The organism is Leisingera sp. S2M4 (genome assembly GCF_055398055.1).
In genome coordinates, this window is sequence record NZ_AP040861.1 from 1,504,029 (window position 1) to 1,560,035 (window position 56,007).

The window sequence follows — 56,007 nt, forward strand, 5'->3', positions numbered from 1 at the left end:
TGCTTCAATCCGGTCACACACCCGGAGGCTCTGAAGGCGGAACAAAGCTCTCCATATCCTCCGCCGCAAGCACGGCCCGCAACCCTTCGCGGTAGCTCGGATACAATAGGCTGATGCCCAGGTCTTCCTTGATACGACGGTTGCTGACGCGCTTGTTTTCTCCATAGAAGCTGCGCGCCATCGGGGTCATGCCGGCCTCTTCAAAAGGCACTTCGGCAGGTACAGGCAGCCCCAGCAATTCAGCTGCATATCCCAACACGTCCTGAGGCGGGGCGGGATCATCATCGCAGACATTGTAGATCGCGCCCGGCCGCGGTTGCATCATCGAGGCCATCAGAACGCGCGCGATATCCTCCACGTGAATGCGTGAAAAAACCTGTCCCGGTTTGACAATCCGGCGCGCCTTGCCCGCCATCAGCTTGGCGAAGGGCCCGCGACCAGGGCCGTAGATGCCGGCCAGACGGAAGATGTGTAAGGGCAGCCCGGGCACCGCCTGCCACTCGGCCTCCGCGCGCTGCCGCCATTCGCCGCGCAAGCTGGCCGGGGTCAGCGGCGTATCCTCGTCCACCCAGTCACCACCATGATCGCCGTAGACTGCCGTGGTCGACAGATAACCCACCCATTGCAGATCCGAAGCCGCCTCAAACTGGTCGCGAAGCTCAGCCATAACGGGATCACCGGCCCCGGTCGGCGCGATCGAGCTCAGGACGTGGGTCACCCCCTCCAGCGGCAACCGAGTACCGGGCCAACGCTGCAGTTGCACGTCCAGCACATCGCCCGGGACCACGTCCCGCGTGGTACCGATGACGCGCCAGCCGCGCGCGATCAGACGCGGGGCCAGTGCCCGCGCCGTATAGCCAAACCCAAGACAAAGAAGTGTTTTACCCATTGTCTCTTGATGCGTGCACTGGCTCAGGGGTGCAAGGGTTGATTCCGCGCCTCTTCCATCTTTTGATAGGCCGCATGGATACGCCAAAACAGAAACTTTCGGACGCCTACGCCCTGAAATCGCCAAGCGACTCCAGACAGTTTTATGGCGCATGGGCCGACAGCTACGACGCGGAATTTGCCGCCGGGGAGGGCTACACGCTGCCCGACTCAGTTGCGCGCGCGTTTGCTGATGCCGGTGGTCAGGGACCGATCCTCGATGTCGGTGCCGGCACAGGCCTTTGTGGGGTCGCCCTGCGCAGGCTGGGACTGGAACCGGTGGATGCCACGGACATCAGCCCGGCGATGCTGGGCCGTGCGCTGCGCAAGGACGCCTACCGCGACGTGATCGAAGCCGACCTAACCGAGGGCATACCGGTGCCCCGCGGTGTCTATCGCGGGGTGGTATCTTCCGGCACTTTCACCCATGGCCACCTTGGCCCCGAGGTGCTGCCTGCCCTTCTGCGAACTGCCGTGCCCGGCGCACAATTCGCTTTGTCAGTGAATGCCCGCTTCTTCGAAACGGCCGGGTTCGATCAGGCCTTCAAACGTTTGCAAAACGGGCAATGGATCAAGGATTTCTCACTCGATGACGTGCCGATATACGGCCCCGCTGCAAGGGGGCCGCACCGGAACGACACCGCCTTCATCGCCCTGTTCCAAAAGGTCTGACTGCGCGCGCGTGGGCCAGCGATCAGGCGCAACCGCGCCGCGCCTTGGCGCGGCGCCATGCCCAACTGGTTCGGCCAATCCTCCATTGGCCAGAAGCAGGCGGGAGACCCCGCCTCACCGGCCTTTCCGGGCTGGTTACCGGATTACCGGCCTTTCCAAACTGGGTCGCGCTTCTCGGCGAAGGCACGGGCGCCTTCCAGATTGTCCTCGGACCCGTAGAGCACATCCACTGTCTTGAGCTGACGGCGGGTTATTCGGTTCATCGCATCCTGGAACTTGCTGTCCTCGGCATCCCGCACGATCTCCTTGATCGCCGCGTAGACCAGGGGGGGACCGGACGCCAGGAGACGCGCAAGTTCCCAAGCCCGGTCCATCAACTGATCCGCGGCCACGATCTCATTCACCAGCCCCCAGCGATGGGCCTCCTCGGCGTCAAACCAGCGCCCGGTCAGCAGAAGTTCCATGGCGATGTGATAGGGGATCCGCTTGGGGAGCTTGACGCTGGCGGCGTCGGCCACGGTACCGGACCGGATTTCCGGAAGGGCGAAGGTGGCATGATCTGCCGCGATGATCATGTCCGCCGACAGCGCCAGCTCCAGCCCGCCTCCGCAAGCGATTCCGTTGACCGCGGCGATCACGGGCTTGTTCATGTCGCGCAGTTCCTGCAGCCCGCCAAAGCCGCCGACGCCATAATCACCATCCACCGCGTCGCCGTCCGCGGCCGCCTTCAAGTCCCAGCCGGGGCAAAAGAACTTTTCGCCACCACCGGTGAGGATGGCCACCCGCAAATCCGGGTCATCCCGGAAATCGCGAAACACCTCGCCCATGGCCCGGCTCGTCTTCAGGTCGATGGCGTTGGCCTTGGGGCGGTCCAGCGTGACCTCCAGGATGGCGCCGTCCCGGCGCGTTTTGACAGGGCTTTCGCTCATGTGGTGTCCTCCAGAATGGCTGTTCAGTACTTGCGCCGCAGCAACGCATCCGCGGCAACGGCATCAGCCGGAGTACAGAGCAGCGGATTGATTTCGATTTCTTCCAGGCCCAAGGCGTTTTCCATCACGTAGGCCTCCACCGCGCGGATCGCCCGCAGGATGGCATCCCGATCGGCGGCCGCGGCGCCACGATACCCCTGCAACTGCCGGGAAATCCGCAGCCCATTCAGGGCCGACGCAATTGCCGCATCGCTGGCTGGCAGCAGAAAGGACACACGGTCCTCCAGCAGCTCGGTCAGGACACCGCCCGCAGCCAGCGTCATGACAAAGCCATGTGCCGGATCCTTGACGACCCCGATCAGCAGCTCCGCCACCACGTCGGTGACCATTTCCTCCACCAGGAAGCGCTTGGCGGGCATCGCGAATGCAGCGTCGCTGACCTCTTGCCCCGTGCTGAGGTTCAGCGCAACCGCCCCCGCCTCGGTCTTGTGGGCGACACCTTCGCCCTTCAACACGACCGGGAACCCCACATCCACCGCCACCGCACGCGCATTGGCCGCTGATGCCGCCCGTTTGAAACGGGGAACCCGCAGGCCATATTCCGCCAGCTGCCACTTGGCATCGGCCTCCGGGACCAGGTCCGGCTCAACCGTCGGGGTCGGCAGCAACAAGGGCGCCGGTAGTTCCGGCGGCAGCAGGCTGGCCGCTTCGCATGCGGCGATGGCTTCGCTGAGACCACAGAACGGCACCACGCCTGCCGCCAACAAGCGGGCCGCCACATCTTCGGGTAGAAGTTCCGGCAAGGTCGCCACCAGACCAACATTGGCCCCGGTGGTGCGCCGCGCGCCGATGGCTGCCTCGATGGCACACTCCCAGTCCGATGCATCGCAGCGATCCGCGCGCGGGAAATCGACGATCAGCAGGGTGATCGCCAGCTGGGGATCCATCATCGCCGAGAATGCCTGCGTCATCGCATCGGCGTCCCGCCAGATATAGGTGTGGTAGTCGAGCGGGTTGGCCAGCGCCACCATGGGGCCTAGGGCCGCCCGCAGATCGGCTGTCTGCCGCGCGTTCAGGGGCGGGAACTCGACTGCCCGCGTATGGCCTGTATCCGCCGCCAGGCTTGCCTCTCCGCCCGAGCAACTGATGGTCGCAATACGGTTCGAAGGCAGTCGCCCTGTCACATGCAACAGCTTCAGTGTCTCCAGAAACGAGGGCAGATCCTCCAGACGCGGGATGCCAAGGCGTGAGAGCAAAGCCCCGGCTCCCGCGTCACCGCCCGCAAGCGAAGCGGTATGGGAAACAGTCGCGGCCTGGGCTTCGGCCGATTTGCCGACCTTCAGCGCTATGATCGGTTTGCCCAGCGCACGGGCGCGCGCCGCCAGCGATTCGAACGCGCGCAGATCGCCAAAGCCCTCGATATGCAGACCCAGCGCAGTGACTCGTTCGTCCTCAAGCAGCGCCTCGCCGATGGCGGCGATACCAGTCTGTGCCTGGTTGCCGGCGGTCACCACATAGGCCAGCGGCAAGCCCCGCTTCTGCATGGTCAGATTGATGGCGATGTTGGAACTTTGGGTGATGAGCGCCACGCCGGTCTCGGCGGTGACGCCACCATGCTGGTCCGGCCACAGCAGCGCGCCATCAAGGTAGTTGATAAACCCATAGCAGTTCGGCCCGAGGATCGGCATATCTCCCGCCGCCTCAAGAAGTTGTGCCTGCAGATCCGCACCCTCGGCATCTTCCGCCTCGGCCTCAAGAAAGCCGGAGGCAAAACAGACCGCGCCGCCCGCACCACGTGTCGCCAGGGCCCGCACGACCTCGTTCGTGGCAAAGCGGTTCACCCCGATGAACACAGCGTCGGGCGCCGCGGGCAGACTTTCCACATCCCGGACCGCAGGCAAGCCCGCCACCTCGTCGGCCTTGGGATGGACGGGCCAGATGGAGCCCTTGAACCCCATTTTCTGACATTGCGTGATCACCAGTCGGCACCAGGCACCGCCTCCGATTACAGCAATGGTTTTGGGGCGAAAAAGCCTATTTAGAGACTGCATGAGATCCTATTCACCGGTCTTGCCACGGTCCAGATGGCCGAGGTCTTGTTCAGGGCTGATCCGGTCACGCACGCGGGTTTTCAGTTCTTTCACATCAGGAAAGCCGCCGTCCCGTTTGCGTTCCCAGACCAGCTCCTTATCAACATGGATCTCAAAGATCCCGCCCAAATCTCCGGGGACCAAGGTCACCCCGCCCAGCTGGTCCTGAAAGGTTTGCAGCAGCTCCTGCGCCATCCAGCCCGCGCGCAGCAGCCAGTTGCAGCCGATGCAGTAGGTAATGGTCACAACGGGTTTCGGGGTCGCGGTCCCGGTCATATGTCAGCCTCCCAAGGCGCGCAGCATCTCGCGGCTGATGATGTGCCGCTGGATTTCACTGGTGCCTTCCCAGATACGCTCCACCCGCGCGTCGCGCCAGATGCGTTCCAGCGGCAGCTCGTCCATCAGCCCCATGCCGCCGTGGATCTGGATCGCCTCATCCGCGACCATCGCCAGCATCTCGGTCGCCTTCAGCTTGGCCATCGACATGTCGCTCTCTGTTACGGTTCCCTGGTCGAACTTCCAGCCGGCCTCCCAGGTCAGCAGATTTGCCGCCTTCAGCTCCAGCGCCATGTCGGCGAGTTTGAAGCTGACGCCCTGGAACTTGCCGATCTGCTGGCCGAACTGCTTGCGCTCCGCCGCGTATTCCAGCGCATGCTGCAGCGCGCGGTCAGCGCGCCCAAGGCAGGTGGCGGCCACCTGCAGGCGCGTGGCACCCAGCCAGGTGTTGGCGACCTCGAACCCCTTGTCGACCTCGCCCAGGATGGCCGAGGACGGCAGGCGGCAGTCATCGAATTCCAGCACCGCATTGGTGTAGCCCCGGTGGCTGACGTTGCCGTAACCCTCGCGCACCTCGAACCCCGGCGTGCCCTTGTCGACAAAGAAGGCGGTGATCTTCTTCTTCGGCCCGCGCGGGGTGTCCTCAACCCCGGTGGCCATGAAGCAGATGGCGAAATCTGCAATATCCGCGTGGCTGATGAAATGCTTGGTGCCGTTCAGGATCCAGTCATCACCGTCCTTGCGCGCAGTGGCCTTCATGCCGCGCAGGTCCGAGCCCGCGTCCGGCTCCGTCATGGCCAGGCAATCCCACTTCTCGCCCCGGATGCAGGGGAACAGGTATTTTTCCTTCTGCTCTTCGGTGCCTGCCAGCAGGATGTTCGACGGCCGCGCAACCCCGGTCCAATGCAGCGCATAATTGGCGCGACCCAGTTCCTTTTCGTACAGCAGCCAGCTCAGCGTATCGAGGCCCGCGCCACCGACTTCCTCGGGCATATTGGCCGCATAAAGCCCCGCTTCCATCGCCTTCTTCTGGACGTCACGGATCACGTCCATGTCCAGATGACCGGTTCGCTCGATCTCCGCCTCATGCGGGTACAGCTCCTTTTCGACAAAGGCGCGGGTGGTCTCGACGATCATCGACTGTTCTTCGGTCATTCCGAACTGCATGGCGGACATCCTTTGCAAATCTGTTGTGTGTCAGGTTACGCCGCTTGCCTCACCTCATCATGCAAAGTTAGATGAAATCATGCAAAACTGGACAAAAGATCACGCCGCGGTGCGGCAGGTGGACGTGCTGCTGTTCGATGCTTATTCGGCCCATTGTCTGGCGAATACGGTCGAACCCCTGCGCGCTGCCAACACCTTTGCCGGGCGTCAGGTCTATGGCTGGCGCTTCCTGACGCTGGATGGCGGGACTGCGGTGTCGTCTTCGGGAATGGAGGTGCGCGCTCATGGGCGGCTGGCCGACTGCCGCGGCGATATGCTGATCGCGATGCCCTCCTATGATTTCCTGCGCCATGCCACGGTTGCGGCCAGCCGCGCGCTCCAGTCGGCGGCGCGGCGCTATGATGTGCTGGCGGGGTTCGACACCGGCGCCTGGCTGCTGGCGCAGGCCGGGCTGCTGGACGGGCATCAGGCAACCATCCATTGGCAGGAGCTGACCCGCTTTGCCGAGCGCTTCCCCGAGGTGCAGGCCCAGCGCGCACGTCACGTGATGGATGGCAACCGCATCACCTGCACCGGCGCGCTGGCGGCCTTTGACACGATGATGGAGCTGATCGGCCAGCACCACGGCGCGGCCCTGCGGCTAGAGGTGGCGGCGCTGTTCATGGCGGCCGAGGCCACCGACACCCAGGATCCGATCCTGGCCCGCAGCCGCCCCGTTGCCCGCGCGGTGGCGCTGATGCAGGCCAATCTGGAAACCCCGCTGCCAATAGCCGAGGTCGCCCGTCAAACGGGGCGCAGCCAGAAGGATCTGGAGCGCCGCATGCGCGCGGATCTGGGCGCGACACCGCAGGCCGTCTACCGGCGCTTGCGGCTGATCGAGGCGCGAAAGCTTGTGCTAGAGACTGTTTTGAACGTCTCGGAAATCGCGCTGCGCTGCGGCTACGACGATCCCAGCGCGCTAACCCGCGCCTTCAGGACGGAGTTCGGCACCACCCCGCGCAGCCTCCGCGGCAGCGGCAGCTAGGCCTGTTTCGCCGCCATCCACAGGTTCAGCCGCCACAGCCCCCAGGCCAGCGGAATCGCTGCCAGCCCGCCGATCACATAGGCCAGCGGCTCATCCGCGAAGCTCTCGAACATCTGGGTATAGGCGTGGATCGCGGCGAATGTCATGCCCGCATTGAACAGCCCGCGCTGATGCCGCTGCGCCGCCCAAAAGATCACCGCCGCCAGCACAGCGGCCCAGAGCACCGAATAGACGCCCTCGGAAATGAACAGAGCAGAGTCGCGAAAGGCATCGCGCGCCGCGGCATAGCTTTCCCAATCGGCATAACCGTCCCGGAAGCGCCCCGGCCCCCAGACGGTTTCGCCCACCACATCGCCCCACAGCGAGCCGACCAGCGCGCAGAGGTTGGCAATCGCAAAGCCGAGGATCGCAAGGATGCGCAGGTGCCGGGCGTCTCGATCAGCCAGCCGGGCAGCGCCCCAGAGGCACAGGCCAATCAGAGCCGCCATCTGCAGGATCGTCAGCGTCGATTCCGGTGAATAAAACACATAGGCCGCATGAAAATAGCTGGTGCCGGTCTCCAGCATCTGTGCAAAGGGCGCAATCGCCAGCGCGGTGACAAAACGCACGTCGATCAGCCAGCCTGCCAGCGCAATCGCCGCCGTGTAATACAGCAGCACCAGATTGCGCAGGGGCGAGCCGATCTCGTGCTGCTGCAACAGCAGCTCGATCCCTGCCAGATGCATCGCCAGCCCCATCAGCAGCACCGCGCCCAACACAAATTCGGTGGACCATGCGCCTTGCCGCCAGCGCCAGACGCAGATCCCGGTGACCAATGCGCCGGCGGGCAGCATCACCCAGCCAGCGATGGCCTCATGCTTGTCGACCAGCTCAATCGCGGCGCCGCCCAGCAGCATGCCCGCGCCGATCAGGGTTGCGGAATTGCCGAACATCCGCAGCATCGCGCCACCCCGCGCCAGCACCACCAGCCCGCCGCCCAGCATCAACAGCCCGGTCAGCGCCACCGCCAGCGGATCCGCCAGCCAGAAGATGAAGCCCGCGGTGGCGGCGATGATGCCAAAACACAGGATGGCGTTCACCGCCAGCTGCACCATCACCTCGCGCGAGCGCGCCTCGATCCGGCGGGCCTGATCCGGGGTCAGCACCCCCTCCTCGACCAGGGCGGTGGTATCTGCAATGGCGTGCATCGGCATCCCTTCCGGCAAATTGCGCTGCCGCCAGCATCGCCCAAAGGTTGCGGAATGGAAACCCGGCCCGCCCCGGCGGAATCACCCGCAGTCCGCGTCCGTTTTCATACCCCTGTGACGATCCGCGCCTAGGGGTCTTGCACCCTTGCGCGCAATCATCAACAGTAGGCCATGACAAACAAGACCTTCCCAAGCTGGCCCGACGTCGCTCCTCAACTCATCGAAACCGCTGCCGGACGCGCTGCCGCCGATACGGTGATCCGCGGCGGCAAATGGGTGAACGTTCACACCCGTGAGGTGCTCGAAGGCCACGACATTGCAATCACCGCGGGCCGCATTGCCTACGTCGGGCCGGATGCGTCCTATTGCACCGGGCCGGACACAAAGATCATCGAGGCGAATGGCCGCTACATGATCCCCGGCCTGTGCGACGCCCATATGCATATCGAGAGCGGCATGCTGACGCCTGCGGAATTTGCCCGCGCGGTGATCCCGCATGGCACCACTTCGATGTTCACCGACCCGCATGAGATCGCCAATGTGCTCGGCCTCGAAGGCGTGCGCCTGATGCATGACGAGGCGCTGCTGCAGCCGGTCAACATCTTCACCCAGATGCCCAGCTGCGCGCCCTCGGCGCCGGGGCTGGAGACCACAGGCTATGAAATCTCGGCCGAGGACGTGGCCGAGGCGATGAACTGGCCCGGTATCATTGGTCTGGGCGAGATGATGAACTTCCCCGGCGTTGCCGCGGGGGACCCGAAAATGCTGGCGGAGATCGCCGCCACCCAGCGCGCCGGCAAAACCGTGGGCGGGCATTATGCCTCGCCCGATCTTGGCCCCGATTTCGCGGCCTATGTGGCGGGCGGCCCGGCCGACGATCACGAAGGCACCTGTGAGGCCGACGCCATCGCCCGGATGCGTCAGGGCATGCGCGCCATGGTGCGGCTGGGCTCCGCCTGGTACGACGTCGAGGCGCAGATCACCGCCATCACGGAGAAGGGTCTCGATCCGCGAAACTTCATCCTTTGCACCGACGACTGCCACTCCGGCACGCTGGTCAATGATGGTCATATGAACCGGGTGGTGCGCCACGCCATTGCCTGCGGCTGCGACCCGGTGGTTGCCTTGCAGATGGCGACGATCAACACCGCGACCCATTTCGGGCTGGAGCGCGAGATCGGCTCGATCACGCCGGGGCGCCGCGCTGATGTGATCCTGACCTCCGACCTGCGCGAGCTGCCGATCGAAGTGGTGATCGCGCGCGGCCAGATCGTGGCGGAATCAGGCTCTATCAAGGTGGATTGCCCACATCTGGACTGGCCGGCGCATGCCCGCGGCACAGTGCACCTGGGCCACGAACTGGGTGCTGCGGACTTCGAGGTGAAAGCCCCCGAGGGCGCCAATGCCGTCACCGCCAATGTGATCGGTGTAGTTGAAAACCAGGCCCCGACCAAGGCGCTGAAGGCTGAACTGCCCGTCATCGACGGGCTGGTCGAGGGCACGGACGAGGTCTGCCAGATCGCGCTGGTCGAGCGCCACCGCGCCACCGGCGGCGTCACCAACGCCTTCGTGCAGGGCTTCGGCTACGAGGGCAAAATGGCGATGGCCTCCACCGTGGCGCATGACAGCCACCATATGATCGTGGTCGGCACCGACCGCGAACAGATGGCACTGGCCGCCAACCGCCTGGCCGAGGTCGGTGGTGGCATCACCCTGTTCCGCGACGGCCAGGAACAGGCGCTGGTCGAACTGCCGATCGCGGGCCTGATGTCCGACAGCCCCGCAACCGAGGTCGCCGCCAAGGCGCAGGCCCTGGTCGAGGCAATGCAAGCCAGTGGTTGCAAGCTGAACAATGCCTATATGCAGCACTCTCTGCTGGCCTTGGTGGTGATCCCTGAACTCAGGATCTCCGACCTCGGCCTTGTTGACGTCCGTACCTTCCAGAAAATCCCGGTGATCGAGCCCGCACAATGATAACAACCAAACGCCCAGGCCACCCGCCCGCTGAACAATTCACTGATGCAACCGAAGCCGTCGATCGGCTGGAGCTGCTGTACAACCAGGCCACCGCCTTTCTGTGCGAGGAGTTCATCCGCGCCATGGCCGACGGTGCGCCGGACAACCAGCGCATCCGCGCCTATTACCCTGAAATCCGCTTCTCCACCCTGACCTTTGCGCAGGTGGACAGCCGCCTCAGCTTTGGCCATGTCTCGGCCCCCGGCACCTATGCCACCACGGTGACCCGGCCGGACCTGTTCCGCAACTACCTGATCCAGCAGATCAGCCTGCTGATCCGCAACCACGGCCAGCCGGTGACCATCGGTGTCTCCGACACGCCGATCCCGGTGCATTTCGCGGTCGCCTCGCGCCCCGATCTGACCGTGCCGCAGGAAGGCGCGGCCGGCTTTACCCTGCGCGATGTCTTTGATGTGCCGGATCTGTCGACCACCAATGACGACATCGTCAACGGCACCTTCCAGCCCGCCAACGGCACCGGCCCTCTGGCGCTGTTCACCGCCCAGCGCATCGACTACTCGCTGGCGCGGCTCAGCCATTACACGGCGACCAGCCCAGAGCATTTCCAGAACCACGTACTGTTCACCAACTACCAGTTCTACGTGGCCGAATTCGAGGCCTATGCACGCGCCCAGCTGGCGGACCCGGAGTCGGGCTACACCAGCTTTGTCAGCACCGGCGATCACGAGATCACCGATCCGGCAGCACCAATCCCCGCGCTGACCAAGCTGCCGCAGATGCCCACCTACCACCTGAAGCGGGCAGACGGGAGCGGCATCACGCTCGTCAACATCGGCGTCGGTCCCTCGAACGCCAAGACCGCAACCGACCATATCGCGGTGCTGCGCCCGCATGCGTGGCTGATGGTCGGCCATTGCGCCGGCCTTCGCAACACCCAGGCGCTGGGGGACTTCGTTCTGGCGCATGGCTACCTGCGCGAGGACCACGTGCTGGACGACGACCTGCCGATCTGGACCCCGATCCCGGCGCTGGCCGAGATCCAGGTGGCGCTGGAAGAGGCGGTTGAGGAGGTCACCGAATTCGAGGGCTACGACCTCAAGCGGATCATGCGCACCGGTACCGTCGCCACCATCGACAACCGCAACTGGGAACTGCGCGACCAGTCCGGCCCGGTGCAGCGGCTGTCCCAGTCCCGCGCCATCGCACTGGACATGGAGAGTGCAACCATCGCCGCCAACGGTTACCGCTTCCGCGTGCCCTACGGCACGCTGCTCTGCGTCTCCGACAAACCGCTGCATGGCGAGTTGAAGTTGCCGGGCATGGCGTCGGACTTTTATCAGACCCAAGTTGCGCGACATCTGCAAATCGGCATAAAAGCTATGGAGCGATTGCGCGGCATGCCGCTGGAGCGCCTGCACAGCCGGAAACTGCGCTCTTTCGACGAAACGGCCTTCCTATAGGCGGTTTTTTTCGCGAATTTCCGGTGAAAATCGCCTTATTTCCTTCGCCCAATGCACACAAGAAGTTGTGTTGCCCCACAACATAACGATAATGTCCGGCAATGAGGCCCCACAGTTCGGGCAGTTTAAGGAGACGAAGAATGTCCAAACCGATGACCAAAACCCAGCTCGTTGCCGCCCTGGCGGAGGAAATGGACAGCGACAAGAAAACCGCCGGTGCCGCGCTGGAAGCGGTCTGCGCGCTGATCACCCGCGAAGTGTCCAACGGCGGCGCGGTGACCCTGCCGGGCGTTGGCAAGATCTACTGCCGCGAGCGTCCCGAGCGCGAAGTGCGCAACCCTGCCACCGGTGAGAAATTCACCAAGGAAGCCGACAAGGTCGTGAAAATGACCATCGCGAAGGCGCTGAAGGACAGCGTCAACGGCTAAGTCCGGTTCGCGATCCGACCAGTTTCAGGGCTGCCCTTGCGGGCGGCCCTTTTCTTTTGTGAGCTTTTCAACCGCGAACCGCTGGCTTGCTCTTCGCGACTGGCTTCGACCTTGCACAATGGGCGTGCTTGAACGAAGCTCCGCGCACACTGGGACCGCCCCGCGACAAACAGGGAAGATGTTGGATGGACGCACGCGCAATTGCCATGGGGCTTGCCTTTGCCCTGATGTGGTCTTCGGCCTTCACTTCGGCACGGATCATCGTGCAGGACGCCTCGCCCCTGTTTTCACTGGCCGTTCGGTTCCTGATCTCGGGGTTGATCGGCGTCGCGATCGCCCGCGCGCTGGGGCAGACGTGGCGGCTCACACCCGGCCAATGGCGCGCCACGGTGATCTTTGGCCTGTGCCAGAACGCGCTCTACCTCGGGCTAAACTTCGTCGCCATGCAATGGATCGAGGCGTCGCTGGCAGCGATCATCGCCTCGACCATGCCGCTGCTGGTGGCGCTGGCCGGTTGGGGCTTCCTGGGAGAGCGGCTGCGCCCACTTGGCTATCTGGGACTGGCGGCGGGGTTCATCGGTGTTGCGCTGATCATGGGCACCCGGATCAGCGCCGGTGTAGACCTGATGGGGGTCGCCCTCTGCGTGCTGGGCGTACTGGCGCTGACCACCGCCACGCTGGCGCTGCGCGGGGCCACCTCGGGCGGGAATTTCATGATGGTCGTGGGACTGCAGATGCTGGTTGGCTCGGCCATCCTGTTCGTTGCGGCGCCGCTGTTTGAAACCATCTTTGTCACCCCGACCTGGCGACTGGCTGCCGCCTTTGTCTACACCACGATCGTGCCGGGGCTGATGGCGACCTTCATCTGGGTGCTGCTGCTGAACCGCATCGGCGCCATACGCGCGGCCACGTTTCATTTCCTGAACCCCGTCTTCGGCGTGGCAGTTGCCAGCCTGCTGTTGGGGGAAAGCCTCGGCCCGCTGGATCTGCTGGGCGTGGCCATCGTGACCGCAGGCATTCTGGTGGTGCAACTGGCCCGCCAGCCGCACGTGGGCGCCCAGCCAGCGGTGGAGGGCTCCCGCGCGGCGAAACCGGGCTGACGCCCGCCCGCGCCCCTTGGGCCCGGCGCCGCTGGCGCGGCGCACGCCGTTGCACCAGCCCCCGCTGCCAGCGTAACCTATGACCAAACCCGACAGGAGATTGCCGTATGAGCGCACGACTGACCCAGGTGATGGAGGCCATCGATGCCGCCAACGCCAAGGACCCCAACCTCGAGAACGGCCAACCGGCCGCCCTGCTCTACGGTCAGCGCATGTCTGCGGAACAGGCACGCCTGTTTCCGGACGCCTACGAGACCCTGCAGATTGCGGCCCGCGGCCAGCACATTGAGCGTTGGAAGCTCCCGCGTGAAGCCTATCCCGAAGGCCGGGCCGGCTATCTGGCCTGGCGCAAGGCCGAAGCTGAACACCACGCAGAGGTGGTGAGCAACCTGATGCAACAGGCTGGCTATGACACCGAGGCGCAGCAGGCAGCCGCCAAGATGCTGCGCAAGGAGGGCATCAAGCGCGACCCGCAGGTGCAAGCGCTGGAGGACATCATCTGCCTGGTCTTCCTGAAGTGGTACTTTGCCCCCTTTGCCGCCAAACACCCGGCGGAGAAGGTGCAACGGATCGTCGAAAAGACCGCCCGCAAGATGTCGCCGGAAGCGCGCGCGCGGGTGCTTGGCGAATTCGAGCTACCGGCCGAGCTGGCGGCCGCCTTTGCCAACTGAGGGCGCGGCGCCGCACACGGCACCGCGAGCCGCCTGTAACATGACATTGAAAATGCGCCGCCAGCCCCCATTATCCACTGCCATAGACAACGGCGTGAGGACCCCATGACCCGCTACCACAAAGACCCCGACGCCATCGCCGCGCTCTCGGCGGAAGAATATCACGTGACACAGGAATCCGGAACTGAACGCCCCGGGACCGGCAAGCTGCTGCACAACAAGGAGCCGGGCATCTACGTCGACATCGTTTCCGGTGAACCGCTGTTCGCCTCTTCCGACAAATATGATTCCGGTTGTGGCTGGCCCAGCTTCACCAAACCGATCGAACCCGCTCACGTGCAGGAGCTTGAGGACCGATCGCTCGGCATGATCCGCACCGAGGTCCGCTCCACGCATGGCGACAGCCATCTGGGCCACGTCTTCCCCGACGGCCCGATGGACCGTGGCGGCCTGCGCTACTGCATCAACTCCGCGTCCTTGCGCTTTGTCCATCTGGACGACATGGAAGCCGAGGGATATGGCGATTACATCAACCAAGTGGAGGTCGTGAAATGAGCACTACCGAACGCGCCGTACTGGCAGGCGGCTGTTTCTGGGGCATGCAAGAGCTGATCCGCAAACGCCCAGGCGTCCTCAGCACCCGCGTCGGGTATACCGGTGGCGACGTGCCCAATGCCACCTACCAGAACCACGGCACCCACGCCGAAGCGATCGAAATCATCTTCGACCCGGCCGTCACATCCTACCGGGAGATGCTGGAGTTCTTCTTTCAGATCCACGATCCCACGACGCCAAACCGGCAGGGAAACGACGTCGGAATGAGCTACCGCTCCGCCATCTACTATGTGGACGAACGGCAGAAAGCCGTGGCCGAAGACACCATCGCCGACGTCAACGCGTCCGGCCTGTGGCCCGGAAAAGTGGTGACCGAAGTGGAGCCCGTCAGCGATTTCTGGGAGGCCGAGCCGGAACATCAGGACTACCTGCAGCGCCTGCCCAATGGCTACACCTGCCATTTCCCTCGTCCGGACTGGGTGCTTCCCAAGCGCAGCACCGCAGCGGAATAAGGTCTGCCACGGCAGCCTTCGCCCAAGACGACGGGACGGAGGCTGCCTGTATTTCTGCCCACAGTGGGCGCGCCCAGAGCCTGCAACCTGTGTTCCGGGGCGTCCCGTGGGCTTTCCGCTTCAGCCCCGCGCGACCCGCGGTCGCCCGCTGGCCTCCACCGTCAGGGTCGCCTCGACAAACACCTCCCGCGCTTCCAGCTGGGCGGTTTTGACATCCCGGGCGACATGCACCTGGATGTCATCGGCCCCCGCCGCCTCTGCAGCGCCTCGGGCCTCCTCGGACAGGGCATGCTCCAAAGCCGCCAATGCCGCATCTCTCTCCATGAAGTCTTGCGGACCACTCTCCAGGTGCACGCGGAATTTGCCTTCGGCTGGCGCGGTCACGGTACCAGTGCGCCGCATGGACACACGGCCAACGACCGCACCGATGGCATTGGCCACACCGGCGTGCTCCGGCAGTATCATCCGCGCACGCAGGCGTTCTCCAACGGCCGGGTAATAGCTGGGCGCCGAAGCGCCTAGGCCGACGACATCAACATTCACCGACGCATCCAGCGCCAGCAGCCCGCGGTGCCCTGACAGCCCCTTTTGCAACAGAACATGCCGCGCAAGCTGCTCCGCAGGCAAGTCGAAACCCTCGGCCTCCTCTGCAATAGCAGTCTCTAACAAGGTCAAAGCCGTCTGTTCGGTCAATTGGTCGATGATCATGCGCGCAAGCTCTTTGGCATCGCGCGCCAGCCGGTTGCCACTGCCTGCACGGCGGCGGGCAAACAGCGTCAGCGCTTTCACTGCCGCCTCCCGGTCCCAGCTCTCCAGCCGTCCCAGCACATGGCTTGCATCCGAGGGCGTCACCCCCGCCATCTGCACCAGCCCGCGATCCACCAGCCGCGCCAGCGCCGCCTGATCGATCCGGGTCCGCAACACCTGCCCCAAGGGCTGCACCTCGGTACCGATCCGCGCCAGCAAGGCAGCCTCGCGTTCGCCCAAACCGGCCACTGCACCGCCCGGTACCGCCCGCACGAACCGCCCGTCATGTTCACCCACGGTGCTCGCATGCAGCTGGCTGTCAAGGGCGGCATGCACCCGTTCCGGCGCCTCCGTGGCGATCAGCGCCACCGGTACCAACCGCCGAGGCCCCAGCGTCACACCACCAGCCAGGCCAGAGGCGTTCATATGCACCTGGCTGTCGCCGCCCAACCCGGTGGTACGCATCGCAACGGCCTCGACCATGGTGCGGAACCCTCCGACCTGCGCGCCTGCCGGATCAATGGCCGGTCGCCCATCGCGGATCAGCGCAACATCCGTGGTCGTGCCGCCGATATCGCTGACCAGCGCATTCTGCGCGCCAGTCAGCCAGCGCGCACCGACGATAGAAGCCGCAGGACCAGACAGGATGGTCTCGATCGGCCGCTCCCGCGCCTGTTCCGCGCTCATCAACGCACCGTCACCGCGCACCACCATCATTGGCGCCCTGATGCCGAGGTCATACAACTTGTCCTGCGCCCGACCGATCAACCGGTCGATCATCCCGATCAGCCGCGCGTTCAATACGGCCGTGACCGCCCGTTTCGGTCCGTTCAACCGCGCCGACAGCTGGTGCGAGCAAGTCACCGGCGCGCCGGTGATTTCCTGGATGATTCGCGCCGCCTCCAGCTCATGCGCCGGATTGCGGGTGGCAAAGACCCCGGCAACGGCAAACCCGGTCACGCCCGTCCCCTCGCGGCGCAGAAAGGCTTCCAGCGCGGCCACATCCAGCGTTGCTGCCTCGCTGCCGGCGTGGGTGTGGCCGCCTGCCATCACCAGCGCCGGATCGCCCTTCAGCGCCTCCCGCAGCCCGTGCCGGTCCAGATCGGCCTCGGCAAAACCAATGTAGATCAGCGCCACGCGACCGCCCTGACCTTCGACCAGCGCATTGGTGGCCAGCGTCGTCGACAGCGCCGCCATCGAGACCGCCTCGGGGGCGACGCCCGATTGCGCCAGCACCGCCTGCACCGCACCGCCGACACCTATCGCCAGATCATCCCGTGTAGTCAGCGACTTGGCACTGGCGATCACCTCCGTCTCGTCGCGGATCAGCACCGCATCGGTATAGGTTCCGCCCGTATCCACCCCCAGCAGCAGCGCCATGCCCGCTCCTCTCCTCGTTCATCTTGCTGCCTCGGGTGTAACGCCTATTTGCGGCGCGTCCATCCTGTTTGCGTCACGGCAGACGAGCCAGCGCCCAGGTCGCCGCATCCGCCACCGCCGGATCAGGATCAGCCACCAGCGCCTGCGCGGCGCCGCGCAGCTCCGCCAGACCGGAATTGCCGATGGCATAAAGGACGTTACGCACAAACCGGTCGCGCCCGATCCGCTTGATCGGCGAGCCGGAGAACGTCTCCCGGAATGCCGCATCATCCAGCGCGGCCAGCTCCGCCAGCCTCGGCGCCTTCAGTTCCTCGCGTGCGGCATAGCGCATGTCGCTGGCCGCCACCGCGAACTTGTTCCACGGGCAGGCCGCGAGACAATCGTCGCAGCCATAGATCCGGTTGCCCATCTTCGCCCGCAGCTCTTCGTCCACCGGCCCCTTGTGCTCGATCGTGAGGTAGGAAATGCAGCGCCGCGCATCAACCTGGTAGGGCGCTGGAAAGGCATCGGTGGGGCAGCTGTCCAGGCAGGCCCGACACGACCCGCAGCGGTCGCGCTCAGGCGGGTCCGAGGGCAGCTCCAAGGTGGTGAAAACAGACCCTAAAAAGGCCCAATTGCCCCAATCCCGGCTCACCAGGTTGCTGTGCTTGCCCTGCCAGCCCAGCCCCGCCGCCTGGCCCAGCGCCTTTTCCGGCACCGGTGCGGTATCGACAAAGACCTTCACCTCGGTCTCCTCGCCCGCCTCTGCGATCAGCCAGCGCGCCAGCCGCTTCAGCCGCTTTTTGACCAGGTCATGGTAATCCTTGCCCCGCGCATAGACCGACACCGCGCCGCGGTCGGCCTGGCCGACCACCGCCATCGGGTCCTCCTCCGGGGTGTAGCTCTCGGCCAGCATGATGACCGAGCGCGCCTCGGGCCAAAGCTTGGCCGGGTCACCCCGCCAATGGGTGCGCTCCGCCATCCAGCCCATCTGCCCGTGATAGCCCGCCTCCAGAAAAGCCTGCAGCCGCCCCGGCACCTCCGGCACATCCCAGGGACGGCAGACCCGGCAGGACACAAACCCTTCGGCCAGCGCCTGCGCCACCAGTTTTTCCTTGATGTCCGCCGCGTCTTTCATCTTTGCCAAAATACTCCGGGGTGAATTGGGCCGCAGGCCCAAGAGGGGCAGCGCCCCTCTGCCCGGTCTATCAGAAATCGAGGTCGGTGTAATGCGGCGGCGGCCGGAAGCCCGGCACCTGATCCGCCAGGATCGAACGGAACGCGGGCCGCGACTTGATCTTGGCATACCAGTCCTTGACCGCGGCCGAGCGGTTCCAGTCCACATCCGAGATATAGTCGAGCGACGACAGATGCGCGGCAGCAGCGAAATCCGCCAGCGTCATCGTATCCCCCGCCAACCAGCGCCGATGGTCCAACAGCCACGCCATGTAGTCCAGGTGATACTTGATCGCCTTGGCACCGGCCTTGACGTTGCGGCTGTCCGGGTAGCCCTGGCCGGTGATCTTCTTGTTCACCCGCTCGTAAAGCAGGTTCGAGGTCACCTCGTGGTGGAACTTGTCGTCGAACCAGTTCACCAGTCGGCGGACTTCATAGCGGCCCTCGGCATCGCGCGGCATCAGCGGCGGTTCGGGGCGGGTTTCCTCAAGGTATTCGCAGATCGCCGCGCTTTCGGCCATCATCTTGCCATCCAGCCGCAGCACCGGAATCTTGGCGGCCGGGTTGCGACGCAGGAAATCGGCATCCTGCTCCCAATAGCGTTCCTCGACCAGCTCCACCTCGATCTTCTTCTCCGCCAACGACAGCCGCACCTTGCGGCAGAAGGGGGACAGGGGAACGTGATACAGACGCGCCATGCTTGATGAAGTCTCCGGTAGGTTTCAGCAGATGGTCAAGCAATGCCCCGGCAGGCACAAAGATTCAATCCTCGAAACAATCGGCACGCCCGTCTGCGCGGATGGTGGCTGCCCCATCCGCGATCTGGCGGGCGCGGCGTTGGACAAAGCTGCTGGGCTGGCGGGCAGAGCGTTCCTTGGGATTGGGCAATACCGCGGCAATGAGCGCCGCCTGCCGCGCGGTCAGCGCTTCCGGCCCGACTCCAAAATAACGCCGAGCCGCGGCTTCGGCACCAAAGACACCTTCATCCATCTCGGCAACGTTGAGGTAGACCTCGAGGATTCGGCGCTTGCTCCAGGTGATCTCGACCAACGGGGTCAGCAATGTTTCCAGCACCTTGCGCGGCCAGCTGCGCCCCTGCCACAGGAAGACGTTCTTCACCACCTGCTGTGAAATGGTCGAGCCACCGCGGGTTCCGCCCGCCTCGATCGCTGCCTGGATAGCCCGTGCATCGAAGCCCCAGTGGCGGCAGAACTGCGCATCCTCCGCCGCGACCACCGAACGCGCCAGCACCGGCGCCATTTCTTCCAGCGGCACCCACATGCGGTCCACTTCGCCCAGACGGCGCTGCTCGGTCCAGATCGTATGGGTGATCGGCGGGTTCACCACCGAGTACAGGAGGATAAGCGCCACGAAGCCCGCCACGACCCCCAGCACCAGCCGCAGCACCCAGCGCCGCAGCCATTGCAACGGCTCCAGCTTGCGCTTTGCCGTCTTGCCGCTGCTCTTCGATTTCTTCTTTTTTGCCACTGCCTTTGCCATGCCTCTCTATAGGCCAGCCTAGCCGAGTGAACCAACCGCTAAAAGAACCCCCCGCAAGCATTCGCCTGCGGGGGTGTCTGTTTCCAGTCTCTGTTTCGGGCTTATTCCGCCGGAACCGCCGCTTGCTCCTGCATCAGCGGATGCGGCAGCTTGTTCAGCATTTCCTTGGGGCAGACCTGCAGGAAGTTGGCCTTCTCGATATCCCAGTGCTGCAGGATCTCCGCCGCCTTGCGGCTGCCGGTTTCCTCGAGGTGCCGTTCGATCAGCCCTTTCAGCTGCGCTTCCCAATGATCCACTGTCACCGGGCAGGTGACGAGGGTTTCCATGTTCATCAGGGTCTCGGCCTTGCCTTCCGGGTCATAGAGATACGCCATGCCACCGGTCATGCCTGCGCCGAAGTTGGCGCCGATCGAGCCCAGGATCACCGCAACCCCGCCGGTCATGTATTCACAGCCGTTGGAGCCGCAGCCCTCGATCACCACCTTGGCACCCGAATTGCGCACCGCGAAGCGCTCGCCGGCACGGCCAGCTGCAAACAGGTACCCGTCGGTGGCACCGTACAGGACGGTGTTGCCGATGATGGTGTTCTCGCTGGCCTTCAGCGGGCTCACCTGCGGCGGACGCACCACGATGGTGCCGCCCGACAGGCCCTTGCCGACATAGTCGTTGGCATCGCCCGACACTTCCAGCTTCAGCCCGGGTGCCGCAAAGGCGCCCAGCGCCTGACCGGCAGAGCCCTGCAGTTTCACCGTCAGGTGATCCGGCTGGAAGGAATTGCGCATGCCGAAGTTGCGCACGATATGGCTCGAGGTGCGGGTGCCGACGCTGCGGTGGGTGTTCTGCACCGCGTAGGACAGCTGCATCTTCTCACCGTCCTGCAGGAACCGCGCCGCATCGCGCACGATTTCCGAATCCAGGGTATCCGGTACTTCGTTGCGCTCCTTGTCGCGGTTGTAGACGATGTTGGCAGAGCCATCGACCGTGATCAGCAGCGGGTTCAGGTCCAGATCATCCAGATGCGCGGACCCGCGGGAGACCTGCGCCAGCAGGTCGGCACGGCCGATCACCTCGTCCAAGCTGCGCGCGCCGATGGAGGCGAGGATCTCGCGCACTTCCTGAGCGTAGAAGGTGATCAGGTTCACCACCTTGTCGGCGTTGCCGGTGAACTTGGCGCGCAGGGATTCGTCTTGGGTGCAGACTCCCACCGGGCAGGTGTTGGACTGGCACTGGCGCACCATGATGCAGCCCATCGCGATCAGCGCGGCGGTGCCGATGCCGTATTCCTCGGCACCCATCATTGCCGCCATCACGATGTCACGGCCGGTGCGCAGACCACCGTCGGTCCGCAGGGTCACCCGGCTGCGCAGGTTGTTCATTGCCAGCACCTGGTGCGCCTCGGTGAGGCCCATCTCCCAGGGCAGACCCGCATATTTGATCGAGGTCGCAGGAGAAGCCCCGGTGCCGCCGTTGTGGCCCGAGATCAGGATGATGTCGGCCTTCGCCTTGGCAACGCCCGCGGCGATGGTGCCGACGCCCGAAGACGCTACCAGCTTCACCGTCACCTTGCAGCGCGGGTTGATCTGCTTGAGGTCATAGATCAGCTGCGCCAGGTCCTCGATCGAATAGATATCGTGGTGCGGCGGCGGCGAGATCAGGGTCACGCCCTTGGTCGAATGGCGCAGGCGGGCGATCAGGTCGGTGACCTTCATACCCGGCAGCTGGCCACCCTCACCGGGCTTGGCACCCTGGGCCACCTTGATCTCCAGCTCCTCGCACTGGTTCAGGTATTCAGCCGTGACGCCGAACCGGCCCGAGGCCACCTGCTTGATCTTTGCCGACGGGTTGTCGCCGTTGGGTTCGGGCACGAAGTGTGCCGGATCCTCGCCACCTTCACCCGAGTCGGACTTGGCGCCGATGCGGTTCATCGCGACGTTCAGCGTCTTGTGCGCCTCGGGCGACAGGGCGCCCAGGGACATGCCCGGCGTCACGAAGCGCTTGCGGATCGAGGTGATCGATTCCACTTCCTCGATCGGCACCGGCTTGCCAAGGGGCTTGATCTGCAACAGATCGCGCAGGTGGATCGGCGGGTTCGACTGCATCTTCGCCGAATACTGCTTCCACAGCTCGAACGAGGCACGATTGCAGGCCATCTGCATCATGTGCATCGAGCTGGCTTCCCAGGCGTGGGTCTCGCCGGACTTGCGCGCCTTGTAGAAACCGCCGATCGGCAGCACACCCTCGGGCGACTTCCAGGCCTTGGCGTGGATTTCTTCCAGCTTGCTCTGGATACCGGTCACACCGATACCAGAAATGCGGCTGGTCATGCCGGGGAAATACTCGGCGCACATCGCACGGCTCAGGCCCACGGCCTCGAAATTCAGACCACCGCGGTAGGACGACACCACCGAAATGCCCATCTTGGCCATGATCTTCAGCAGGCCCTGGTCAATCGCCTCACGGTAGCGGGCGACGTTCTCGGTCAGGGTGCCTTCCAGCAGGCCGCGCTCGATGCGGTCGGCCAGCGAATCCTCGGCCAGATAGGCGTTCACCACGGTTGCGCCACAGCCGATCAGCACCGCGAAGTAATGCGGGTCGATACATTCCGCCGATCGCACGTTGAGCGAGCAGAAGGTCCGCAGGCCTTCGCGGGTCAGATGCGAATGCACCGCGGAGGTCGCGAGGATCATCGGCATCGCCACCTTGTCCGCGCCGGAATACTGATCGGTCAGCACGATATGACCGGCACCCGACCGCACTGCCTCCTCGGCTTCGCTGCGGATCCGCGCCAGCGCGGCGCTCAGGGCACCCCGACCGGGCGCAAAGGTACAGTCGATCTCGGCCATCGGCGCATTGAAATGCTCGACCAGCGTGTCCCACTGGGCGTTGCCGACAAAGGGGCTTTCCAGCACGATGATTTCGGTCTGGGAGCTGTCCTCGTCCAGAACGTTCTTCAGATTGCCGAAGCGCGTCTTCAGCGACATCACCCGGTATTCGCGCAGGCTGTCGATCGGCGGGTTGGTCACCTGGCTGAAGTTCTGGCGGAAGAAGTGGCTCAGCGGACGGTACATTTTCGACAGCACGGCCGACGGGGTGTCATCCCCCATCGAGGCCAGCGCCTCTTTGCCATCCTCGGCCATCGGCGCCAGGATCTGCTCCAGTTCCTCGATCGAATAGCCGGCCGCGACCTGACGGCGGCGCAGCTCCTCGCCGGAGAACAGGGGCTTTTCGGTCACCCCGGACAGCGTCGAATCCAAGTCGCTGATCTTGCTCACCCACTCGCCAAAGGGCAGTGCGCGGGCGAGTTTGTCCTTGATCTCGGTATCGTGGTAGAGTTGGCCCTTCTGCATGTCGACGGCCAGCATCTGGCCCGGCCCCAGCGCGCCTTTTTCGACAACGGTTGCCTCGTCGATCGGCACCATGCCCGCTTCCGAACCCGCGATCACCAGACCGTCGCCGGTCACCACATAGCGCATCGGACGCAAGCCATTGCGGTCCAGACCGGCGCAGACCCAGCGGCCATCGGTCATCGCCAGAGCAGCGGGGCCGTCCCAGGGCTCCATCACCGAGTTGCAGTAGGAGTACATGTCGCGCCAGGCTTGCGGCAGCTCCACCGCCTGCTTGGACCAGCTTTCGGGCACCAGCATGGTTTTCGCCATCGGCGCGGAACGGCCCGCGCGCACCAGGACCTCGAACACGCCATCCAGCGCCGCCGAGTCAGACGCACCGCTGGCGATGATCGGCTTGATGTCTTCGGCGTAGTCGCCAAAGGTCGAAGACGCCATGCGGATTTCATGGCTCTTCATCCAGTTCACATTGCCCTTCAGCGTGTTGATCTCGCCGTTGTGGGCCAGCATGCGGAACGGCTGCGCCAGCCACCACTGCGGGAAGGTGTTGGTGGAATAGCGCTGGTGATAGATCGCGAAGGCGCTCTCGAAGCGTTCGTCCATCAGGTCGGGGTAGAACACCGCCACCTGCTCGGCCAGCATCATGCCCTTGTAGATGATCGAGCGGCACGACAGCGACGCGAGGTACAGCCCGTTGATGCCCGCAGCCGCCGCGGCCTTCTCGATGCGGCGGCGGATCACATAGAGCTCGCGCTCGAAGGTTTCCTCGTCCACGCCCTTGGTGTTGGAGATCAGGATCTGCTCGATCTCGGGGCGGGTGGCGTTGGCCTTTTCGCCCAGGCAGGACACATCCACCGGCACATGACGCCAGCCGTAGATGAAATAGCCCATCCGCAGGATCTCGGTCTCGACGATGGTCCGGCACTTCTCCTGCGCGCCGAAATCGGTGCGCGGCAGGAACACCTGGCCCACCGCCATCAACTCGTCCTCGTGCGGCTCATGGCCGGTGCGACGGATCTGGTCGTGGAAGAAGGGCACCGGGATCTGCACATGGATGCCCGCGCCGTCGCCGGTCTTGCCGTCGGCATCCACCGCGCCGCGGTGCCAGATCGCCTTCAGCGCGTCGATGCCGGCCTCGACCACCTTGCGGCTCTTCTTGCCGTCAACGGAGACCACAAGCCCCACGCCGCAGGAGGAATGCTCTTCCTCCTCGGAATACAGGCCGTTCTCCGCCAGCCACTTGCGCTTGGCTTCTTCGGCGCGCACCCAATCTGCATCATATTTGGTCATTGGCTGTTTCCTTCTTGGCACGGGGCAAACATGTCGATCACGTCAGCGCCGGTCAGTTTCCGGCTGCTGGCATCGAACGCATAGCCCGCTGGCTTCTTGTCGATATAAAGTTCCAGGCGCAGTTCATTGCCGCCTGCATTGTCAAACAGGCCAGCCGAGATCTGCGTCTGGCCCTGATGTTTTCCCGAGGTCATGCGGTACCACAGCGCCGAGCCGCATTTGCTGCAAAAGGCACGTTCCGCCCAGCCCGAGGACTGATAGGTCTGAACCGGTCCCAGTGCTGCATAGCCGGGGGCAGCCTGAAAGCTCAGGAACGGCCCGCCAGCCCAGCGCTGGCACATCTGGCAATGACAGGCGGCCACGGCGTCGCGTGCCGGGGTGGCGGTGACGGTCACCGCGCCGCACATGCATTGTCCCTGCAATTCGCCCATCTCCGTGTCCTCCTGCTGGCTAGGTCAGCACTGCTGACTTTTGCTGCTCCCCCACACCCGCCGCGCCGCAGCCTGGTTGGTGCAGGGGCGGTGGCGGGTTACTCCGCAGCCACCGCGGCCTTGCTGTTGAATTTCTCCAGGATCGCCTCGGCGCAGTCCCGGCCATCCTTGATCGCCCAGACCACCAGCGAGGCACCGCGCACGATGTCGCCCACAGCATAGACACCCTCAAGCTCGGTGGCACCGGTCTTGAATGCGGCCTTGATGGTGCCCCAACGGGTCACCGGCAGCTCCGGCTGGTCCCAAAGGGTCGGCAGATCCTCCGGTTCAAAGCCCAGCGCCTTGATCACCAGATCGGCCTCTTCGACGTAGTCCGCGCCCTCGATCACCTCAGGTGCCTGACGGCCCGAGGCGTCCGGCTGACCAAGGCGCATCTTCTGCACCATCACGCCGGCGACCTTGCCGCCCTCCTCGGTGAAGCCCTTGGGCGCGGAAAGCCATTCGAACACCACGCCTTCTTCCTCGGCGTTCTGGGTTTCACGTTGCGAGCCGGGCATGTTGGCGCGGTCGCGGCGGTAGAGGCATTTCACGGATGTCGCGCCCTGACGGATCGAGGTGCGCACGCAATCCATCGCGGTATCGCCGCCACCGATCACCACGACCTTCTTGCCCGCGGCATTCAGATCGCCGTTGTCAAAGGCTTCAACCGCATCGCCAAAGCTCTTCTTGTTGGAGGCGGTGAGGAAATCGATCGCCTTGACGATACCCTCTGCACCGCTTCCCGGCATCGACAGATCACGCGATTTGTAGACGCCGGTGGCGATGATCACCGCGTCATGCTTGGCGCGGATATCCTCGAACGAGATGTCCTCGCCCACGGTGCAGTTCAGCTTGAAGGTAACACCACCGTCGGCCAGCAGCTTGTTGCGGCGCTCGACCACGTCCTTTTCCAGCTTGAAGCTGGGGATGCCGTACATCAGCAGCCCGCCGGCGCGGTCATAGCGGTCATAGATGGTGACCTGCACGCCTGCCTTGCGCAGCATGTCCGCGGCCGCCAGGCCACCGGGGCCGGCACCGATGATGCCAACGCTCTCGCTGCGCTCGGCCAGCGGCGCTGCGGGCTTGACCCAGCCGTTTTCCCAGGCGGTGTCGGTGATGTATTTCTCGACCGAGCCGATGGTGACGGTGCCGTGGCCCGACTGCTCGATCACGCAGTTGCCTTCACACAGGCGGTCCTGCGGGCAGATGCGGCCGCAGATCTCGGGGAAGGTGTTGGTGGCCTGGCTGACCTCGTAGGCCTCTTCCAGGCGGCCGGTTGCCGTCAGGCGCAGCCAGTCGGGGATGTTGTTGTGCAGCGGGCAGTGGCTCTGGCAATAGGGCACGCCGCACTGGCTGCAGCGGCTGGCCTGCTCCTCTGCCTTGGCGGCGGCATATTCCGCGTAGATCTCATTGAAGTCTTCCTTGCGTACGCTCGCGTCACGCTTTTGAGGCATGTCGCGTTCGATCTGCACAAATTTCAGCATCGGTTGCTTGGCCACGGGCTGGACTCCATCGTTTGTCTGGCTGCGAGGGTACCTTTGCAGGTATCGGCACGCTTTATGTCAACTATGCTGACCTATTTTATCAGCTCTTGCCCCTCTGATACCGTGTTCCGCAGAAATGTACAGAGATTTTAGGTCCGATCCGGACCATAATCGGGACTTTCATAATCAAGACCGGGATTTATACAGGATCCCGACAGGTTATGGCCGGGTTGCGGCCCGCAGAGGACGATTTCAGAATGCCGATATTTCAACTGGTGCTGGTGGCTTTGATCCAGGGAATCACTGAATTTCTGCCGGTTTCCTCCTCAGGACATCTGATTCTGCTGCCCGGGCTGACCGGTCTGGAGGACCAGGGCCAGGTGATCGACGTCGCCGTTCATGTCGGGACGCTGGCAGCGGTGGTGATCTATTTCTGGCGTGATGTCCGCATGGGGCTGGCCGGGCTGCCCCGCGCCCTCAGCGGTCGCCTGGACACCCCCGGCGCCCGGCTGACGATGGGGCTGGTCGTCGCCACCATTCCCACCGTGCTGTTCGGCGCGGCGCTGCATTTCAGCGGGTTCAGCGACAGCCTGCGCTCGATCACCGTGATCGGCTGGACCATGCTGGGCTTCGGGCTGCTGTTGTACTGGGCCGACCAGAAAGGGGCCGAGGTAAAACAGGTCGATGACTGGGGCCTGCGCGATGCGCTGATGATGGGGCTGTGGCAGATGCTGGCGTTGATCCCCGGCACCTCTCGGTCGGGCATCACCATCACCGGCGCGCGCCAGCTCGGCTACAGCCGCGAGGAAGGCGCCCGCATCGCCATGCTGATGTCGATCCCGACCATTCTCGCCTCCGGCATCCTCCTGGGCACCGAGGTTGCACTGGACGCAGACACCGCCCTGCTGCGGGATGCAGGCATTGCCGCCGCCCTGGCGATGGTCTCGGCGCTGGCGGCACTCAGCCTGATGATGCGCCTGCTGCGCTCGGTCAGCTTCACGCCCTATGTGATCTACCGAGTGATCCTGGGGCTGATCCTGCTGACCATCGCCTACGGCAGCTGAGGCGCAAAAAAAAGCGCAGGCCCCGGCCCGCGCTTTAGATGCTTTAGATAACGTCCGATCTGTCCGGCCCCGGACGGCCGGGACTGTCAGGTGCCGTTCTTGCGCAGATTGCGCGCCGAGCTGGTCATCTCGTCATACTGGCCCGAGGGGCGGAATTTCCACAGGTAGTCCGGCAGCACCGAGCCAAGCGCCACCGGGCTGATACCCAGATCCGCAAAACCCCGGGCGCCGTCGGCCACCACATTGTCGGACTTCAGGCTTTTCAGCTGATCTCGGGTCAACATCTGGTTCTCGATCAGCTGGAAGCTGGCCTTCTGCAGGATGTCGAACCCCAGCGCGACCAGATATGCCACGAAACCCGGCAGCGACAGGATAATGCGGCGGCGATGGATCACCTCCAGCATCTGCGCCATCAGCGCGCGGAAGGTCTTCACCTCCGGCCCGCCAAGCTCATAGACGCCGGGTTCGGCCTCGCCCGAGGCCCCCTTGACCGCGGCCTTGGCCACATCATCCACGAACACCGGCTGGAACCGGGTCTCGCCCGCTGCGATCGGCAGCACCGGCGACAGGCGGGTCATGCCGGCAAAGCGGTTGAAGAAGCCGTCCTCGGCCCCGAAGATCACCGAGGGGCGCAGGATCACTGCGCCCGGGAAATGCTCCAGAACCGCAGCCTCGCCTGCGGCCTTGGTACGGGAATACGCGCTGGCAGCGTTCGGATCTGCACCGATGGCCGAGATATGCACCAGGCTGTCCACGCCCTCCTGCGTCGCGATGCGCGCAATGCGGCCCGCGCCTTCGGCATGAATGGCGCCGAATGTGTTCTTGCCCAGCTCATTCAGCACGCCCACGCAGTTCACCACCGCATCCGCGCCCTGCATGACGGCCGCCACCGAGGTGTCGTCGCGCACATTGCAGAACACCGGTTCCACCTGGCCGGGCACACCGTAGGGTTTCACGTGCATGGCCTCGTTGGGACGACGCACCGCAACCCGCACTCGCCAGCCCTCCTTGGCCATACGCCGCGCAATATACCGGCCGACAAAGCCGGATCCGCCATAAATCGTGACCAGTTTGGACATGTTTTGGCTCCTGAACTTAGCTGCCTTTATGCTCTAGCGCCGCGGGACACATCGAACAAGGCGCAATTCATCGGGTTTCCTCCGGATGTGGCACCAGATCCTGCAAAAAGCCGTTAACACGTGCCGCATTCGCCGCATCTGGGAAAGGCCGCACAGGTCACGTTTTCCGTTTGACGGCCCCCGAAAACCTGCTTATACGCGCCTGCACGACACCTGCCCAGGTGGCGGAATTGGTAGACGCGCTAGCTTCAGGTGCTAGTGTCCGTATGGACGTGGAGGTTCGAGTCCTCTCCTGGGCACCATTCCCCGACATTGCGATATTGTAGTAAAACTGCCCGGCGGATTGCCGTGTGGTCCGGCGTCAAACCTGCATCTTCGCCACTTGCACTGGCGCTGGACAGAGTTTAAACGACGTCCATCCGCAAGGCCTTCGGGTCAGGCGGAGAGGAAGAGTGCCGGTGTAGCTCAGCTGGTAGAGCACGTCATTCGTAATGATGGGGTCGTAGGTTCGAGTCCTATCACCGGCACCAGTCTTCCCCAGAGCTCCTACCCATCAGCATTCCCTGCGCTAGACGCTGACACCCTGCAGCACCGCCTCGCGGGACAACTCGTTGCGGGTCCCCTCGAGCATAATTTCGCCGCGGCGCAGGACGACCAAACGGTCTGCCAGCTCATAGGCAAAATCAAAATACTGCTCGACCAGTACAATCGCCATGCTGCCGGTGGCGCGCAGGTGGCGGATCACCTCGCCGATCTGCTGGATGATATTGGGCTGAATGCCCTCCGTCGGCTCATCCAGCAGCAGGAGCCGCGGCTTGGTGATCAACGCGCGCGCAATCGCCAATTGCTGCTGCTGGCCACCGGACAGATCGCCGCCGCGGCGGTTCTGCATCTTCTTCAGCACGGGAAACAGATCGAAAATCTCGTCCGGCACAAAATGCTCAGACGCCGGAAGGCAGGAAAACCCGGTCTCCAGATTCTCACGTACCGTCAGCAGCGGGAAGATCTCGCGCCCCTGCGGCACATAGGCGACACCCTTCCAGGCCATCCGGTGCGCGGGCAGCACGCCGAGGGTCTCGCCGCCCAGCTCCAGACGGCCGCCGGAGCGCGGATGTGCGCCGGAGATCGCCTTCATCAAGCTGGTCTTGCCGACGCCATTGGTGCCCATCACGCAGGTCACCTCGCCCTCGCGGGCCTCCATCGAGATCCCATTGAGGATTTGCGAATGCCCGTAATGCAGGGTCAGATCGGATAGTTTCAGCATCTCTCAGCGCCCCAGGTAGACGTCGATGACGTCCTGATTGGATGTAACATGGTCGAGGCTGCCCTCGGCCAGAACCGAGCCTTCGTGCAGCACCGTGACCTTGCAGTTCAGCCGCCGCACGAACTCCATATCGTGCTCCACCACCACAACGGCGCGGGTCCTGGCCGCCTGCACCAGCAAATCGGTGGTGTGCTCGCGCTCCTGCGGGGTCATGCCGGCGGCTGGCTCGTCCACCAGCAGCAGCCGCGGCTCCTGCGCCAGCAGCATGCCGATTTCCAGCCACTGCTTCTGTCCGTGGCTCAGCTCGCCCGACTTGCGACGCAGCGCGTCCTTCAGGCCGATCTCTTCGGCCAGCTCCGCGACCCGGTCCAGTTCTTCGGGGCTGGGCCGGTAAAACAGCACCCCCAGCCAGCCGCGGGTGTTCTTCAGCGCCATCAGCAGGTTTTCCTGCACGGTCTGATCCTCGAACACCGTGGGTTTCTGGAACTTCCGCCCGACGCCTGCCTGGGCAATCGCCGCCTCGCTCATCCGCAAGAGCGACACCGATTTCTCGCCCCAGATCACCCGGCCCTCGTCCGGGCGGGTCTTGCCGGTGATGATGTCCATGAAGGTCGTCTTGCCAGCCCCGTTGGGGCCAATCACGGCGCGCAGCTCGGCATCGGCGATGCGGAACGACAGGTTGTTGATGGCGCGAAAACCGTCAAAGCTGACGGAAACGCCGCTCACCTCCAAAAGCGTGCTCATTGGCTGGCCTCCCGTTCGCGCAGCGCGCCGTCGTCCGGGCCAAGGTCCGCGCCATGGCGGTCGGCCCGCCGCCGCGCCCAAAGGTCAAACAGCCCGCCGATGCCTTGCGGCGCAAACAGGGTGACCAGCACAAAGGACACGCCCAGAAGCACCTGCCACCAGTCGACCCACTTGATTGTGTAGAACCCCAAGGACACGTCTGGCGCCTGCCCGCCGGTGAACCAGGTGCTGAGCAAGCTGACAAACCCAGCGCCGATCACCGCGCCGTACAGCCGCCCACGACCACCGATCGCCACCCAGACTGCCAGGTAGATCGAGGCGATGGGGGCCATTTCCTCGGGGTTGATGATGCCCGCCTGCGGGTAGTAAAGCGCGCCCGCGATGGCGGCGATACAGGCAGTCAGGGTAAAGACCGCCAGCTTGTAGACCTCGACCGAGTAACCAAGGAAGCGCACCCGCGCCTCGTTGTCTCGGATGCCGCGCACGACAGAGCCGAACTTGCCCGACACCAGCCAGGCCGCCAGCAGGAACCCCAGCCCGAGCGCCACCGCCGAGGCCCAGAGGAACCACACCGACACCACCGATTGCGGGGCGCTGACGCCGGGCAGGTTCTGCAGGCCCGACAGCCCATTGTTGCCGCGCAGGCCGCTGTCGTTCTGAAACAGGTACAGCGCCAGCGCCAGGGTCATCGCCTGGGTCAGGATCGACAGGTACACGCCGGTCACCCGGCTGCGGAACGCCAGCCAGCCGAACAGCAGCGCCAGCACGCCGGGCACCAGCACCACCAGCGCCAGCTGCAATACCAGACTGTCTGCAAAGGCCCAGATCAGCGGAAACTCGGACGATCCCACGACGCCGAAGATCTGGTTGCCGATGGCGTCCGTGACCTCAGCCGCGGTGGGCGGGATGTCTCCCTGGGCCAGCGACTCGGCCACGATCAGCCGGGTGCGCTCATACATCAGCCACATGCCGATCATGTAGCCGCCCAGCCCGAAGAAGGCGAAATGCCCCAGCGACAGGATACCGGCGAAGCCCCAGACCAGGTCCATCGCCACCGCGATCAGGCACAGGCACAGGGTCTTGCCCAGCGTCTTGACGAAACTGGTGGAAATCACGCCGATGCCAAAGCCCTCCGACAGGACGGTGACACCAAAGGTGAACAGCGACAGGATGGCCAGAAAGATCAGAACCGAAGGTTTCCTGGCGATAAAGCTGCGTTCCATGGCTCAATCCCCCGCCGCGCGGCCCTTGAGGGCGATGATCCCCCGCGGCCGGAACTGGATGAAAATGATGATGAAGATGATCATGTAGGTCTGCGCCGCCAGCGTGTTCGAGGGGTTAGCCCACTCGATCCCCTTTTGCAGAAAGCCGATCATCCCGGCCCCGGCCAGCGCGCCCCAGATGTTGCCGACACCGCCGACAACCACGGTCATGAAGCTCTGCACGATATAGTCGTTGCCAAGGTCCGAGGTCACCTTGGCGAACAGGCCGATGGCGACGCCGGCAATGCCGGCAATGCCGGAACCCAGCCCGAAGGTCAGCATGTTGACCCGGCCCGGATTGATCCCCATCGACCCCGCCATGCGCGGGTTCTGCGTCACCGCGCGCATCTCCAGCCCCAGCCGGGTGCGCCTCATGATGAACAGGAACAGGCCGAGGAAGATCAGCGCCAGAACGAAGATGGCGATGCGGATATAGCTGATCGACACCACGTCGTTCAGCACCCACGCGCCGTCCAGCCAGCCCGGCGCGGTCAGCGGCCGTGCCTGTGTGCCAAAGATGTTCTTGGCCAGCTGCTGCAGCGCGATGGAGATCCCGAAGGTCGCCAGCAGCGTCTCCAGCGGGCGGGCATAGAGAAAGCGGATCACCAGCCGCTCCATCGCCACCCCCATGGCAAAGGTCACGGCAAAGGCCATCGGAATCGCCACGATGATCGACAGCGTGTGGTCGGGGATGATCTGCTGCACGACATAGCCGGTATAGGCGCCCATCATGATGAACTCGCCATGGGCCATGTTGATCACCCCCATCACGCCAAAGGTGATGGCCAGCCCGATCGCGGCGAGGAAATAGATCGAGGCCAGCGACACAGCGTCCAGCGTCAGGTCCAGCGTCTGGTTCATGCCGACCTTCAGCGCGATCTGCTCCAGCGCGGTTTCGGCGGCAGCGGTGACCTCGGCGGCGGGTTCCGCGTAAGTGTCAAAGAACACATGCGCGCCCAGCGCGGCATCCATATCGGCGGCGGTGACCAATGGCGGCACCTTGCCCTCTGCGGCCAGCGCCGCATAGGCCCGGCTGCGGCCCTCCTCTGCGCTCAACTGCGCCAACGGCACCCCGCCGACCCGGCCGCCCTCAATGTTGTCTGCCAGTGCGGCGCGGATAGCGTCCGCCGACACACGTGGTGCCGCCAGGTTGTTTTCCACCAGCAGATCGTAGGCTTGCTCTCTGGTCAGCTCGTCAGATCCCGGCGTCAGCGCCGCGGCAAGGTTGGCGTCTTCCGGCAGCGCCAATGCAGCCTGCCGCGTGGTCGCCACCAGCGGGTTCAGCGCCGCGCGCACATCAAGGCCCAGATCGCCGGACATGTCCGCGATGGCCGCAACACGGGCAGCGGTATCAGCGTCATAGCCGATGGTCAAAAGCCGCTCCAGCCGCTGTTTCTGCGCCTTGATCTGCGCGTCAGCCTCACCGCCGATCGAGGCGCGCAGCGGCGCCAGCAAGGAGGCCTCGGGATCGCGGGCGATCGACTCCAGCGCAGCCAGCCGCTTGGCGCGGTCCGGGTCGCTCAGCTGGAACTGCACCAGCGCGGTGGCGATCAGCGCCCGCACGCCGCTGTTGGGTTTCAACTGCTTGAGCGCGGACTTGTCAAAGCTGCCCACAGTCTCGCCGCTGTCGAAATCGGTCAGTACATAGCTGCCGCCCTCGCCCTTTGCCCCGGCAAAGAAGTACCCGTCCGCCTTGCGCATCCACATGTCCTTGGAGGCCCAGCTTTCCAGCATGGTCTGCGCCTGCGGCAGCCCGCTGGCGGCGATGGCATCGATGGCCGGCTGGATCGTCTTGCGCGAGCTTTTGAAAATATCCGCCTGATGCGCCTGCAGCACCGGCTGCAGCGCAGTCTCCTGGGCACTGGCCGTCATGCAGGCGCACAGGAGTGCGAGGCCCGCAAGGAATAGTCGTAACATCTGCTGAAACCTGATTGTCTTGGGGAGCGTCCCGGTGCGGGGCGGGCCGCCGGGCCCACCCCGCCGTTCGGGTCAGTAGTTCGACAGCGTCTGAACGCAGGTCTCGGTCTCGGTGTTGTACATGCCGCAGCCGAGATCCTTCCAATCCGACTTCAGCACCGCCGATTCCGGCAGGTAGTCGGTCCAGGCATCGCCCGGCACCACGTCGGTTTCGCTGATGATGTCAAACTGGCCGTCCGCCTGGATCTCGCCGATCAGCACCGGCTTGGCCAGATGGTGGTTCGGCAGCATCACCGCGGTGCCGCCAGTCAGGTTCGGGTATTCCTGCCCGTACATCGCCGCGCGCACTGCGTCGACTTCGGTGGTGCCCGCCTCGGTCGCGGCGTTCACCCACATGTTGAAACCGATGTAATGCGCCTCCATCGGATCGTTGGTCACCCGGTCTTCGCCCATGGTGGCTTTCCAAGTCTTCACAAACTCGGCATTGGCCTCGGTGTCTGCCGACTGGAAGTAGTTCCAGGCCGCCAGATGGCCAACAAGATTGGCGGTATCGAGGCCCGACAGCTCTTCCTCGCCGACCGAGAAGGCGACGACCGGAATGTCATCCGCCGACACGCCCGCCGCCGCGAGTTCCTTGTAGAAACCGATGTTGGCGTCGCCGTTGATGGTCGAGATCACGCCGACCTTCTTGCCGTCCGCGCCCAGCGCCACCACGTCGGCGACGATCTTGGACCAGTCGGAATGGCCGAAGGGCGTGTAGTTCACGAAGATATCCGAATCCGCCACGCCCTTCTGCTTCAGGTAGCTTTCGAGAATGTTATTGGTGGTCCTGGGGTAGACATAGTCCGTGCCGAGCAGAGCAAATTTCTCGACCCCCAGTTCCTCCAGGAAATAATCGGTAGCAGGGATGGCCTGCTGGTTCGGGGCCGCGCCGGTATAAAAGACGTTCTTCGAGGACTCCTCGCCCTCGTACTGCACCGGGTAGAACAGCAGCCCGTTCAGCTCCTCGATCACCGGCAGCACCGACTTGCGGCTGACGGAGGTCCAGTTGCCGAAGATCACGTCGACCTCATGCACGGTCAGCAGCTCGCGCGCCTTTTCGGCAAACAGCGGCCAGTCGGAGGCCGGGTCGACCACGACCGCCTCCAGCTGCTTGCCCAGAAGGCCGCCCTTGGCGTTCTGCTGGTCGATCAGCATCAGCATGGTGTCTTTTAGCGTGGTTTCCGAAATCGCCATCGTGCCGGACAGCGAGTGCAGCACGCCGACCTTGATGGTGTCGTCATTGGCCAGCGCGGCAGTGGCCATGGCAGCGAAAACGACCGACCCGGCGAGCGTGGATTTGAGAGATGTCATGTAATCCTCCAAGCGGGGCCGGAACGGAGGGCTTGCGCGCAGGCGCAGTCTTCCTCTACCTGATCCCCGCAACTGTTGTTGCGATCCGTGCGGCGGTTGTTGTCGAGGTCCAAGTCGCGCAGCCGCCGCACACCCCCCGGGCGTTGTCGCCTCTCTGGGTGGCTCCACGCTCGCTGCATTGCGGCGAACTTGGCAACAGGCCCGAGCCGCGCTGGCGGAAATCAGCGGCCTCTGCCCAATTTTTCATCCCGCAGCAGGGCTTTTGTCCAAAAAACGGTCACCCACAGGGGAATTGGCCCCGCCGCTGCACGCCACATTGGCATTCGCGGGACCCAGCGGGGAAACAAGAGGCACCGAAAGATTTCCGACAGGTGCCCGATTACACAGCTTGCCCCCATATCCCCGCACGCAGCCGCGCCCTGCGCACCGGCGATGCCGCCGCGGGCGCGTGGCGCAGTTCAGCTTGGCAGCAAGCGGCTTGGCCAGCGCTCTGTGCTGGACGGCTTGCGCCAGTCGGGATCCTTCAAATGCCTGTTTCCGCGCACCACTTCGGACGCGCTGGAGGCAGTGCTGCTGAACACCGCGGGCGGGATCACCGGCGGCGATGCCTTTGATCTGGCGGCACAGGCCGGGGCGGATACCACGCTGACCTTGACCACACAGGCCTGCGAGCGTGCTTATCAGGCGCAGCCCGGCCCCTACGGGCAGGTCCGCAACCAGCTGACAATCGGCCCCGGCGCACGGCTGAACTGGCTGCCGCAGGAGACCATCCTGTTTGAAGGCAGCGCGCTGGACCGGCAGTTACGGGCCGATCTGGCCGAGGATGCCAGCCTGCTGCTGGTGGAGCCCATGGTGTTCGGGCGCGCCGCCATGGGCGAGCGGCTGAACCGCATACGGCTGCGCGACCGGATCGAGATCCGCCGCGCAGGTCGCCCCGTCTTTCTGGACGCGATGCGCTTTGCCGGTGATCTCAGCGCGCATGTGGCCCGGCCGCATGTGGCGAACGACGCCGGTGCGATGGCACTGATTGTCTTTGCCGCCGCCAGTGCCGAAGCCCAGCTGGACCCGGTCCGCCGGATGCTGCCCGATAGCGCCGGCGCCAGCCAGCTAGCCCCCGATCTACTGGTGATCCGGATCCTCGCGGCCGACAGTTTCGAGCTGCGCCGCGCCATGCTGCCGGTGCTGCGGCGGCTGAACCCCGACCCTCTCCCCCGATGCTGGATGATATGACATGAACCTGACCCCGCGTGAAAAAGACAAGCTGCTGGTCGCCATGGCCGCCGAGGTCGCCCGCAAACGGCTGGCGCGCGGCGTGCGTCTGAACCACCCCGAGGCCATCGCCCTGATCACCGATGCTGTGGTCGAGGGCGCCCGCGACGGCCGCTCGGTTGCCGACATGATGCAGGCCGGCGCCGAGGTTATCCGCCGCGAGGACTGCATGGAGGGCGTGCCCGAGATGATCCACGAGGTCCAGGTCGAGGCCACCTTCCCCGATGGCACCAAGCTGGTCACCGTCCACAATCCCATCCGCTAACCCGTCATAGGAGTCTCCCCATGAACCGCATCCTGTTTCCCGCGCTAATCCTCTCCGGTCCCGCGATGGCCCACAGCCAGCCCCATGTGCACGCCCATGGCATCGATTACGCCACTTTGGGTGCCGGCCTGGCGGTGGTGGCCGCGATTGCCGTCTTCCTGCTGTCGAAGCTGCCGAAATGATCCCCGGCGAGCTGTTCCCGGCCGCGGGCGAAATCACCCTGAACGCGGGCGCCAAGGCGGTGACGCTGATGGTCGCAAACACCGGCGACCGCCCGGTACAGGTCGGCTCGCACTATCATTTCGCCGAAACCAACCCGGCGCTGGAGTTTGACCGTGCCGCGGCACGCGGGCTGCGGCTGGACATCGCCCCCGGCACCGCCGTGCGGTTCGAGCCGGGCCAGCGCCGCGAGGTGCAGCTGATCCCGTTCGGCGGCGCGCGCCGCATCTTCGGTTTCAATCAACAGGTCATGGGGGCGCTCTGATGCCGGCAACAATCAACCGTGCGGATTACGCCGCCATGTTCGGCCCCACCACCGGCGACAGGCTGCGGCTCGCCGACACCGATCTGGTGATCGAGGTGGAGCGCGACCTGACCACCTATGGCGAGGAGGTCAAGTTCGGCGGCGGCAAGGTGATCCGCGACGGCATGGGCCAGTCGCAGGCCACCCGCGCCGAGGGCGCGATGGACACCGTCATCACCAATGCGCTGATCGTCGACCACTCCGGCATCTACAAGGCCGACGTCGGGCTGAAGGACGGCCGCATCGCCAAGATCGGCAAGGCGGGCAACCCGGACACCCAGTCCGGCGTCGACATCATCGCGGGCCCCGGCACCGAGGTGATCGCCGGCGAGGGCCGCATCCTGACCGCGGGCGGCTTTGACAGCCACATCCACTTCATCTGCCCGCAGCAGATCGAGGATGCGCTGCATTCCGGCCTGACCACCATGCTGGGCGGCGGCACCGGCCCGGCCCATGGCACGCTGGCCACCACCTGCACCCCCGGCCCCTGGCATATCGGGCGAATGCTGCAGGCAGCGGACGCCTTTCCGATGAACCTCGCCTTTGCGGGCAAGGGCAACGCCTCGCTGCCCGCCGCCATCGAGGAACAGGTGAAGGGCGGCGCCTGCGCGCTGAAGCTGCACGAGGACTGGGGCACCACCCCCGCCGCCATCGATTGCTGCCTCGGGGTGGCGGACGCGATGGACGTGCAGGTGATGATCCACACCGACACGCTCAATGAATCCGGCTTTGTCGAACATACGGTCGGCGCCATGAAGGGCCGCACCATCCACGCCTTCCACACCGAAGGTGCGGGCGGCGGCCATGCGCCGGACATCATCAAGATCTGCGGCGAGAACCACGTTCTGCCCTCCTCGACCAACCCGACGCGTCCCTTCACCGTGAACACCGTCGAGGAACACCTCGACATGCTCATGGTCTGCCATCACCTCGACAAGTCGATCCCCGAGGACGTCGCCTTTGCCGAAAGCCGCATCCGGCGCGAGACCATCGCCGCCGAGGACATCCTGCACGACATGGGCGCGTTTTCGATCATCGCCTCCGACAGCCAGGCCATGGGCCGGGTGGGCGAGGTGCTGATCCGCACCTGGCAGAGCGCCGACAAGATGAAGAAACAGCGCGGCCGACTGCCGGAAGAGACCGGCGACAACGACAACTTCCGCGTCCGCCGCTATATCGCAAAATACACCATCAACCCGGCCATCGCGCATGGTCTCAGCCACGAGATCGGCTCAATCGAGCCCGGCAAGCGCGCCGATCTGGTGCTGTGGAACCCCGCGTTTTTCGGGGTTAAGCCAGAGATGGTGCTGTTGGGCGGCACCATTGCCTGCGCTCAGATGGGCGATCCCAACGCCTCCATCCCGACGCCGCAGCCGGTCTACAGCCGCCCGATGTTCGCCGCTTTCGGGCGGGCGGTCGAACATTCCGCCGTCACCTTCGTCTCCGAGGCCGCGCAGGCAGATGGGATCGGCGACCGCCTGGGGCTCGCCAAGCAGACCGTGGCAGTGCGCAACACCCGCGACATCGGCAAGCGGGACCTGCGGCTGAACACTGCCACCCCGCAGGTGGAGGTCGACCCCGAAACCTACGAGGTGCGCGCAGACGGCGAACTGCTGACCTGCCAGCCCGCCGAAGTGCTGCCGATGGCGCAGCGGTATTTCCTGTACTGAAATCATGCATCAGGAGCATCAGATGATCAAAAATCCGGCATTGCGCTGCACACATCCCGGCTTTGCGGCGACCGCCCTACCAATTGCTGCACCTGCAGCATATGTTCTGAGCCATAGGGAGGAGTTCACTGGTAAAGGAGTGATCTCCAATGGCAAACTACGCAACGCAAACCACCGCACCGGCCTTCGATCTGGCGGGCTTCCTGCGCCGCAGCGCGTCGGCAATCGGCAAGGCTTTCGTGATGATCTCGGAATCCAACGCTCGCATGCAGGCGGTTCAGCGCCTCAACGATATGAGCGATGCGCAGCTGGCCGAGCGCGGCCTGAAGCGCGAGGACATCGTCCACCACGTCTTCCGCGACACCTATTACGTCTGACGGATCTGCAGTCCAGCGTCCGGTCCCAACAGGGAGAAGCCGGATGCTGACTGCCCGCGTATACCACGATCATGCACACGGCCAGCCGGATGGCCGGGTGTCACTCGACTACGATGGCCGCTTCCTGCGCCGCAAGATGCTGACCACCGACGCCGGCGAGGCCTTTCTGGTCGATCTGGCGCAGACGCGCTCACTTGACCATGGCGGCGTGCTCCGGCTGGAAGATGGCCGCGAGATCGAGATCATCGCCGCCCCCGAGGAACTTCTGGAAGTGCGCGGCGAAAACCTGTTGCGGCTGGCCTGGCACATCGGCAACCGCCACACCCCCTGCCAGCTCGAAGCGGAACGGCTGCTGATCCAGCGCGATCACGTGATCCGCGACATGCTGCAAAAACTGGGCGCCGAGCTCCGCCAGGTGGTGGAGCCCTTCACCCCGGAAGGCGGCGCATACGGCCACGGGCGGACCCATGGCCACGCCCACTGACTCTGCCATCCTGACGCTGACGCAATGGCTGTCGCCTGCCTATCCGGTGGGCGGCTTTGCCTATTCGCATGGGCTGGAGGCGGCGATTGATGTTGGCACCGTGGCCTCGGCGCAGGAGACCGGCGCGTGGATCACGGATGTTCTGGACCATGGCTCGGGCCGGTCCGACGCGCTGTTGCTGACGGCGGCCTACCGCGCAGAAGATGCTGGCGAACTGGCCGAAATCGACGCTGCCGCCCGCGCCTTCTGCGCCTCGGCCGAACGGCTGAAGGAAACGGCATTGCTCGGGCAGGCCTTTGGCACCGTCACCGGCGATGTCTGGGCGCTGGAGCTGGCCGGGCTAACCTATCCTGTCGCTGTGGGGCGCGCCGCGCGGCTGCAGCATCTGCCGCTGCTGCTGACCACGCAGATGTTCCTGCAGGCCTTCGCCGCCAACCTCGTCGCAGTGGCCACCCGGCTGGTGCCGCTGGGCCAGACCGACGCCCAGCGCCTGACCCGCGATCTGACGCCGCTGTGCGCTGAGATTGCCCGGCAGGCGCTGCAGGGCAGCCTGCAAGATCTGAGTTCCACCGCCTTCCTCGCGGACATCGCGTCCATGCAACATGAAACCCAATATTCAAGGATTTTCCGGACATGAGCAGTCAAAACGGCCCGCTGCGCGTGGGCATCGGCGGCCCCGTCGGCGCCGGCAAGACCACCCTGACCGCTGCCCTTGCCGAGGCGCTGCGCAACCGCTGTTCAGTGGGGGTCATCACCAACGACATCTACACCCGCGAGGACGCCGAGGCGCTGATGCGGATGCAGATCCTGCCGCAGGACCGCATCATCGGCGTGGAGACCGGCGGCTGCCCGCATACCGCCATCCGCGAGGATGCCTCGATCAATCTCGCCGCGGTGGCAGAGATGCAGGCGCGCCACCCGGAGGTCGACGTGGTGCTGATTGAAAGCGGCGGCGACAACCTGTCGGCCACCTTCAGCCCCGAGCTGGCAGATCTGACTCTCTATGTGATCGACGTCGCCGCAGGCGAGGAAATCCCCCGCAAGGGCGGCCCGGCGATCACCAAGTCCGACCTGCTGATCATCAACAAGACCGACCTCGCGCCGCATGTCGGCGCCTCGCTTGAGGTGATGGAGCGCGACGCTGGCCGGATGCGGAAGGGACGGCCCTTCGTGTTCTCCGCCCTGCGCCACCGTCAGGGGGTGGCGCAGATCGTCGATCACCTGGTGCAGATGGGCGGGCTGCAACTGGCCGAGCCTGCATAAGGCGCGCGCGACCTCAGCCCGGCCGCTGCACCACCCCGTATTGCGCGTAGCCGCGGTACAGCTGGCGGTGCTGCACGCTGCCGCCGATCGCGGCGGCGGCGCGGTTCAGCGCCGCCTCCAGCTCCAGCCTCGGGGTGACGTGGAACCGGCCCAGCCAGCGGTTCAGCCCGCGTCGGCACCACATTGGCCAGCCGTGCAGATCGGAGAAATCGACCACATGCAGCTGCCCGCCCGGCGCCAGATGGGCGCAGGCCATGTGCAGCGCCGCCTGCCAGTCCGGGATCATCGACAGCCCGTAAGAGATGAACACCCGGTCGAACTGCGCCCGCCGGAACAGCTGCCCGCCATCGAAGTGGCAGGCATCGGCCCGCGCCAGCTGCACATGGTCGCCCAGCTTGGCGCGGGCGGAATTCAGCATCTCGTCCGAGATATCCAGCCCGTAAAAGGCGCTGTGCGGATACTTCCGCGCCGCCAGATGCAGGTTGCGCCCGGTGCCGCAGGCCACCTCCAGCACATGGGTGCCCTGCCCCGGTGCCAGCCCGGCAATCAGCTGGTCGCGCCCGAACAGGTAATACTTGCGTGTCACATCATAGATCAGCCGCTGATGGCGGTAGGTCTCGTCCATCAGCGCTGCGTGGGATCGGGAAACGGTATCCAGCATCGGCATCACCCCTGAAACCGGTAAAGATGGAAGCCGCCGTAGATGGCGGAGCGGTCAGCTGCGGTGCCGCGGGCAGCCCCTTCGGCATCGTACTGCCAGCGGTCGAGAATCTCGGCACGGACCCGCCCCGGCAGGATGTCCGCCGCGCCGCCGGTTCGGAATATGACGCGCGCGCCGGGGCTGGCGGTGCGGGTGATCTCCTGCCACAGCGCGTTCAGCTGCGCGTCGTTCATCCAGTCCTGCGCATCGAGCAGCACATACCCCTGTTTCGACCCCGTCGGCTCTGCCGCCAGCAGATCGGTCAGCGAGCGGTTGACCAACCGCCCGCGGGCTGCATGGAGGCGCAGCGCGGCAAAGTTCTGCGCCTGCAGATAGGGCGGCAGCGACGCATCCGGTGCCGGGTCGTAGCAGCGGCCAAAGGCCTGCCAGGCAAAGTAATTTTGCCGGATCGGGAAATCGCACATCAGCTTGCGCACCCGCTCGCGCAGAACCGGCAGCACATCGCCGCCGCCATCCGCGGCCAATTTGTCATACTGCGCGGGTGGAATGCCGAGACCGAACAGCGAGGCGCGAAAGCCCGCCAGCAGGCGCACCAGCCGCATATCGAACAGCGGCGCGATCTTTTGATCAAAGAACGCCCGCTGCTCTGCCAGGGTGCGCGCCGCCAGCAGCGGCGCGAAATCCACCTGCCCCAGCCGCGCCACCAGATGCACCGCGCCCAGAAAACGCCCCAGCAGCCCGTGGCGGTAGAACCCGGTCTGAAACACCGAGATCCGTCGGCGCAGCAGGCGACGGCCGTCCCAGAACGCCCGCGTCTCCGGGTCCAGATGGTCCCGGATGTAGCGCTCGTACAGGGCGCGGTTGGCCTCCATGTCGGCGCGGCCAAAAAACTGGTAGAAGGCCGCGTGGTCGGGCAGCGCCTGCGCCGCCGCCAGCTTCAACCGGCCCAGCGCCACATGGGCGGGCGACAGATCCACCCCGGTGACAGAGGCAGGCCCGGCGGCCAGATAGGACAACAGGTTGCAGCTGCCCGAGGCGATGCAGACCAGGTTGTCCTGCGGCGTAATCTCCAGCGCCTCCATGTCCACCGCCGGATCCTCCCAGATCTGCGGATAGACCAGCCCCAGAAACAGCCGGGAGAACAGCCGCTCCAGCCGCCCGGTTGCCGCGTCGCTCTCTTGCAGCACCGCTGCATCCAGCTGTGCCTGTGCGGTCATCGTCATCTAACGCGCGTCCCTTCAAACATTTTCCAGTTGCCTTTGCCTGCGCCGGGCGCGCCTGGCCCGGTCGCGGTGCCGCGCCTTGCGGGCGGTATGCTCCCAGTCGATCAGCGCCAGGCGGCCGTCCTCCAGCTCCACCACCGCGGTGCAGCTTTCGACCCAATCGCCGGTGTTCACATAGGCGATCCCGTCCAGATCGCGGATTGCGGCGCTGTGGATATGGCCGCAGATCACCCCGTCATAGCCGCCGCGCCGGGCCTCGGCGCTCAGCACCGCTTCGTATTCGCTGATGAAGTTGACCGCCTGCTTCACCTGGTGCTTGGCCCATTTCGACAGCGACCAGTACTGCCCGCCCCACAGGTGCCGCGCCCGGTTGATGTGGGTGTTGAGCCACAGCATGAAGTCATAGGCCCGGTCCCCCAGATGGGCGAGCCAGCGGGCATTGACCACAACCGAATCGAACTGGTCGCCGTGGGTCACCAGGTAGCGCTTGCCGTCGGCGGCCGTGAAATCGGCGCTGCGGCAGACCTCGATGCCACCGAAATGGGTGCCAAGGTAGGAGCGCAGGAATTCGTCATGGTTGCCGGGAATCAGGTAGATCCGGGCACCACCATGGGCCTTTTCCAGCAGCGCCTGCACCACGTCGTTATGTGCCTGCGGCCACAGGAAGCCCTTGCGCCGGATCCGCCAGGCATCGACGATATCGCCCACCAGGTAGTATTGCGCGGCCTCATGTCGGTTGAGGAAATCCAGCAGCAGATCGGCCTGGCAGCCCGGTGTCCCCAGATGAATGTCCGACAGGAAGATCGTGCGGTATTTCACAGGTCTGACCCCGGCTGGTTGCATGCCTTCAGACCTAAACCACGCGCATCACAGAACCATGACGCTGCGGCGGCGTGATCGTCGTTTTCCGTTTGACGACCCCTGAAAACCTGCTTATACGCGCCTGCACGACACCTGCCCAGGTGGCGGAATTGGTAGACGCGCTAGCTTCAGGTGCTAGTGTCCGTATGGACGTGGAGGTTCGAGTCCTCTCCTGGGCACCATTCCCCGATAAGCGACACCTACAGCCATGCCGATCGGCAGCCCGATCAGGCATATGTAAACCAGTCGGCTTCAGCGCAGTTGAGTTTGACAGCCAAAGTGCCTATTTCCACTGCAATGCTGCCAATCGTCGCTGCCGACGCGGTGATCATCTAAAGGGAATTCCAGTGGCCAACCACCTGTACAAGAACGACCTGCCCGACGGGCTGGACCTCGGTCCCGTTGTTGCCATCGACTGCGAAACCATGGGATTGAACCCGCATCGCGACCGGCTGTGCGTGGTCCAGCTGTCCGGCGGGGATGGCGACGCCCATATCGTGCAGATCGCCAAGGGACAGACCGAAGCGCCCAACCTGTGCCGGATGCTGGAAGATCCCGATGTGCTGAAGCTGTTCCACTTTGGCCGTTTCGACATCGCCGCACTGTACCACGCCTTTGGCGCGCTGACGGCCCCGGTCTATTGCACCAAGATCGCCAGTCGCCTGGTGCGCACCTATACCGACCGCCACGGGCTGAAGAACCTCACCCAGGAACTGCTGGGCATCGACATCTCGAAACAGCAGCAGATGAGCGACTGGGGCGCCGCCGAACTGAGCGAGGCGCAGCTGGACTACGCCGCCTCGGACGTGCTGCACCTGCACCGGCTGCGCAATGCACTCGACAAACGGCTGGCCCGCGAAGGGCGGACGGAAATGGCCCAGGCCTGTTTCGACTTCCTGCCGATGCGCGCCAAACTTGACCTGGCCGGCTGGCCCGAAATCGACATCTTTGCACACTCATGACCGATACAGAAAAGTTCCTGCACACCGCCCGCCAGGTGATCACCGACGAGGCCAACGCCCTGAACGTCCTGGCCGAGAGCCTTGACGACCGGTTTGCCCAAGCGGTGCAGATGATCCTCGAGGCCAAGGGCCGCATCATCATCAGCGGCATCGGCAAGTCCGGCCATATCGGCCACAAGATCGCGGCGACCCTCGCCTCCACCGGGACGCCCGCCTATTTCGTGCACCCGGCCGAGGCCAGCCATGGCGATCTGGGCATGCTGTCACAAGGCGACGTCGTCCTGGCGATATCGAACTCCGGCGAGGCGCCGGAGCTGGCGAACCTGCTGGCCTTCACCCGCCGCTTCGGGATTCCGCTGATCGGCCTGTCCTCCAAGATGGACAGCACCCTGATGAAACAGGCCGACGTTCACCTGCAAATTCCCTCGCTGGGCGAGGCCTGCGGCTTCGGCATGGTTCCGTCAATCTCAACCACGCTGACGCTGGCGATGGGGGATGCACTGGCCATCGCTCTGATGAAGCACCGCGATTTCCGGCCCGAGAACTTCCGCGACTTCCATCCCGGCGGCAAGCTGGGCGCACAGCTCAGCAAGGTGCGCGATCTGATGCATGCGGATGAGGCCCTGCCGCTGGTTGCGGGCGATGCCCCGATGGCCGATGTGCTGATCGAAATCAGCCAGAAGGGCTTTGGCGTGGCCGGTGTGGTTGCCGCCGATGGCGCCCTTGCAGGCATCATCACCGACGGCGACCTGCGCCGCCACATGCAGGGGCTGCTGGACAAGACCGCTGCCGAGGTAATGACCGCATCTCCCGCGACCATCGCTCCGGATTCCATGGCCGAAGAAGCCGTGGCCGTGATGAACAAGCGCAAGATCACCTGTCTGTTCGTGACGGATGCTGCCAGCCAGCAACGTCCTCAAGGCTTGCTGCACATCCACGACTGCCTCCGCGCAGGCCTGGGCTGACATCGGGCCACGGGAGGTCAGGACATGGACAGCCACTCCAGAGCCGTCGCCTATCTGAAGGTGCTGATGCCGCTGGCGGCCCTGGCGCTGATGTCGACCCTGTTCCTGATCTCGCGCGGCAGCAATACCGAGGCCGTCATCCCCTTTGCGCAAAAGGAAATCGAGGACCGGATGAAAGGCCAGCAGGTGACTGCGCCTTTCTTCTCGGGCACCACGGCGCAGGGGGATGAAATCATGGTCTCGGCCGCCCTCGCCCGCCCTGGTGGAGCCGACGCCCCTGCGGTGGCTAGCGAAGTGTCGGCAAATTTCAGGCTTGCCCGTGGCGGACGGATCACCCTGGCGTCACAGACCGGATCGATACAACCGGGCCAGGCCACGGCCGAATTCACCGGTGGTGTGACCATCACCTCGACACAGGGGCTGATCGTGGAAACCGAGACGCTGAATGCCGCTCTCGACGGGTTGGAAGCCAGCAGCCCCGGTCCGGTGCAGGCCACCGGGCCGCTTGGTCGACTGACGGCGGGCAACATGCGGATCTCCTCCGAATCTGAGGATGGGACGGTCCATATGCTATTCAAAAACGGGGTGAAGCTGATATACGATCCCCAGCAACCGGAAAGATGACCAGTGTCTTATTTGCGCGCATTGATATTTTGCTTCCCGCTGGCCCTGCCCCTTGGCCTTTATCCCGGTCTCGCCGCGGCTCAAAACGCGCAGGTTGCCTTTGGTGCCGTGAAAGCAGATCCCAGCCAACCGGTTGAAGTGACGGCGGACAATCTGGCGGTCAGCCAGGTTGACGGCTCCGCTGAATTCACCGGCAATGTCCTGATCGCACAGGGCATCATGCGCCTGTCGGCCGACAAGGTTCTGGTCATCTACAAAACCGCCGAGGACGGGCAGACCCGCAAGGGCATCGAGCGTCTGGAAGCAACCGGAAATGTGCTCCTGGTCAGCGGACCGGACGCCGCGGAATCGCAGCGCGCGGAATATACCATCGACAGCGGCACGATCGTGATGACCGGAGACGTTCTGCTGTCCCAGGCTGGCAACACCCTGACGTCAAACCGGCTCGAGGTGAACCTGACCACCGGCACCGCCCGGATGGCAGGCCGGGTCAAAACCATCCTCAATCCGGATGGCGAAAACTGATGGCCAAACCCGACCTGACCGTGACCGAAGGCACTTCCGGCCTGCAAATCAAGCAGCTGCGAAAATCCTACCGCAAGAAAGTCGTCATCCGTGATGTCTCGATGTCGCTGAACCGCGGCGAAGTCGTGGCGCTGCTGGGCCCCAATGGATCGGGCAAGACCACCAGCTTCTACGCGATCGCGGGGCTGGTGTTTCCCGAGGCCGGCATGGTCAGCATCGACGGCCAGAATGTCACCGGCCTGCCGATGTACCGTCGGGCCCGGCTCGGAATCGGCTATCTGCCGCAGGAAATGTCGATCTTTCGCGGGCTGTCGGTGGAAGACAACATCTCCGCGGTGCTCGATATCTCCCAGAAGCATGAGCACAAGCGCCGCGAACGTCTGGAAGAACTGTTGTCGGACTTCTCGATCGAACATCTGCGCCGCGCCCCGGCGCTGGCGCTGTCGGGCGGCGAACGCCGTCGCGTCGAGATCGCCCGCTGCCTGGCCGCCGACCCCAAGTATCTGCTGCTGGACGAACCTTTTGCCGGGGTCGATCCGATTTCCGTCGGCGACATCCGCCACCTGGTGGCCGATCTGAAGAAACGCGGCATCGGCGTGCTGATCACCGACCACAACGTGCGCGAGACGCTGGAAATCGTGGACCGCGCCTATATCCTGCACGATGGCCAGGTGCTGATGTCCGGCAGCCCGGAAGAAGTGGTGGAAAACGAAAACGTCCGCCGCGTCTACCTCGGCGACAACTTTCGGATCTCCTGACCGCGCGCCGCAGGTGGCACGCCAGATAATGTATCTGAAACCCGCATTTCTTTTTTGCGGCTTTCCATTGACTCTCCCGCTGACTTGCCGTGGAATTGATCCATGGCATACGCGCACACCGATGCAATCCGCTTGATGACCTTGGCAACAAGGCACGCAGCGATGCATCCCGGCGCCAAGCCATCCCCCCGGATCCGGATCTGACCCGACACCGTCAAGGATTGCCTTGGCGGCAGATCCATCCGCAATAATTCGTGAAGGAGATCACATGCGTTACAAAATCAGCGGTAAACAGATCGACATCGGCGAAGCTCTGCAAACCCACGTGCAGAACGAGCTGGGCGCGGTTGTACAAAAATACGCCGAGCGACCGACTGACGCGGCCGTGGTCTTTTCCCGTTCTGCGCATGAATATGTGTGTGAAACCACAGTTCATCTGTCGACCGGGCTGAATGCCCAGGCCAAGGCACATGCGACTGAAATCTACGCCGCCTTCGAAGGTTGCTGCGAAAAAATGGAGAAGCAGCTGCGTCGCTACAAGCGCCGCCTGAAGGACCACCACCGCGAGCGTAGCGAACCGGTTGAACATTTGGGCGCCAATTCGTATATCCTCGCGTCTGAGGAAGTGGAGTCAGAGCCGGAAAGCCTGCAACCGATCATCGTCGCTGAAATGGAAACCCGCATTCCGTCACTGTCGGTCGGGGAAGCAGTGATGCAGATGGAGCTTGCAGGGGCGCCGGTCCTGGTCTTCCGCAATGAAGGCAAGGACGGGTTGAATGTGGTCTACCGCCGCGAGGACGGCAACATCGGCTGGATCGACCCGTAAACACATCTAATGCATCGGCGCCCCCGAATGGGGCGCCGGAACGGAGCAGACAAATGCAGATTTCCAGCATCCTCAAGCCAGAGGCCGTCCGGGTAATCGGTGCGGCCTCCAGCAAGAAGCGCCTGTTTCAGGAAATCGCGGATGTCGCCCAGACCGCCTATGGTCTGAACGCCCAAACGACGGTCGAGGCACTGCTGGACCGCGAAAGCCTCGGCCCGACCGGCGTCGGCCACGGCGTCGCCCTGCCGCATGCGCGGCTCGACACGCTCAGCGAGGTCTGCGGCGTCTTCCTGATTCTGGAAAAGCCTCTGGATTTCGGTGCGGTCGACCGTCAGCCGATCGACATCGCCTTTGCGCTCTTTGCGCCGGAGGACGCTGGCGTCGAACACCTGAAAGCCCTGGCGCTGGTGTCCCGCACCCTGCGCGAGCAAAGCTTCTGCACCAAGCTGCGTGCCAACCACGAACCGTCCACGCTGTATACGATCCTGACCGAGAACCAATCGGTGCAGGCTGCCTGATCCGTCCCCGCAAAGGCGGGTTTCCTGACATCAGCGACCACCTTGCAGCGCTCTTGCGGAGCGCTGCACCACGCCAGGCGTTGAACGGAAACGACTACGGTTTCCAGGCCCCGAATCCGAAGGCCAGATAGTCGCGCTGGTAGACCGAGGCAGCGAGTTTTTCCAACTCGGCATCGTAAATCGCTTCCAGTCCATAGGGCATATCCGGCACCGTCTGCGGTACGGGCGCTGTCGATTGCGCGCCCAGCCGACGGGCCAGCGCGGGCAGTTCTGTCGCCAGCTCCGTTTCCCGCAACACTAGATCCGGCGATCCGACCTCGGCGAAGCCAGCCAGTATCTGGCTTTGGCTGGCCCATTCGGGATCGACCCGCACCGAGGTCTGCCCGACCAGATTGGCCTTGAGGAAGGTCAGGAAGCCGGCAAACGCCTCGCGATGCCGCGATTGCGAATAGCCCGCTCCCGGCCCATCCGCTGGCAGGTCCAATTTGAACTGCCGCCGCAGCGTATTGCGGATCGGCCCATAGCTGCTCTCACCCGTGCTGAGGATCCGGCGGCAGAAGACCGCGTGGGCGCGTGCAAGCGGATGGCGCAACACCGTGAAGCTGCGAAAGCCCGCATGGCTGCGCTTCCACTCGCGCAGCTGCTTCTGGTTCATCCCGTTTGGCAGCTGGTCTGGCTCGCTCTTCTCCACTGTCGCCATCCACTGCACCACTTCCGCTTCGGGGCCGCCCCGGATTGGCAGATAGAGCATCGGAACCTGACGCCCCGCAACGTAACTCGGCACTGCCGGACCACGGCGCGGCTCGAAATTCGGCGTGCGTGTCAGATTGAAGCTGTCCATCGACATCAACGCCTGCCGCACCATCTCCGGGTTGGAAACCTTGGACAGGACCGGCGCCGGGTTCTGCGGCTTGAGCGTTTCGTCCAACGCGTCCAATTGTTGCGTCACGCCCAACCAGCGCGCCAGTCCGTTCATCACCCCGAGGTTCTGCAGATCCTCGTAAGCAATATAGAACGCGGTCTGACCCGATGACTGAAGGCGGTTCAGCAAGGTGACCTGAAACTCCTGCAAGGCCGTTACATGGAAGGCGAATTCCGTAGGATCGAACTCAGCCTTGGCCTCCTTGCGCCGTTTCACATTGGTCAGTTTCCACTGCCCGGTCGCTTGGGCGATCTTCCGGGACACATAGCTGTCCAAGGGGTTGCGGGTCAGGATGATCTTGGCGCAGCGCGGGTCTTCGAGCATCAGATCCAAGACCCTTGGATCGTGATCGTGGAAGTAGCGAAATCCCCCCAGCACGCCCGGTTCGGACTTGATCACATCGATCAAACGCGCCGGGTCCACCTCGCGCATGGATTGGCTGACGCCCAGCAGATCACTCCTGTTCGGGTAGCCAATGAAATGCGGGTTGAACGCCTCACCGTGACAGCTGAGCCCATCATAGGCATTCAGGTTGGCTTCCAGAAAATTGGAGCCGGTGCGCATATCAGCGAAGACGACAAAATAGTCAAAGTTTGCAGAAGACGACATCGGGCCTCATCGCACCAGATAGGGTTTGCGGGGAGTGTTGCTCAGGCTGGCCGGGCTTTGCCCAACCGGGAAGTCCCCCATCAGATAGGGATGCATGCCCTGGTTCTTCAGATTCTGCAGAAACTCGCCGAACCCTTCAAGGTTGGTCATGGTCGGCACTTCTTGCAATTTTCGCCCGCTGGCGACGCCCATGTCCTCAAGCACCGCCTGCAAGGGTTCCATCGGAGCCTCCACGAATTCCGCCATTGTCCAGATGCGGACGCGGGCGCGGGTCCAGGGTTCTCGCAGTTTCTCGAGCTGTTTCGCCTCGATCTGTTGCAGGCGGGCCGCCTGCCGTCTGAGGTCGGCAAAACTGCGCCTGGACCGGAACAGAGACACCGCCCAGGCGCCGCTGATGACGGATATCTGCGCATTTCCATCGCGCGCCAGCATCCCGTTCACCGCCTGATTGTCCGCCGGGCCAAACTGAAAACACTGGCGTTCGCCGCGCGTGTTCCAGATCAGGTTCTTCAGGAAACTTTCGGGATTATAGTCCCGCAACGCCGCCGCTTGTGACAGGCAGCCATTGACCAAACTCTGATCCTCGGAAAATTCCGCCCGGTCCGGTCCGAACAGGTGCCCATGTACCCGCGCACCGGTTTGGCGGGCCAGCCAGGGCTCGAAATCGTCGAACAGTTCGGCGAAGCCTTGAAACACAGAATAGGGTCCAGCGGTGATCGCCTGTTCCGCGCCCTCGCCGGGAAAGCGGCTTTGCATGACAAGCCCAGCGCGACCACGGGTTCGCCGCTCCACCGCCTTGGCGAAGATACGGTCGATCTTGCCGGGATTCGGCTCGGCACGCGGCCTCGCTCTGTCCGCATCGGTCAGAAACGCCTGGTAAAGCCGCTCCGCATGCGGCCAGATCTTGCGCGCGACAAAGCAATCCGATCGGCGCAGCATTTGCAGATGATCGTCGTAGAAGATGTGAGGCTTGCCCTGAAAATCGAACTTGGACAGCGTCAGCGAGCGGCTTTCGATATTGCTGGAATAGAGCCGCGCCAGCGACTGAAAGTAACTTTCGTCCGGTATCCAGACCTTGCGAAAATACGCGTCAAACTCCGAGCGCCGCGGATCCCCCAAAATCGACTCGAGGGTCTGCCGTGTCAGACACCACCACTGGCTGCCCATATGCGGCACCAACCCGTCGGGGATACGGCGGCGGATGCCCAGACGCCGCTGCAAGGCAACATAGCGATCAAAGAGCTGCCGGTGCCGTTTCCATGAAAACGGAAACCGCAGCGTGAACCGCTCATGGCTGAGGCCACCAACAATCCATGGCACATCTGCCGTTGTTGCGCTTTCGATGAAGTCGATGCGCGGACGTTCCGCCAGGTAGTCGATCAGCTCCTGTACCGGGCGCAGCGGCAGACAGGAGCCGGAAGCAAGGTAGACATGGCGGACCTGCGCGAACTCTTCCAGCATCACTTCGCTTGCCGCTTGCGTGGCGGCCACGATGCCCCAGGTGCCCCACTCACAACGATGACGGCTGCAGAAGCGAACCAGCGGATCATCAACCAGCACCCTATGGAACGCGCGGAAATCCTCTGTGCTGACATTGCGGTCCACGTGCAGGACCACAGGGCAGCCGTTCGCCGTCCAATGGCGCGCCACCTGGGCTGCCCGCTCCAGCGAGGTGTGCACCAGCATCACGATGCCCAGCCCGCTCATGCCCAGTTCCCCTTGGACATCAGGCCCAGAATTTCCAGCTGGCGCCAGTTGATGTATTTCTCACTCCACTTGCACCAGAGGTCCGGTTGCTCGGCCAACTTTTCGGCGTAGGCGCGATATTCGGTCGAGCCGCCGTAGTGCTGCTTGCGCGACAGCTCCTCCCTGGCCTTGGCCGTGAAGGTGTCGAGAAACTTGGCATGCAGCAGCGCACCGCTGGCCTTTTCGCCGCCATCAGCCGCATAGACCTGGTTCAGTCCCCGCGGCAACAGCGCATGGGTAGAGCTGGCATAGGCATAGCGCCGGTCCCATTTGACCAGCGGGATCTTGTTCAGCGCCGGCGCCTTCTTCGGCTGATCCGCAAAGAACACCCGCGCCCGCGGGCCGCCCTGTATCCACAGGTTTCCGTACTCGGGATTGCGCGAGATCATGTAGTTGCCGCTGTCGAACCACTGCGCGATCTCCAGCGGATCTTGCCCAGCCTGATAGGGCACCGCATCGATCCGCCCCTTGGGGTAGACGTCGATCAACATCGCCGCAAAACTACGAAGATCCGAATTGTCCAGCCAGTCTGTCAGGGCGCGAATAGGGCGTGTATCGCAGAAGGGATAGATGAAGAACTCATCCGGGTCGACGACCAGAACCCAATGCCCGTGCGCATAGCGGCGTTTGAGATAATTCATCCAGTCGATGCCGTACCCTGCGCGCCGGTAACTCGCGTCTGTGTGCCAGAGCGAGACGTCGGCCATCCCGCGCAGGTAATCGGCCGTGCCATCGGTCGAGCCATTGTCGACGAACAGGAAATGGCCGATCCCCAGATTGCGGTAGTACTCCAGAAAATACGGCAGGCGAATCTGCTCGTTTCGCATCGTGCAGACCAGCAGGATATCGTCGGGACGGATGGACCGGGTGTTGTCCTGAAGCAGTGTCAGCTCGGCCGATTTCCGTACGGCCCGGATCAGGCGCCGCTTGCGCCGCAAGCGCATCCGGTAAGAATCCCAAAGCCCCACGTCAACTCCATCCCTGCCCAAGAAGCGCCTTGCGAGGCCGCTCCCAGTCTGCCCGCATCGGAACTTTGCACAATATGTCACGGGGGCAGTATATTAACAACGTACTTAGAAACGGTTACGCGGCCGCTCGGCGCACGCGCAACATCCGCTGCAGCCTAGCGCCAGGCGGAGCGCATCAAGCCAAGCTCGACCAGTTGCTCCGGCCCCTTGTAACGCTGCGCACCCTCGTGCCACAGGTCCGGCGCCGAGGCGATTTGATCGTAGTAATGGTCAAAGTTCTCTGGCGTATGGAAATGTTGCCGACGCGCCTTTTCCGTGCGCGATTTGGCGACGACTTCTGGCAGAAACTTCGTGTGCAGCAACACGCCCGAAGGCGCGTTTCCGCCCGGCCCGCTGTACATGCCGTTCAACCGCGGTGGCAGTAGGGAATGGGTCGAATTCACATAGGCATAGCGCCGGTTCCAACGCAGCAGCGGAATCTTGTTCAGCGTCGGAGAGCGTTCCGGCTGCTCCGCGAAAAACACCCTCTCTCGGGTGCCGCCCTGCACCCAGAGATTGCCGAGCGGCGGTTGCCGCACAGCGCGATAAGGGCCTGCATCAAACCACGGTAGCACATCCAATGGGTTTTGCCCTGACGCATAGCTCTGGTCCCCCAATGCTCCCTTCGGGAAAAGGTCCAACATCAGGGTGCCAAGACCCTGCTGCCCCAGCGTCTCCAGCTGCTGGCACAGAGCCTCAAGTCCATGATCCTGCATCCCGGGGTAGGCCAGCAATTCATCCGCATCGACGGTCAGGCACCAGCGTCCGTGTCCATACCGAAGCAGCAGCCAGCCCAGCCAGTCCAATCCGAAACGCGCCTCGCGGTAACTGGCCCTTGTCTGCCACAGGGTCACATCAGGCTGTGCCGCCAGCAGCTCTGCGCTGCCGTCGTCACTGCCATTGTCGACCACCAAGAAATGCGCCGCTCCAAGCCTGCGATAGTGCTGAAGAAAAAACGGCAGGCGCCCGGCTTCGTTGCGCAGCACCACGAAGACCAGAACGCCCGAAGCCGGAACCTGTGCGCGACGAGCTGAAACCAGTCGCAATTGGTGGCGGGCCCGCAAGGCGCGCCACAGAAGCCGCCGCCGCTTCCAGCGCATCCTGTAAGCCATGGTCAGGCTCAGCGGATGCAGATCGGGCGCGGCAGGGCTCGAGTGCATGCTCAGCGCTCGTAATGGCCTGTCTTATGCCACTTCCAGGCGTCGGCAATCATCGTGTCCAAGGTAGAGCGCCGCGGCTCCCAGCCGAGGTCCGTGACCGCACGGGTCGAACCCGACACCAGCTTTGTACAATCACCGGCACGGCGCGGTCCGATATTGCAGGGAACTTTCTGGCCAGTCACCGCTTCAGCGCGGTCCATCACCTCACGGACCGAAAAGCCACTCCCCGTTCCCAGGTTGAAGACCTGGCTGCCCTTGCCGTCTTCCAGCCATTTCAGGCCCAGAACATGCGCATCCACCAAGTCACAGACATGGACGTAATCGCGAATACAGGTACCATCCGGCGTGTCGTAATCGGTGCCAAAGATGGTCAGCGCGTCGCGTTTGCCAGCAATCGCATCCAGCACCAGCGGCACAAGATGGGTTTCCGGGCGATGGAACTCGCCGATCTCGGCCTCAGGATCGGCCCCAGCAACGTTGAAATAGCGGAAGATCACCGACCGCAGCCCGTGCGCCGCGCCAAAATCCTTGAGAATGTTTTCAACCGCGTGCTTGGAGGCACCATAGGCATTCAACGGCTGCTGGGGCGTATTTTCATCCAGAACCACGTTGTCATGCTCACCATAGGTGGCGCAGGTCGAGGAAAAGACGAATTCAAGGCACCCCGCCGCAACCGCGGCCTCGATGAGGTTCAGTGAACCGCCAGTGTTGTTGGCCCAGTAGCGGCCCGGCTCGCTCATCGCTTCGCCGACCTGGCTCAGGGCGGCGAAATGCATCACCGCAGCCGGTTCATACTTGGCAAAGACCTCGTCCAGCCGCGCGCGGTCATTCAAATCGCCTTGCTCGAAGGGACCGAATTTCACCGCCTGCTGCCAGCCGGTTATCAGATTGTCATAGGTTACGGGAGTGTAGCCTGCGGCTTTCAGAGCCTTGCAAGCATGAGAGCCGATGTAGCCGGCACCTCCAGTCACGAGGATATTGGTCACTGTCTTTGTCCCATTGTCGGCCACCCCGGTTGGGGCGGCCCATGTGTCATGTCCTGAAAGCGGCGTGTTTACTGCGCGGCCTTGCCGACCTGCGCGATCTCGGTGATGTAGCTCATCAGATCATCGCGCAATTCATCCCGTGCCAGCGCGAATGCCACCGTCGCCTGCAGGAACCCCGCCTTGGAGCCACAGTCGAACCGTTCACCCTGGAAACGGTAGCCATACACCGGAACGTCCTTGGCAATGTCCTCAGCAATGGCATCCGTCAGCTGGATCTCGCCACCGGCGCCCTGTTTCATCTTGTTGAGGTTCTTCAGGACGGAAGGCGCCAGGATATAGCGTCCGATCACCGCGAGATTCGACGGTGCATCTTCGGCTTTCGGCTTTTCGACCATTCCATTGGCGGAAACCACCCGCCCCATGTCTTCCTTCACGTCCAATACGCCATAAGAAGAGGTCTTCTCGGGAGCGACTTCCATCGCAGCCACCATGTTACCACCGGTCTCCTCGTAGGCTTCCACCATCTGCTGAAGACATGGTTTTTCGGCCGCGATGACGTCATCGGGCAAGATCACGGCGAAGGGTTCATTGGCAATCAGCCGCCGGGCGCACCAGACCGCATGCCCCAGTCCCAATGCCTTGTACTGGCGCAAGTAGGCGATGGCCCCCGATTCCATGTTGGTGCTTTGCAGGATTTCCAGAAGCTCGTCCTTGCCCTTCTTGCGCAGCTCTTGCTCCAGAACCGGCGAGTGGTCGAAGTAGTCCTCCAGCGCGC

54 protein-coding genes and 3 tRNA genes (1 of these 57 cut by a window edge) are annotated in these 56,007 nt (G+C 64.0%); 29 read left to right on the forward strand and 28 right to left on the reverse strand.

The annotated features are described in order from the left end of the window. Positions 1-13 precede the first annotated feature (13 nt). Complete coding sequence (locus ACZ52D_RS07340) at positions 14-889, reverse strand: SDR family oxidoreductase (protein ID WP_464443004.1); 876 nt, start codon at positions 887-889, stop codon at positions 14-16. Positions 890-963: 74 nt separating this feature from the next. Here ACZ52D_RS07340 and ACZ52D_RS07345 point away from each other — a divergent pair, with 74 nt between their 5' ends. After that, positions 964-1,599: a class I SAM-dependent DNA methyltransferase gene (locus tag ACZ52D_RS07345; RefSeq protein ID WP_464443005.1), complete on the forward strand. Its 636-nt coding sequence runs from the start codon at positions 964-966 to the stop codon at positions 1,597-1,599. 143 nt (positions 1,600-1,742) lie between these two features. Here ACZ52D_RS07345 and ACZ52D_RS07350 read toward each other — a convergent pair whose 3' ends face one another. The 4 genes from ACZ52D_RS07350 to ACZ52D_RS07365 are packed head-to-tail and all read right to left on the reverse strand — an operon-like array spanning position 1,743 to position 6,061. Further along, entirely contained in the window at positions 1,743-2,528 is a 786-nt protein-coding gene (locus ACZ52D_RS07350; RefSeq protein WP_222454488.1) for a carnitinyl-CoA dehydratase, read from the reverse strand. Positions 2,529-2,551: 23 nt separating this feature from the next. Continuing rightward, entirely contained in the window at positions 2,552-4,579 is a 2,028-nt protein-coding gene (locus tag ACZ52D_RS07355) for an acetate--CoA ligase family protein (protein WP_464443006.1), read from the reverse strand. A gap of 6 nt (positions 4,580-4,585) precedes the next feature. Continuing rightward, positions 4,586-4,894 carry an Rdx family protein gene (locus ACZ52D_RS07360; RefSeq protein ID WP_222454486.1) on the reverse strand — a complete coding sequence of 103 codons (309 nt, stop codon included), beginning with the start codon at positions 4,892-4,894 and terminating at the stop codon, positions 4,586-4,588. Positions 4,895-4,897: 3 nt separating this feature from the next. Then, complete coding sequence (locus ACZ52D_RS07365) at positions 4,898-6,061, reverse strand: acyl-CoA dehydrogenase family protein (RefSeq protein WP_464443007.1); 1,164 nt, start codon at positions 6,059-6,061, stop codon at positions 4,898-4,900. A gap of 79 nt (positions 6,062-6,140) precedes the next feature. Here ACZ52D_RS07365 and ACZ52D_RS07370 point away from each other — a divergent pair, with 79 nt between their 5' ends. Beyond that, a complete protein-coding gene (locus tag ACZ52D_RS07370) occupies positions 6,141-7,085 on the forward strand; it encodes a GlxA family transcriptional regulator (protein ID WP_464443008.1) in 945 nt (314 codons plus the stop codon). Here ACZ52D_RS07370 and ACZ52D_RS07375 read toward each other — a convergent pair. Then, a complete protein-coding gene (locus tag ACZ52D_RS07375) occupies positions 7,082-8,272 on the reverse strand; it encodes a hypothetical protein (RefSeq protein WP_464443009.1) in 1,191 nt (396 codons plus the stop codon). The genes ACZ52D_RS07370 and ACZ52D_RS07375 overlap by 4 nt on opposite strands. Before the next feature lie 171 nt (positions 8,273-8,443). Between ACZ52D_RS07375 and ade the strand changes: the two genes are divergently transcribed. The 7 genes from ade (at position 8,444) to msrA (ending at position 14,975) form a co-directional block, all read left to right on the forward strand. Continuing rightward, a complete protein-coding gene (gene ade, locus ACZ52D_RS07380) occupies positions 8,444-10,246 on the forward strand; it encodes an adenine deaminase (protein ID WP_464443010.1) in 1,803 nt (600 codons plus the stop codon). Further along, the gene (locus tag ACZ52D_RS07385) at positions 10,243-11,709 is read left to right on the forward strand and encodes an AMP nucleosidase (RefSeq protein WP_464443011.1); all 1,467 of its coding nucleotides are present in this window, start codon (positions 10,243-10,245) and stop codon (positions 11,707-11,709) included. The genes ade and ACZ52D_RS07385 overlap by 4 nt, the downstream gene beginning before the upstream one ends. Before the next feature lie 140 nt (positions 11,710-11,849). Further along, positions 11,850-12,137 carry an HU family DNA-binding protein gene (locus ACZ52D_RS07390; RefSeq protein ID WP_222454480.1) on the forward strand — a complete coding sequence of 96 codons (288 nt, stop codon included), beginning with the start codon at positions 11,850-11,852 and terminating at the stop codon, positions 12,135-12,137. A 185-nt stretch (positions 12,138-12,322) separates the two neighbouring features. Beyond that, entirely contained in the window at positions 12,323-13,237 is a 915-nt protein-coding gene (locus tag ACZ52D_RS07395; RefSeq protein WP_464443012.1) for a DMT family transporter, read from the forward strand. Between the two features lie 107 nt (positions 13,238-13,344). Next, entirely contained in the window at positions 13,345-13,908 is a 564-nt protein-coding gene (locus ACZ52D_RS07400) for a DUF4202 domain-containing protein (RefSeq protein ID WP_464443013.1), read from the forward strand. Positions 13,909-14,013: 105 nt separating this feature from the next. Next, complete coding sequence (gene msrB, locus ACZ52D_RS07405; RefSeq protein WP_222454477.1) at positions 14,014-14,463, forward strand: peptide-methionine (R)-S-oxide reductase MsrB; 450 nt, start codon at positions 14,014-14,016, stop codon at positions 14,461-14,463. Next, complete coding sequence (msrA, locus tag ACZ52D_RS07410; protein ID WP_464443014.1) at positions 14,460-14,975, forward strand: peptide-methionine (S)-S-oxide reductase MsrA; 516 nt, start codon at positions 14,460-14,462, stop codon at positions 14,973-14,975. The genes msrB and msrA overlap by 4 nt, the downstream gene beginning before the upstream one ends. Positions 14,976-15,095: 120 nt before the next feature. Here the strand turns inward: msrA and ACZ52D_RS07415 are convergent, their stop codons facing one another. The 7 genes from ACZ52D_RS07415 to ACZ52D_RS07445 all read right to left on the reverse strand — a co-directional run bounded on the left by ACZ52D_RS07415 (position 15,096) and on the right by ACZ52D_RS07445 (position 26,360). Continuing rightward, a complete protein-coding gene (locus ACZ52D_RS07415) occupies positions 15,096-17,102 on the reverse strand; it encodes a hydantoinase/oxoprolinase N-terminal domain-containing protein (RefSeq protein ID WP_464443015.1) in 2,007 nt (668 codons plus the stop codon). 73 nt (positions 17,103-17,175) lie between these two features. Continuing rightward, entirely contained in the window at positions 17,176-18,219 is a 1,044-nt protein-coding gene (queG, locus tag ACZ52D_RS07420; RefSeq protein WP_464443016.1) for a tRNA epoxyqueuosine(34) reductase QueG, read from the reverse strand. A 70-nt stretch (positions 18,220-18,289) separates the two neighbouring features. Continuing rightward, a complete protein-coding gene (gene fzlA / locus ACZ52D_RS07425) occupies positions 18,290-18,955 on the reverse strand; it encodes an FtsZ-binding protein FzlA (RefSeq protein WP_222454473.1) in 666 nt (221 codons plus the stop codon). Positions 18,956-19,019: 64 nt separating this feature from the next. Then, a complete protein-coding gene (gene mtgA, locus ACZ52D_RS07430) occupies positions 19,020-19,757 on the reverse strand; it encodes a monofunctional biosynthetic peptidoglycan transglycosylase (protein WP_464443017.1) in 738 nt (245 codons plus the stop codon). A 101-nt stretch (positions 19,758-19,858) separates the two neighbouring features. Next, the gene (gltB, locus tag ACZ52D_RS07435) at positions 19,859-24,391 is read right to left on the reverse strand and encodes a glutamate synthase large subunit (protein WP_464443018.1); all 4,533 of its coding nucleotides are present in this window, start codon (positions 24,389-24,391) and stop codon (positions 19,859-19,861) included. Continuing rightward, the gene (locus tag ACZ52D_RS07440) at positions 24,388-24,822 is read right to left on the reverse strand and encodes a GFA family protein (protein ID WP_369929863.1); all 435 of its coding nucleotides are present in this window, start codon (positions 24,820-24,822) and stop codon (positions 24,388-24,390) included. The genes gltB and ACZ52D_RS07440 overlap by 4 nt, the downstream gene beginning before the upstream one ends. Before the next feature lie 98 nt (positions 24,823-24,920). Beyond that, positions 24,921-26,360, reverse strand: coding sequence for an NAD(P)-dependent oxidoreductase (locus ACZ52D_RS07445; protein WP_464443019.1), 1,440 nt, complete (start codon positions 26,358-26,360; stop codon positions 24,921-24,923). Positions 26,361-26,602: 242 nt separating this feature from the next. On the opposite strand from ACZ52D_RS07445, the gene ACZ52D_RS07450 reads away from it, so the two are divergent. Then, a complete protein-coding gene (locus tag ACZ52D_RS07450; protein ID WP_464443020.1) occupies positions 26,603-27,409 on the forward strand; it encodes an undecaprenyl-diphosphate phosphatase in 807 nt (268 codons plus the stop codon). An 86-nt stretch (positions 27,410-27,495) separates the two neighbouring features. Here the strand turns inward: ACZ52D_RS07450 and ACZ52D_RS07455 are convergent, their stop codons facing one another. Further along, positions 27,496-28,488, reverse strand: a complete 993-nt coding sequence (locus tag ACZ52D_RS07455) for a complex I NDUFA9 subunit family protein (protein ID WP_464443021.1) — start codon at positions 28,486-28,488, stop codon at positions 27,496-27,498. Positions 28,489-28,703: 215 nt separating this feature from the next. Between ACZ52D_RS07455 and ACZ52D_RS07460 the strand changes: the two genes are divergently transcribed. Continuing rightward, positions 28,704-28,790, forward strand: a tRNA-Leu gene (locus ACZ52D_RS07460). A gap of 152 nt (positions 28,791-28,942) precedes the next feature. Next, positions 28,943-29,018 (forward strand) — tRNA-Thr (locus tag ACZ52D_RS07465). Between the two features lie 38 nt (positions 29,019-29,056). Here ACZ52D_RS07465 and urtE read toward each other — a convergent pair. The 5 genes from urtE to urtA all read right to left on the reverse strand — a co-directional run bounded on the left by urtE (position 29,057) and on the right by urtA (position 35,028). Further along, complete coding sequence (gene urtE / locus ACZ52D_RS07470; protein ID WP_464443022.1) at positions 29,057-29,752, reverse strand: urea ABC transporter ATP-binding subunit UrtE; 696 nt, start codon at positions 29,750-29,752, stop codon at positions 29,057-29,059. Between the two features lie 3 nt (positions 29,753-29,755). Next, entirely contained in the window at positions 29,756-30,496 is a 741-nt protein-coding gene (gene urtD / locus ACZ52D_RS07475; protein ID WP_464443023.1) for an urea ABC transporter ATP-binding protein UrtD, read from the reverse strand. Further along, entirely contained in the window at positions 30,493-31,719 is a 1,227-nt protein-coding gene (gene urtC, locus ACZ52D_RS07480; RefSeq protein WP_464443024.1) for an urea ABC transporter permease subunit UrtC, read from the reverse strand. Before urtC ends, urtD begins: the two co-directional genes overlap by 4 nt. A 3-nt stretch (positions 31,720-31,722) precedes the next feature. Next, positions 31,723-33,630: an urea ABC transporter permease subunit UrtB gene (urtB, locus tag ACZ52D_RS07485; protein WP_464443025.1), complete on the reverse strand. Its 1,908-nt coding sequence runs from the start codon at positions 33,628-33,630 to the stop codon at positions 31,723-31,725. 117 nt (positions 33,631-33,747) lie between these two features. Beyond that, a complete protein-coding gene (urtA, locus tag ACZ52D_RS07490) occupies positions 33,748-35,028 on the reverse strand; it encodes an urea ABC transporter substrate-binding protein (RefSeq protein WP_464443026.1) in 1,281 nt (426 codons plus the stop codon). 432 nt (positions 35,029-35,460) lie between these two features. On the opposite strand from urtA, the gene ACZ52D_RS07495 reads away from it, so the two are divergent. The 9 genes from ACZ52D_RS07495 (at position 35,461) to ureG (ending at position 40,879) form a co-directional block, all read left to right on the forward strand. Continuing rightward, the gene (locus ACZ52D_RS07495; RefSeq protein ID WP_464443027.1) at positions 35,461-36,258 is read left to right on the forward strand and encodes an urease accessory protein UreD; all 798 of its coding nucleotides are present in this window, start codon (positions 35,461-35,463) and stop codon (positions 36,256-36,258) included. 1 nt (position 36,259) lies between these two features. Further along, the gene (locus tag ACZ52D_RS07500; protein ID WP_369929844.1) at positions 36,260-36,562 is read left to right on the forward strand and encodes an urease subunit gamma; all 303 of its coding nucleotides are present in this window, start codon (positions 36,260-36,262) and stop codon (positions 36,560-36,562) included. Positions 36,563-36,582: 20 nt separating this feature from the next. Then, positions 36,583-36,744, forward strand: a complete 162-nt coding sequence (locus ACZ52D_RS07505; protein ID WP_417475469.1) for a hypothetical protein — start codon at positions 36,583-36,585, stop codon at positions 36,742-36,744. After that, positions 36,741-37,046, forward strand: a complete 306-nt coding sequence (locus ACZ52D_RS07510) for an urease subunit beta (RefSeq protein WP_464443028.1) — start codon at positions 36,741-36,743, stop codon at positions 37,044-37,046. The genes ACZ52D_RS07505 and ACZ52D_RS07510 overlap by 4 nt, the downstream gene beginning before the upstream one ends. Beyond that, positions 37,046-38,755 carry an urease subunit alpha gene (ureC, locus tag ACZ52D_RS07515; protein ID WP_464443029.1) on the forward strand — a complete coding sequence of 570 codons (1,710 nt, stop codon included), beginning with the start codon at positions 37,046-37,048 and terminating at the stop codon, positions 38,753-38,755. Before ACZ52D_RS07510 ends, ureC begins: the two co-directional genes overlap by 1 nt. A 149-nt stretch (positions 38,756-38,904) precedes the next feature. After that, positions 38,905-39,132 (forward strand): DUF1127 domain-containing protein, encoded by a 228-nt coding sequence (locus ACZ52D_RS07520; protein ID WP_464443030.1) that lies wholly within the window; start codon positions 38,905-38,907, stop codon positions 39,130-39,132. A gap of 43 nt (positions 39,133-39,175) precedes the next feature. Then, positions 39,176-39,616 carry an urease accessory protein UreE gene (gene ureE / locus ACZ52D_RS07525; RefSeq protein ID WP_464443031.1) on the forward strand — a complete coding sequence of 147 codons (441 nt, stop codon included), beginning with the start codon at positions 39,176-39,178 and terminating at the stop codon, positions 39,614-39,616. Beyond that, positions 39,600-40,253, forward strand: a complete 654-nt coding sequence (locus tag ACZ52D_RS07530; RefSeq protein WP_464443032.1) for an urease accessory protein UreF — start codon at positions 39,600-39,602, stop codon at positions 40,251-40,253. The genes ureE and ACZ52D_RS07530 overlap by 17 nt, the downstream gene beginning before the upstream one ends. Next, complete coding sequence (gene ureG, locus ACZ52D_RS07535; RefSeq protein WP_369929837.1) at positions 40,250-40,879, forward strand: urease accessory protein UreG; 630 nt, start codon at positions 40,250-40,252, stop codon at positions 40,877-40,879. Before ACZ52D_RS07530 ends, ureG begins: the two co-directional genes overlap by 4 nt. Positions 40,880-40,892: 13 nt before the next feature. Here ureG and ACZ52D_RS07540 read toward each other — a convergent pair whose 3' ends face one another. The 3 genes from ACZ52D_RS07540 to ACZ52D_RS07550 are packed head-to-tail and all read right to left on the reverse strand — an operon-like array spanning position 40,893 to position 43,582. Next, on the reverse strand, positions 40,893-41,540 hold the full coding sequence (locus tag ACZ52D_RS07540; RefSeq protein ID WP_464443033.1) for a class I SAM-dependent methyltransferase: 648 nt from the start codon (positions 41,538-41,540) through the stop codon (positions 40,893-40,895). 5 nt (positions 41,541-41,545) lie between these two features. Further along, on the reverse strand, positions 41,546-42,763 hold the full coding sequence (locus tag ACZ52D_RS07545) for a BtaA family protein (RefSeq protein ID WP_464443034.1): 1,218 nt from the start codon (positions 42,761-42,763) through the stop codon (positions 41,546-41,548). 15 nt (positions 42,764-42,778) lie between these two features. Then, positions 42,779-43,582, reverse strand: a complete 804-nt coding sequence (locus ACZ52D_RS07550) for a UDP-2,3-diacylglucosamine diphosphatase (RefSeq protein ID WP_464443035.1) — start codon at positions 43,580-43,582, stop codon at positions 42,779-42,781. 137 nt (positions 43,583-43,719) lie between these two features. On the opposite strand from ACZ52D_RS07550, the gene ACZ52D_RS07555 reads away from it, so the two are divergent. The 8 genes from ACZ52D_RS07555 to ACZ52D_RS07590 all read left to right on the forward strand — a co-directional run bounded on the left by ACZ52D_RS07555 (position 43,720) and on the right by ACZ52D_RS07590 (position 48,802). Continuing rightward, a tRNA-Leu gene (locus ACZ52D_RS07555) sits at positions 43,720-43,806 on the forward strand. A 165-nt stretch (positions 43,807-43,971) separates the two neighbouring features. Beyond that, positions 43,972-44,586, forward strand: a complete 615-nt coding sequence (locus tag ACZ52D_RS07560) for a ribonuclease D (RefSeq protein WP_222454449.1) — start codon at positions 43,972-43,974, stop codon at positions 44,584-44,586. After that, a complete protein-coding gene (locus tag ACZ52D_RS07565; RefSeq protein ID WP_464443036.1) occupies positions 44,583-45,551 on the forward strand; it encodes a KpsF/GutQ family sugar-phosphate isomerase in 969 nt (322 codons plus the stop codon). The genes ACZ52D_RS07560 and ACZ52D_RS07565 overlap by 4 nt, the downstream gene beginning before the upstream one ends. Positions 45,552-45,575: 24 nt before the next feature. Further along, positions 45,576-46,175 carry an LPS export ABC transporter periplasmic protein LptC gene (lptC, locus tag ACZ52D_RS07570; protein WP_222454447.1) on the forward strand — a complete coding sequence of 200 codons (600 nt, stop codon included), beginning with the start codon at positions 45,576-45,578 and terminating at the stop codon, positions 46,173-46,175. A gap of 3 nt (positions 46,176-46,178) precedes the next feature. Continuing rightward, positions 46,179-46,700 (forward strand): LptA/OstA family protein, encoded by a 522-nt coding sequence (locus ACZ52D_RS07575; protein WP_369929827.1) that lies wholly within the window; start codon positions 46,179-46,181, stop codon positions 46,698-46,700. Beyond that, a complete protein-coding gene (gene lptB / locus ACZ52D_RS07580; protein ID WP_222454445.1) occupies positions 46,700-47,458 on the forward strand; it encodes an LPS export ABC transporter ATP-binding protein in 759 nt (252 codons plus the stop codon). The genes ACZ52D_RS07575 and lptB overlap by 1 nt, the downstream gene beginning before the upstream one ends. A 268-nt stretch (positions 47,459-47,726) precedes the next feature. Continuing rightward, the gene (gene hpf / locus ACZ52D_RS07585) at positions 47,727-48,284 is read left to right on the forward strand and encodes a ribosome hibernation-promoting factor, HPF/YfiA family (RefSeq protein WP_222454444.1); all 558 of its coding nucleotides are present in this window, start codon (positions 47,727-47,729) and stop codon (positions 48,282-48,284) included. Positions 48,285-48,337: 53 nt separating this feature from the next. Beyond that, entirely contained in the window at positions 48,338-48,802 is a 465-nt protein-coding gene (locus tag ACZ52D_RS07590; protein WP_222454443.1) for a PTS sugar transporter subunit IIA, read from the forward strand. A gap of 94 nt (positions 48,803-48,896) precedes the next feature. Here ACZ52D_RS07590 and ACZ52D_RS07595 read toward each other — a convergent pair whose 3' ends face one another. From ACZ52D_RS07595 to galU, 6 genes are all read right to left on the reverse strand, one after another. After that, a complete protein-coding gene (locus ACZ52D_RS07595; protein ID WP_464443037.1) occupies positions 48,897-50,333 on the reverse strand; it encodes a nodulation protein NodH in 1,437 nt (478 codons plus the stop codon). Between the two features lie 6 nt (positions 50,334-50,339). Further along, positions 50,340-52,040: a DUF5927 domain-containing protein gene (locus ACZ52D_RS07600; protein WP_464443038.1), complete on the reverse strand. Its 1,701-nt coding sequence runs from the start codon at positions 52,038-52,040 to the stop codon at positions 50,340-50,342. After that, positions 52,037-53,023 carry a glycosyltransferase family 2 protein gene (locus ACZ52D_RS07605; protein WP_369930224.1) on the reverse strand — a complete coding sequence of 329 codons (987 nt, stop codon included), beginning with the start codon at positions 53,021-53,023 and terminating at the stop codon, positions 52,037-52,039. The genes ACZ52D_RS07600 and ACZ52D_RS07605 overlap by 4 nt, the downstream gene beginning before the upstream one ends. A gap of 179 nt (positions 53,024-53,202) precedes the next feature. After that, a complete protein-coding gene (locus ACZ52D_RS07610; RefSeq protein WP_369929820.1) occupies positions 53,203-54,246 on the reverse strand; it encodes a glycosyltransferase family 2 protein in 1,044 nt (347 codons plus the stop codon). 2 nt (positions 54,247-54,248) lie between these two features. Next, a complete protein-coding gene (gene galE, locus ACZ52D_RS07615; RefSeq protein WP_464443039.1) occupies positions 54,249-55,232 on the reverse strand; it encodes a UDP-glucose 4-epimerase GalE in 984 nt (327 codons plus the stop codon). 68 nt (positions 55,233-55,300) lie between these two features. After that, positions 55,301-56,007, reverse strand: the 3' portion of a protein-coding gene (gene galU / locus ACZ52D_RS07620) for a UTP--glucose-1-phosphate uridylyltransferase GalU (RefSeq protein ID WP_464443040.1). It continues 187 nt past the right edge of the window; the window shows 707 of its 894 coding nt (coding positions 188-894); the start codon falls outside the window, past its right edge — the gene reads right to left on this strand; it ends in the stop codon at positions 55,301-55,303.

What these genes read in the sequence shown, in the direction of transcription:
- urtA (WP_464443026.1), bottom strand. Translation starts at nt 35,028, where the DNA reads ATGACATCTCTCAAATCCACGCTCGCCGGGTCGGTCGTTTTCGCTGCC.
- ACZ52D_RS07605 (WP_369930224.1), bottom strand. Translation starts at nt 53,023, where the DNA reads ATGCGCTTGCGGCGCAAGCGGCGCCTGATCCGGGCCGTACGGAAATCG.
- mtgA (WP_464443017.1), bottom strand. Translation starts at nt 19,757, where the DNA reads ATGGCAAAGGCAGTGGCAAAAAAGAAGAAATCGAAGAGCAGCGGCAAG.
- ureC (WP_464443029.1), top strand. Translation starts at nt 37,046, where the DNA reads ATGCCGGCAACAATCAACCGTGCGGATTACGCCGCCATGTTCGGCCCC.
- ACZ52D_RS07400 (WP_464443013.1), top strand. Translation starts at nt 13,345, where the DNA reads ATGAGCGCACGACTGACCCAGGTGATGGAGGCCATCGATGCCGCCAAC.
- ACZ52D_RS07590 (WP_222454443.1), top strand. Translation starts at nt 48,338, where the DNA reads ATGCAGATTTCCAGCATCCTCAAGCCAGAGGCCGTCCGGGTAATCGGT.
- ACZ52D_RS07370 (WP_464443008.1), top strand. Translation starts at nt 6,141, where the DNA reads ATGCAAAACTGGACAAAAGATCACGCCGCGGTGCGGCAGGTGGACGTG.
- ade (WP_464443010.1), top strand. Translation starts at nt 8,444, where the DNA reads ATGACAAACAAGACCTTCCCAAGCTGGCCCGACGTCGCTCCTCAACTC.
- ACZ52D_RS07450 (WP_464443020.1), top strand. Translation starts at nt 26,603, where the DNA reads ATGCCGATATTTCAACTGGTGCTGGTGGCTTTGATCCAGGGAATCACT.
- ACZ52D_RS07385 (WP_464443011.1), top strand. Translation starts at nt 10,243, where the DNA reads ATGATAACAACCAAACGCCCAGGCCACCCGCCCGCTGAACAATTCACT.
- ACZ52D_RS07355 (WP_464443006.1), bottom strand. Translation starts at nt 4,579, where the DNA reads ATGCAGTCTCTAAATAGGCTTTTTCGCCCCAAAACCATTGCTGTAATC.
- gltB (WP_464443018.1), bottom strand. Translation starts at nt 24,391, where the DNA reads ATGACCAAATATGATGCAGATTGGGTGCGCGCCGAAGAAGCCAAGCGC.
- lptB (WP_222454445.1), top strand. Translation starts at nt 46,700, where the DNA reads ATGGCCAAACCCGACCTGACCGTGACCGAAGGCACTTCCGGCCTGCAA.
- ACZ52D_RS07545 (WP_464443034.1), bottom strand. Translation starts at nt 42,763, where the DNA reads ATGACGATGACCGCACAGGCACAGCTGGATGCAGCGGTGCTGCAAGAG.
- fzlA (WP_222454473.1), bottom strand. Translation starts at nt 18,955, where the DNA reads ATGGCGCGTCTGTATCACGTTCCCCTGTCCCCCTTCTGCCGCAAGGTG.
- ACZ52D_RS07510 (WP_464443028.1), top strand. Translation starts at nt 36,741, where the DNA reads ATGATCCCCGGCGAGCTGTTCCCGGCCGCGGGCGAAATCACCCTGAAC.
- hpf (WP_222454444.1), top strand. Translation starts at nt 47,727, where the DNA reads ATGCGTTACAAAATCAGCGGTAAACAGATCGACATCGGCGAAGCTCTG.
- msrA (WP_464443014.1), top strand. Translation starts at nt 14,460, where the DNA reads ATGAGCACTACCGAACGCGCCGTACTGGCAGGCGGCTGTTTCTGGGGC.
- ACZ52D_RS07565 (WP_464443036.1), top strand. Translation starts at nt 44,583, where the DNA reads ATGACCGATACAGAAAAGTTCCTGCACACCGCCCGCCAGGTGATCACC.
- ACZ52D_RS07440 (WP_369929863.1), bottom strand. Translation starts at nt 24,822, where the DNA reads ATGGGCGAATTGCAGGGACAATGCATGTGCGGCGCGGTGACCGTCACC.
- ACZ52D_RS07595 (WP_464443037.1), bottom strand. Translation starts at nt 50,333, where the DNA reads ATGTCGTCTTCTGCAAACTTTGACTATTTTGTCGTCTTCGCTGATATG.
- ureE (WP_464443031.1), top strand. Translation starts at nt 39,176, where the DNA reads ATGCTGACTGCCCGCGTATACCACGATCATGCACACGGCCAGCCGGAT.
- ACZ52D_RS07360 (WP_222454486.1), bottom strand. Translation starts at nt 4,894, where the DNA reads ATGACCGGGACCGCGACCCCGAAACCCGTTGTGACCATTACCTACTGC.
- ACZ52D_RS07375 (WP_464443009.1), bottom strand. Translation starts at nt 8,272, where the DNA reads ATGCACGCCATTGCAGATACCACCGCCCTGGTCGAGGAGGGGGTGCTG.
- urtB (WP_464443025.1), bottom strand. Translation starts at nt 33,630, where the DNA reads ATGACGGCCAGTGCCCAGGAGACTGCGCTGCAGCCGGTGCTGCAGGCG.
- ACZ52D_RS07500 (WP_369929844.1), top strand. Translation starts at nt 36,260, where the DNA reads ATGAACCTGACCCCGCGTGAAAAAGACAAGCTGCTGGTCGCCATGGCC.
- ACZ52D_RS07540 (WP_464443033.1), bottom strand. Translation starts at nt 41,540, where the DNA reads ATGCTGGATACCGTTTCCCGATCCCACGCAGCGCTGATGGACGAGACC.
- ureG (WP_369929837.1), top strand. Translation starts at nt 40,250, where the DNA reads ATGAGCAGTCAAAACGGCCCGCTGCGCGTGGGCATCGGCGGCCCCGTC.
- ACZ52D_RS07495 (WP_464443027.1), top strand. Translation starts at nt 35,461, where the DNA reads ATGCCGCCGCGGGCGCGTGGCGCAGTTCAGCTTGGCAGCAAGCGGCTT.
- ACZ52D_RS07365 (WP_464443007.1), bottom strand. Translation starts at nt 6,061, where the DNA reads ATGCAGTTCGGAATGACCGAAGAACAGTCGATGATCGTCGAGACCACC.
- ACZ52D_RS07520 (WP_464443030.1), top strand. Translation starts at nt 38,905, where the DNA reads ATGGCAAACTACGCAACGCAAACCACCGCACCGGCCTTCGATCTGGCG.
- urtC (WP_464443024.1), bottom strand. Translation starts at nt 31,719, where the DNA reads ATGGAACGCAGCTTTATCGCCAGGAAACCTTCGGTTCTGATCTTTCTG.
- ACZ52D_RS07610 (WP_369929820.1), bottom strand. Translation starts at nt 54,246, where the DNA reads ATGCACTCGAGCCCTGCCGCGCCCGATCTGCATCCGCTGAGCCTGACC.
- ACZ52D_RS07530 (WP_464443032.1), top strand. Translation starts at nt 39,600, where the DNA reads ATGGCCACGCCCACTGACTCTGCCATCCTGACGCTGACGCAATGGCTG.
- urtD (WP_464443023.1), bottom strand. Translation starts at nt 30,496, where the DNA reads ATGAGCACGCTTTTGGAGGTGAGCGGCGTTTCCGTCAGCTTTGACGGT.
- ACZ52D_RS07345 (WP_464443005.1), top strand. Translation starts at nt 964, where the DNA reads ATGGATACGCCAAAACAGAAACTTTCGGACGCCTACGCCCTGAAATCG.
- ACZ52D_RS07505 (WP_417475469.1), top strand. Translation starts at nt 36,583, where the DNA reads ATGAACCGCATCCTGTTTCCCGCGCTAATCCTCTCCGGTCCCGCGATG.
- ACZ52D_RS07390 (WP_222454480.1), top strand. Translation starts at nt 11,850, where the DNA reads ATGTCCAAACCGATGACCAAAACCCAGCTCGTTGCCGCCCTGGCGGAG.
- msrB (WP_222454477.1), top strand. Translation starts at nt 14,014, where the DNA reads ATGACCCGCTACCACAAAGACCCCGACGCCATCGCCGCGCTCTCGGCG.
- urtE (WP_464443022.1), bottom strand. Translation starts at nt 29,752, where the DNA reads ATGCTGAAACTATCCGATCTGACCCTGCATTACGGGCATTCGCAAATC.
- ACZ52D_RS07395 (WP_464443012.1), top strand. Translation starts at nt 12,323, where the DNA reads ATGGACGCACGCGCAATTGCCATGGGGCTTGCCTTTGCCCTGATGTGG.
- ACZ52D_RS07350 (WP_222454488.1), bottom strand. Translation starts at nt 2,528, where the DNA reads ATGAGCGAAAGCCCTGTCAAAACGCGCCGGGACGGCGCCATCCTGGAG.
- lptC (WP_222454447.1), top strand. Translation starts at nt 45,576, where the DNA reads ATGGACAGCCACTCCAGAGCCGTCGCCTATCTGAAGGTGCTGATGCCG.
- ACZ52D_RS07600 (WP_464443038.1), bottom strand. Translation starts at nt 52,040, where the DNA reads ATGAGCGGGCTGGGCATCGTGATGCTGGTGCACACCTCGCTGGAGCGG.
- ACZ52D_RS07415 (WP_464443015.1), bottom strand. Translation starts at nt 17,102, where the DNA reads ATGGCGCTGCTGCTGGGGGTGGATACGGGCGGAACCTATACCGATGCG.
- ACZ52D_RS07340 (WP_464443004.1), bottom strand. Translation starts at nt 889, where the DNA reads ATGGGTAAAACACTTCTTTGTCTTGGGTTTGGCTATACGGCGCGGGCA.
- ACZ52D_RS07455 (WP_464443021.1), bottom strand. Translation starts at nt 28,488, where the DNA reads ATGTCCAAACTGGTCACGATTTATGGCGGATCCGGCTTTGTCGGCCGG.
- queG (WP_464443016.1), bottom strand. Translation starts at nt 18,219, where the DNA reads ATGAAAGACGCGGCGGACATCAAGGAAAAACTGGTGGCGCAGGCGCTG.